The 55879-nt window shown below is 65.4% G+C and carries 53 protein-coding genes and 9 pseudogenes (1 of these 62 running past the window's edge); 37 read left to right on the top strand and 25 right to left on the bottom strand.

From position 1 onward, the window contains the following. From MNOD_RS30580 to MNOD_RS30540, 10 genes are all read left to right on the top strand, one after another. Positions 1 to 93: the 3' portion of a hypothetical protein gene (locus tag MNOD_RS30580; RefSeq protein ID WP_015932826.1), read on the top strand. The gene continues 303 nt to the left of window position 1, outside the view; only the last 93 of its 396 coding nucleotides appear in the window; its start codon lies beyond the left edge, outside the window; the stop codon is at positions 91 to 93. Between the two features lie 35 nt (positions 94 to 128). Beyond that, positions 129 to 1064: a hypothetical protein gene (locus MNOD_RS30575; protein ID WP_015932825.1), complete on the top strand. Its 936-nt coding sequence runs from the start codon at positions 129 to 131 to the stop codon at positions 1062 to 1064. 168 nt (positions 1065 to 1232) lie between these two features. Then, positions 1233 to 1646, top strand: a complete 414-nt coding sequence (locus tag MNOD_RS30570) for a hypothetical protein (protein WP_015932824.1) — start codon at positions 1233 to 1235, stop codon at positions 1644 to 1646. A 9-nt stretch (positions 1647 to 1655) separates the two neighbouring features. After that, on the top strand, positions 1656 to 2072 hold the full coding sequence (locus MNOD_RS30565) for a hypothetical protein (RefSeq protein ID WP_015932823.1): 417 nt from the start codon (positions 1656 to 1658) through the stop codon (positions 2070 to 2072). A gap of 2 nt (positions 2073 to 2074) precedes the next feature. After that, on the top strand, positions 2075 to 2305 hold the full coding sequence (locus tag MNOD_RS30560) for a hypothetical protein (protein WP_015932822.1): 231 nt from the start codon (positions 2075 to 2077) through the stop codon (positions 2303 to 2305). Then, positions 2306 to 2854: a hypothetical protein gene (locus MNOD_RS30555; RefSeq protein ID WP_015932821.1), complete on the top strand. Its 549-nt coding sequence runs from the start codon at positions 2306 to 2308 to the stop codon at positions 2852 to 2854. Between the two features lie 718 nt (positions 2855 to 3572). Beyond that, positions 3573 to 3848, top strand: a complete 276-nt coding sequence (locus MNOD_RS50365; RefSeq protein WP_341874476.1) for a hypothetical protein — start codon at positions 3573 to 3575, stop codon at positions 3846 to 3848. Positions 3849 to 3915: 67 nt separating this feature from the next. Continuing rightward, on the top strand, positions 3916 to 4722 hold the full coding sequence (locus MNOD_RS30550; protein ID WP_341874475.1) for a hypothetical protein: 807 nt from the start codon (positions 3916 to 3918) through the stop codon (positions 4720 to 4722). Continuing rightward, complete coding sequence (locus MNOD_RS30545) at positions 4715 to 5695, top strand: DUF6384 family protein (protein ID WP_015932820.1); 981 nt, start codon at positions 4715 to 4717, stop codon at positions 5693 to 5695. Before MNOD_RS30550 ends, MNOD_RS30545 begins: the two co-directional genes overlap by 8 nt. Before the next feature lie 4 nt (positions 5696 to 5699). Further along, positions 5700 to 7091 (top strand): coiled-coil domain-containing protein, encoded by a 1392-nt coding sequence (locus MNOD_RS30540; RefSeq protein WP_015932819.1) that lies wholly within the window; start codon positions 5700 to 5702, stop codon positions 7089 to 7091. A gap of 343 nt (positions 7092 to 7434) precedes the next feature. Here MNOD_RS30540 and MNOD_RS44360 read toward each other — a convergent pair. After that, positions 7435 to 7650, bottom strand: a pseudogene (locus MNOD_RS44360) (KUP/HAK/KT family potassium transporter); the annotation flags it as partial. A 180-nt stretch (positions 7651 to 7830) separates the two neighbouring features. Here MNOD_RS44360 and MNOD_RS30530 point away from each other — a divergent pair. Continuing rightward, on the top strand, positions 7831 to 8352 hold the full coding sequence (locus MNOD_RS30530; RefSeq protein WP_015932818.1) for a DedA family protein: 522 nt from the start codon (positions 7831 to 7833) through the stop codon (positions 8350 to 8352). Positions 8353 to 8539: 187 nt separating this feature from the next. Here MNOD_RS30530 and MNOD_RS30525 read toward each other — a convergent pair whose 3' ends face one another. Beyond that, positions 8540 to 9958: an IS1182-like element ISMno32 family transposase gene (locus tag MNOD_RS30525; protein ID WP_015932817.1), complete on the bottom strand. Its 1419-nt coding sequence runs from the start codon at positions 9956 to 9958 to the stop codon at positions 8540 to 8542. 196 nt (positions 9959 to 10154) lie between these two features. Beyond that, on the bottom strand, positions 10155 to 11462 hold the full coding sequence (locus MNOD_RS30520) for a hypothetical protein (protein WP_050783434.1): 1308 nt from the start codon (positions 11460 to 11462) through the stop codon (positions 10155 to 10157). Between the two features lie 146 nt (positions 11463 to 11608). On the opposite strand from MNOD_RS30520, the gene MNOD_RS30515 reads away from it, so the two are divergent. Beyond that, positions 11609 to 12943 (top strand): IS1182-like element ISMno38 family transposase, encoded by a 1335-nt coding sequence (locus tag MNOD_RS30515; protein ID WP_012631034.1) that lies wholly within the window; start codon positions 11609 to 11611, stop codon positions 12941 to 12943. A gap of 37 nt (positions 12944 to 12980) precedes the next feature. Here MNOD_RS30515 and MNOD_RS30510 read toward each other — a convergent pair whose 3' ends face one another. The 10 genes and pseudogenes from MNOD_RS30510 to MNOD_RS30465 all read right to left on the bottom strand — a co-directional run bounded on the left by MNOD_RS30510 (position 12981) and on the right by MNOD_RS30465 (position 22837). Further along, entirely contained in the window at positions 12981 to 13829 is an 849-nt protein-coding gene (locus MNOD_RS30510) for a hypothetical protein (protein ID WP_157091597.1), read from the bottom strand. 1034 nt (positions 13830 to 14863) lie between these two features. Further along, a pseudogene (locus MNOD_RS30505) lies at positions 14864 to 15112 on the bottom strand (5-dehydro-4-deoxyglucarate dehydratase); the annotation flags it as partial. 210 nt (positions 15113 to 15322) lie between these two features. Further along, positions 15323 to 15778 carry an acyl-CoA thioesterase gene (locus tag MNOD_RS30500; protein ID WP_015932815.1) on the bottom strand — a complete coding sequence of 152 codons (456 nt, stop codon included), beginning with the start codon at positions 15776 to 15778 and terminating at the stop codon, positions 15323 to 15325. Between the two features lie 75 nt (positions 15779 to 15853). After that, the gene (locus MNOD_RS30495) at positions 15854 to 17062 is read right to left on the bottom strand and encodes an ABC transporter substrate-binding protein (RefSeq protein ID WP_015932814.1); all 1209 of its coding nucleotides are present in this window, start codon (positions 17060 to 17062) and stop codon (positions 15854 to 15856) included. Positions 17063 to 17169: 107 nt separating this feature from the next. After that, positions 17170 to 17733: a DUF3237 domain-containing protein gene (locus MNOD_RS30490; RefSeq protein ID WP_043749713.1), complete on the bottom strand. Its 564-nt coding sequence runs from the start codon at positions 17731 to 17733 to the stop codon at positions 17170 to 17172. A 71-nt stretch (positions 17734 to 17804) separates the two neighbouring features. Then, positions 17805 to 18704 (bottom strand): beta-keto acid cleavage family enzyme, encoded by a 900-nt coding sequence (locus MNOD_RS30485; RefSeq protein WP_015932812.1) that lies wholly within the window; start codon positions 18702 to 18704, stop codon positions 17805 to 17807. Between the two features lie 65 nt (positions 18705 to 18769). Then, positions 18770 to 20353, bottom strand: a complete 1584-nt coding sequence (locus tag MNOD_RS30480) for a class I adenylate-forming enzyme family protein (protein WP_015932811.1) — start codon at positions 20351 to 20353, stop codon at positions 18770 to 18772. Positions 20354 to 20383: 30 nt separating this feature from the next. Continuing rightward, on the bottom strand, positions 20384 to 21334 hold the full coding sequence (locus MNOD_RS30475) for a 3-hydroxyacyl-CoA dehydrogenase NAD-binding domain-containing protein (protein ID WP_015932810.1): 951 nt from the start codon (positions 21332 to 21334) through the stop codon (positions 20384 to 20386). Between the two features lie 93 nt (positions 21335 to 21427). Then, positions 21428 to 22213, bottom strand: coding sequence for a crotonase/enoyl-CoA hydratase family protein (locus MNOD_RS30470; protein WP_015932809.1), 786 nt, complete (start codon positions 22211 to 22213; stop codon positions 21428 to 21430). 135 nt (positions 22214 to 22348) lie between these two features. Beyond that, positions 22349 to 22837 carry a MarR family winged helix-turn-helix transcriptional regulator gene (locus MNOD_RS30465; RefSeq protein WP_015932808.1) on the bottom strand — a complete coding sequence of 163 codons (489 nt, stop codon included), beginning with the start codon at positions 22835 to 22837 and terminating at the stop codon, positions 22349 to 22351. A 214-nt stretch (positions 22838 to 23051) separates the two neighbouring features. Here MNOD_RS30465 and MNOD_RS47285 point away from each other — a divergent pair, with 214 nt between their 5' ends. Continuing rightward, a complete protein-coding gene (locus tag MNOD_RS47285; protein ID WP_015932807.1) occupies positions 23052 to 23288 on the top strand; it encodes a hypothetical protein in 237 nt (78 codons plus the stop codon). Positions 23289 to 23374: 86 nt separating this feature from the next. Here the strand turns inward: MNOD_RS47285 and MNOD_RS30460 are convergent. After that, a protein-coding gene (locus MNOD_RS30460; RefSeq protein ID WP_076611540.1) for an IS3-like element ISMno31 family transposase occupies positions 23375 to 24726 on the bottom strand; the annotation gives its coding sequence in 2 pieces (ribosomal slippage) (positions 23375 to 24390 and positions 24390 to 24726; 1353 coding nt in all). Positions 24727 to 24958: 232 nt separating this feature from the next. Between MNOD_RS30460 and MNOD_RS30450 the strand changes: the two genes are divergently transcribed. The 6 genes from MNOD_RS30450 (at position 24959) to MNOD_RS50140 (ending at position 30464) form a co-directional block, all read left to right on the top strand. Further along, positions 24959 to 25996, top strand: a complete 1038-nt coding sequence (locus tag MNOD_RS30450; protein ID WP_015932804.1) for a sodium:calcium antiporter — start codon at positions 24959 to 24961, stop codon at positions 25994 to 25996. Between the two features lie 402 nt (positions 25997 to 26398). Further along, a complete protein-coding gene (locus MNOD_RS30445) occupies positions 26399 to 28306 on the top strand; it encodes a PAS domain S-box protein (RefSeq protein WP_015932803.1) in 1908 nt (635 codons plus the stop codon). After that, positions 28303 to 28668, top strand: a complete 366-nt coding sequence (locus MNOD_RS30440) for a response regulator (RefSeq protein WP_015932802.1) — start codon at positions 28303 to 28305, stop codon at positions 28666 to 28668. Before MNOD_RS30445 ends, MNOD_RS30440 begins: the two co-directional genes overlap by 4 nt. A gap of 193 nt (positions 28669 to 28861) precedes the next feature. Further along, on the top strand, positions 28862 to 29497 hold the full coding sequence (locus MNOD_RS30435) for a recombinase family protein (protein ID WP_015932801.1): 636 nt from the start codon (positions 28862 to 28864) through the stop codon (positions 29495 to 29497). Between the two features lie 51 nt (positions 29498 to 29548). Next, positions 29549 to 30352, top strand: a complete 804-nt coding sequence (locus MNOD_RS30430; protein WP_015932800.1) for a hypothetical protein — start codon at positions 29549 to 29551, stop codon at positions 30350 to 30352. Continuing rightward, entirely contained in the window at positions 30288 to 30464 is a 177-nt protein-coding gene (locus tag MNOD_RS50140) for a hypothetical protein (RefSeq protein ID WP_280113435.1), read from the top strand. Before MNOD_RS30430 ends, MNOD_RS50140 begins: the two co-directional genes overlap by 65 nt. A 44-nt stretch (positions 30465 to 30508) precedes the next feature. On the opposite strand, the gene MNOD_RS30425 is transcribed toward MNOD_RS50140, so the two are convergent. Next, the gene (locus MNOD_RS30425; RefSeq protein ID WP_043749710.1) at positions 30509 to 31033 is read right to left on the bottom strand and encodes a MarR family winged helix-turn-helix transcriptional regulator; all 525 of its coding nucleotides are present in this window, start codon (positions 31031 to 31033) and stop codon (positions 30509 to 30511) included. A 112-nt stretch (positions 31034 to 31145) separates the two neighbouring features. Here MNOD_RS30425 and MNOD_RS30420 point away from each other — a divergent pair, with 112 nt between their 5' ends. After that, the gene (locus MNOD_RS30420) at positions 31146 to 31961 is read left to right on the top strand and encodes an oxidoreductase (protein ID WP_425277520.1); all 816 of its coding nucleotides are present in this window, start codon (positions 31146 to 31148) and stop codon (positions 31959 to 31961) included. A gap of 53 nt (positions 31962 to 32014) precedes the next feature. Continuing rightward, positions 32015 to 33016: an NADP-dependent oxidoreductase gene (locus MNOD_RS30415; RefSeq protein ID WP_015932797.1), complete on the top strand. Its 1002-nt coding sequence runs from the start codon at positions 32015 to 32017 to the stop codon at positions 33014 to 33016. A gap of 12 nt (positions 33017 to 33028) precedes the next feature. Here MNOD_RS30415 and MNOD_RS44355 read toward each other — a convergent pair. Continuing rightward, positions 33029 to 33345, bottom strand: a pseudogene (locus MNOD_RS44355) (recombinase family protein); the annotation flags it as partial. A 200-nt stretch (positions 33346 to 33545) separates the two neighbouring features. Between MNOD_RS44355 and MNOD_RS30405 the strand changes: the two are divergent. After that, complete coding sequence (locus MNOD_RS30405) at positions 33546 to 35207, top strand: IS1182-like element ISMno10 family transposase (protein WP_012631283.1); 1662 nt, start codon at positions 33546 to 33548, stop codon at positions 35205 to 35207. Positions 35208 to 35676: 469 nt separating this feature from the next. Here MNOD_RS30405 and MNOD_RS30400 read toward each other — a convergent pair. Together MNOD_RS30400 and MNOD_RS30395 are read right to left on the bottom strand one after the other, a co-directional pair. After that, positions 35677 to 36838, bottom strand: a pseudogene (locus MNOD_RS30400) (IS110 family RNA-guided transposase). Between the two features lie 72 nt (positions 36839 to 36910). Beyond that, positions 36911 to 37399, bottom strand: a pseudogene (locus MNOD_RS30395) (Ldh family oxidoreductase); the annotation flags it as partial. Between the two features lie 377 nt (positions 37400 to 37776). On the opposite strand from MNOD_RS30395, the gene MNOD_RS30390 reads away from it, so the two are divergent. Beyond that, entirely contained in the window at positions 37777 to 38724 is a 948-nt protein-coding gene (locus tag MNOD_RS30390) for an aldo/keto reductase (RefSeq protein WP_015932796.1), read from the top strand. Positions 38725 to 38848: 124 nt separating this feature from the next. After that, positions 38849 to 40609 carry an MOSC and FAD-binding oxidoreductase domain-containing protein gene (locus MNOD_RS44350; protein WP_015932795.1) on the top strand — a complete coding sequence of 587 codons (1761 nt, stop codon included), beginning with the start codon at positions 38849 to 38851 and terminating at the stop codon, positions 40607 to 40609. Positions 40610 to 40890: 281 nt separating this feature from the next. Here the strand turns inward: MNOD_RS44350 and MNOD_RS30385 are convergent, their stop codons facing one another. The 4 genes from MNOD_RS30385 to MNOD_RS50135 form a co-directional block, all read right to left on the bottom strand. After that, positions 40891 to 41271 carry a nuclear transport factor 2 family protein gene (locus tag MNOD_RS30385; RefSeq protein WP_015932794.1) on the bottom strand — a complete coding sequence of 127 codons (381 nt, stop codon included), beginning with the start codon at positions 41269 to 41271 and terminating at the stop codon, positions 40891 to 40893. Between the two features lie 185 nt (positions 41272 to 41456). Continuing rightward, entirely contained in the window at positions 41457 to 42635 is a 1179-nt protein-coding gene (locus MNOD_RS30380; RefSeq protein ID WP_015932793.1) for an HlyD family secretion protein, read from the bottom strand. Positions 42636 to 42641: 6 nt separating this feature from the next. After that, the gene (locus tag MNOD_RS30375) at positions 42642 to 44171 is read right to left on the bottom strand and encodes an MFS transporter (RefSeq protein WP_015932792.1); all 1530 of its coding nucleotides are present in this window, start codon (positions 44169 to 44171) and stop codon (positions 42642 to 42644) included. A gap of 174 nt (positions 44172 to 44345) precedes the next feature. Continuing rightward, positions 44346 to 44468, bottom strand: a complete 123-nt coding sequence (locus MNOD_RS50135) for a hypothetical protein (RefSeq protein ID WP_015932791.1) — start codon at positions 44466 to 44468, stop codon at positions 44346 to 44348. Positions 44469 to 44585: 117 nt separating this feature from the next. Here MNOD_RS50135 and MNOD_RS30370 point away from each other — a divergent pair, with 117 nt between their 5' ends. The 10 genes and pseudogenes from MNOD_RS30370 (at position 44586) to MNOD_RS50360 (ending at position 51219) form a co-directional block, all read left to right on the top strand. Further along, entirely contained in the window at positions 44586 to 45500 is a 915-nt protein-coding gene (locus MNOD_RS30370; protein ID WP_015932790.1) for a LysR substrate-binding domain-containing protein, read from the top strand. 173 nt (positions 45501 to 45673) lie between these two features. Beyond that, positions 45674 to 46009, top strand: coding sequence for a transposase (locus MNOD_RS30365; protein WP_015932789.1), 336 nt, complete (start codon positions 45674 to 45676; stop codon positions 46007 to 46009). A 109-nt stretch (positions 46010 to 46118) separates the two neighbouring features. Next, the gene (locus MNOD_RS30360) at positions 46119 to 47093 is read left to right on the top strand and encodes an aldo/keto reductase (RefSeq protein ID WP_015932788.1); all 975 of its coding nucleotides are present in this window, start codon (positions 46119 to 46121) and stop codon (positions 47091 to 47093) included. A 253-nt stretch (positions 47094 to 47346) separates the two neighbouring features. Continuing rightward, positions 47347 to 47478: pseudogene (locus MNOD_RS44345) on the top strand (transposase); the annotation flags it as partial. An 83-nt stretch (positions 47479 to 47561) separates the two neighbouring features. Beyond that, a protein-coding gene (locus tag MNOD_RS44340) for an IS630-like element ISMno11 family transposase (protein ID WP_076611772.1) occupies positions 47562 to 48523 on the top strand; the annotation gives its coding sequence in 2 pieces (ribosomal slippage) (positions 47562 to 47901 and positions 47901 to 48523; 963 coding nt in all). 27 nt (positions 48524 to 48550) lie between these two features. Then, positions 48551 to 48655, top strand: a pseudogene (locus MNOD_RS47280) (IS6 family transposase); the annotation flags it as partial. A 506-nt stretch (positions 48656 to 49161) separates the two neighbouring features. Beyond that, on the top strand, positions 49162 to 49425 hold the full coding sequence (locus MNOD_RS30345; RefSeq protein ID WP_015932786.1) for a hypothetical protein: 264 nt from the start codon (positions 49162 to 49164) through the stop codon (positions 49423 to 49425). Between the two features lie 493 nt (positions 49426 to 49918). After that, complete coding sequence (locus MNOD_RS30340; protein WP_015932785.1) at positions 49919 to 50353, top strand: hypothetical protein; 435 nt, start codon at positions 49919 to 49921, stop codon at positions 50351 to 50353. Between the two features lie 12 nt (positions 50354 to 50365). After that, complete coding sequence (locus MNOD_RS30335; protein ID WP_015932784.1) at positions 50366 to 50851, top strand: DUF3280 domain-containing protein; 486 nt, start codon at positions 50366 to 50368, stop codon at positions 50849 to 50851. 236 nt (positions 50852 to 51087) lie between these two features. Next, a complete protein-coding gene (locus MNOD_RS50360; protein ID WP_341874474.1) occupies positions 51088 to 51219 on the top strand; it encodes a hypothetical protein in 132 nt (43 codons plus the stop codon). A gap of 174 nt (positions 51220 to 51393) precedes the next feature. On the opposite strand, the gene MNOD_RS30325 is transcribed toward MNOD_RS50360, so the two are convergent. Then, positions 51394 to 52041, bottom strand: a complete 648-nt coding sequence (locus MNOD_RS30325; protein ID WP_015932782.1) for an SOS response-associated peptidase — start codon at positions 52039 to 52041, stop codon at positions 51394 to 51396. Positions 52042 to 52271: 230 nt separating this feature from the next. Here MNOD_RS30325 and MNOD_RS30320 point away from each other — a divergent pair. Together MNOD_RS30320 and MNOD_RS30315 are read left to right on the top strand one after the other, a co-directional pair. Next, positions 52272 to 52553: pseudogene (locus MNOD_RS30320) on the top strand (Ros/MucR family transcriptional regulator); the annotation flags it as partial. 162 nt (positions 52554 to 52715) lie between these two features. After that, positions 52716 to 52919, top strand: a complete 204-nt coding sequence (locus MNOD_RS30315) for a hypothetical protein (protein ID WP_015932780.1) — start codon at positions 52716 to 52718, stop codon at positions 52917 to 52919. A gap of 6 nt (positions 52920 to 52925) precedes the next feature. Here the strand turns inward: MNOD_RS30315 and MNOD_RS47270 are convergent, their stop codons facing one another. Both MNOD_RS47270 and MNOD_RS47265 read right to left on the bottom strand, forming a co-directional pair. Further along, on the bottom strand, positions 52926 to 53105 hold the full coding sequence (locus MNOD_RS47270) for a hypothetical protein (protein ID WP_157091596.1): 180 nt from the start codon (positions 53103 to 53105) through the stop codon (positions 52926 to 52928). A gap of 58 nt (positions 53106 to 53163) precedes the next feature. Next, on the bottom strand, positions 53164 to 53403 hold the full coding sequence (locus MNOD_RS47265) for a hypothetical protein (RefSeq protein WP_015932778.1): 240 nt from the start codon (positions 53401 to 53403) through the stop codon (positions 53164 to 53166). Between the two features lie 1755 nt (positions 53404 to 55158). Between MNOD_RS47265 and MNOD_RS30305 the strand changes: the two are divergent. Next, a pseudogene (locus MNOD_RS30305) lies at positions 55159 to 55413 on the top strand (hypothetical protein); the annotation flags it as partial. Positions 55414 to 55879: the final 466 nt, after the last annotated feature.

Raw genomic sequence — 55879 nt, 5'->3', positions numbered from 1 at the left:
TCGGAGGCGGGCGTCCTGGCCGTCCTCGCCAGCCTCGGTCTGACGCTGAGCCTCGACGCCGCCGCGGCGCAGCCCACCACGCCCATCGTCTAGGCGCACCCCGCCCACCCCAGACACCGGAGATCCGCATGACCGCTGCCCTCGATCGGCGGGCGTTCTACGATGCCGTCCGCCAGCAGCCCTTCGGCGGCAGCCTCACCCAGTCCCAGGTCGACGGGATGAACGCCATGCTCGACATGGCCCCGCCCGACCTCCTGCTTACGGCCCTCGCCTGCTGCTTCGCGACGGCCTTCTGGGAAACCGGCGGCGCGATGATCCCGCGCACCGAGAGCCTGAATTACACCTCGGCCGCGCGGATCAAGGCCGTGTGGCCGAGTCGCTTCCCGACCGAGGCCGCAGCAGCGCCCTACGTGCGCAACCCGAAGGCCCTGGCGATCAAGGTCTACGGCGGGCGCCTCGGCAACGCCCCGGCCCCCTCCACGGACGGCTGGGATTTTCGCGGCATGGGGCTGGTGCAGTCCACCGGCAAGGACAACGCGCAGCGCGCGTCGGTGCGGCTGCGCAGGCTCGGCTATCTCACGCCGGAGCAGGATCTCGTCTCGACGCCAGCGCTGATGCTGGACGACCGGATCGCCGCCGCGATGCTGTTCATCGGGCTGAGCGAGGGCTGGTATACCGGCAAGAAGCTCGCGCACTACTTCGGCCCCCAGCGCGAGGACCCGACCAACGCCCGCGCGATGGTCAACCCGGACGCCAATGGCCTGAAGGTCGCCGGCTACTACCGGTCGTTCAAGCGGGCGCTGGAGGCGGCCGGGTACCGACCCGGGACCACGGCGACCTCGCAGATCGAACCCAGCCTCGTCGTGCAGCCGCAGGTCGGGGCGCCGCTCGCGCCGATGGCGCCGATCCCGCCGGTCCCCGTCAACACCGCGAAGCCCACGCTGGCGGACATCGCCCCGCCCCTGCCGCCCGTGGTCGAGGAGCCGCCGCCCGCGCCCGGCATGGTGCGGACCGGCGGCCTGGGCGCGTGGCTCAAGAGCCTGTTCGGCCGCAAGGCCGCCTGACCGGAGACCTTACGACATGGATTGGCTCCAACTCGCCGGGCAGCTCGCGCAAGTCGGGCTGCCCTCGCTCGGCACGCTCATCGGGACCACGCTGGCCGGGCCGCCGGCGGCGGCATCGGGGCGGCGATCGGGCGAGGCGCGGCGGCCGCCATCGGCGCGGCGCTGGGCGTGCCGGCGACCCCGCAGGCGATTACCCAGGCGGTGCAGGCCGACCCGACCGGCGCGCAAATCAAGCTCGCCGAGATCGACGCGGCGGCGAAGGTGCAGCTCGCCGAGCTGGGCGACCTCGCCAGCGCCCGCCAGATGCAGGTCGGGCTGGCGCAGGCGAACCACTGGACCGCCTCGATGCCGGCGATCGTCACCATCGCGATCCTGACCGCCTGGGCGCTGCTGACCGGCGCGCTCTACTTCATCCAGGGCGAGATCCCCGAGCGGGTCTACCAGCTCCTGAGCCAAGCCTACGGCGCCTCGAACCTCGCGCTCGGCACCGCCATCGCCTTCTGGCTCGGCTCGTCCCGCTCCAGCCAGCAGAAGGACGCGCAGATCAACGCGATCCTGCCCTCGGTCGTGGCGAAGCGCTGAGGCGCGGACGTGGACGGCGCCCTTCAGAAGATCGCCGAGCAGGGCGTCGTCGGCGCCCTGCTGGTCATCATGCTGATCGTCATCGGCTACCTCCAGCGCAAGCGCGACACCGAGGCCGAGCAGCGGCTCAAGGAGGCGCGCGAGACCCTGATCACCACCGCCGAGACCAACCGGATCTTGGGGGCACTCAAGGACGCGATGACGGGGCTCCAGCAATCGCAGCAATCCCTGATCACCACCGTCCAGACCATGGACCTTTGGGCGAGGGGGGCGCTCGACAAGCAGCTCCTGCGCGACGAGCGCGTGGAGAAGACGATCGACGCGCACACCGCGGCGCTGCGCGAACTCGAGGACGTCGCGCGCGACAGCAACCGCCAGATCAACGAGATGCGGGGTCAGATCGACCGCCAGACGGCGGGGCGCTGACCATGGGGGTGTTTCAGGCCATGTGGCGGATGCTGAGCGGACGGGCCGCGGAGCGGGCGGCCGAGCAGGAGCAGGTGAGCCGGGCGCTGGCGATGCAGCGCGCGGAGACCGCCGAGAAGGTCCGCTCGATCGAGGCGCAGGCCGCGCAGATGCGGGGCGCGGATCAGGCGATGCTGGACTTGCTGGGCCGCACCATCGACCGGGCCAGCCGAGCCAGGAAAGGCGCGAACTAGATGCGGCGCGTGTTCGAGTACCGGATGCTGTGGACCCTGCTGGTCGTCGCCGCGAGTTACGTCCTGCTGGTGACGCTGACCCCGATCGTGCCGCGGGGCGACGGTCTGCGGGCGGTCTTCCTCGTCCTGTCCGGCTGGGCCGCCTTCGCCTACTGGCGACCGGCGAAGGCCGCGATCCTCACGCGCGGCTGGCCGGACGGGCCGCACCTCTACGCGCTGATGATCTTCCTGTTCTGTGTCGGCCTCACTCTCAACTGCGCGATCGGGCTGTTCTGGCGGCTGTCCGGTCAGCCCGCCCATCCGATTAATAACCCGTTCTTCGACCTCTGGGTGGTGTTCGGGGTTGTTGCGCTCGTGATCTCGATCACGGTGCCGGATCTGTTCGGCAAAGGGGTGCCGCCGCGCGACAAGGTGCAACTCGGCACGATGTGGATGGGGATGGTTGTGCTCGTCGTCTGGCTGGTGATGCAGCGGCCGGACCTCTCGCCGCTTGCGGAGCTCGTGAGGCCGATCACGGACAGCGGGTACGAGTACGCGCACGACCAGTAGCGCCCGCCCCCTCCCCTCTCCCGAGCCCGCCCGGCCCTGCCGCGGCGGGCTTCTCTCTTGAGTGGAACGTGTCATGCGGTTCGATCGCGAGCCTCTGCGGACGCTGAGCCGGCAGCCGCTTCGCGCCACTTCCGGACCTTCGAGCAGGGCCGCTGGAGCGGCCGCTCGCCGTCTTACAGCGGACCTTTCGGCATTCCAGAACCGCATCTTCTGACCGTCCTCCCGTTCGCGTAAGGGCGGTATACTGTTGGCGAATTCGGGTGGCTCTTCGGCGGGGCGTTTGGCGCGGCCGTTGCACGGGCGTGACGCTGGTTCCGTCCCGAGCTCCGCGGCGGGCCTGATCGGAATTCGCCAACAATATCAAACTTCGCGAAGAGCCACCCGGTGGGGGTTGATCAAGCTGTGCAATGCCGCAACTCATTTAAGGTTAAGGTTCCGGCACTGTCTAGCTTTTGCTTGGAGGGCAATCTATTAGCGCGCAAGCAGCTCGCGCCGCTGATGTACAGGCGCTTTCAGCCGGAAATGGGACCACTGGTGATTCGGTGCGGAAGGCGGTTCTTGGAACCGCCAGGCACCTAGCTCATTGGAACCTGTGCTTCCAAAGGCGAAGCAAACCTTCATATTTCCCTCTCTCGATGCATCCGCACGGTCAGAGACCGGGAGCCTCGATAACGTTTTGGAAGGATGCGCCATGTCCGATGTCGTCGTGAGGTCCCCTATGCAGTACCTCGACAAGGCCACCTCCGCCCTGCGTGACTTGGGGATTGTTCCTCCTGCAGCCATGGATGCCCCCATCAACGGTCTATTGGAGAAGATCTCGGACTTGGATCAGGACCGGATCGTAGTCATCGCCCGCACTCTCGGTCAGACCAGCGTGTTCAACGAGGTCGTGCGTGAGCAGACTCAGGCAATGGAAATTGGGGAGCGCTACCGCCAGATTACCGAGGCCTTACTCCATTCGCGACGACACGAAGAAGATGGTAGACCAGCTTGAAGATCATACGATCGATTTCATGGAGCGTATCACAAATGTATGGATGAAGATATCCAGAGGAGACGTCGTGGATCGTTTCGACAAGATCAAGGAGGTTTATCTCGATGTGACTCGGTCGACCAAGGATCAGATCCAGCGCGAGCAGATTATCCTCGATGCCTACCGCGACTTCCGCGGCGCTCTCAAGCACGCCGAGGTGATGGCTCTAGAGGTGCTCCGGACCGCGGAGCAGAAACTTGAGGCGGCCAAGGCGGGGTTGCAGAGGGCATCCGATGCCGTCGTCAACTTCAAGGGTACAGAGGTGGCCGAGCGCGCCCGGCTTGAGCTAACCCGCGACGAACAGCTCCGTCGCACCCAGGACGAAGAGAAGCGTTACCAGATCGCCAAGGACCTCGCGGATAACCTGACGGTCAGCTACAACACTTCCGAGGTCATCATGGCGCGATTAATGCAGATGACCAACGCCAAGGAGCGTGTCTATGCTCAGGCCGTGACCTTCTTCTCGACGAATGATTCTGTGTTCACGGCGCTAAAGGCGTCGTTCACCGGCATGTTCGGGCTGCACGAGGCGACCCAGACCCTGAACGAGATGAAGGAGGGCGTGTCCCGAAGCCTGGAGGTGCTGGCCGAGATTGGCGATCAGGTCGGCGAAGCCGCCGTTAAGGCAGGCTACGGACCGACCATCCGGGCCGACGCGGTCAAGAAGCTCGTGGACTCGGTTATCACGTTCCAGGAGCGCTCCCTGGAGATCATCGGTGAGATGCGCCGGCTCGCGACCCAGAACTCGACGGAGATCCGCGATGCCGTTGAGGACGGCAAGCGGCGCATTGCCCGCCTGGTGGCGGAAGGGCAGGCATTGCCGGCCAATGGCTGACCAAGCCGCACTGACCGGGCAGGACGCCGGAAAGGCTCCCCAGAGCCTCGACGAGGTAATGCTCGCAATGGACGTGGTGGACACGCTTCGCCATCAGGAGAACCTTGTCAGCCGCGAACTTGGCGAGGAGGTTCGTGACGCTCAGCTTCTACAGAGGCTGCGCGACATCTATCGCGGGCAGGGGATCGAGGTGCCCGATCGCATCCTTCTGGAAGGGGTGCGAGCCCTCAAGGAGCAGCGCTTCGCCTACACCCCACCCGGCCCGAGTTTCTCACGCACCGTGGCGCGGGCCTGGATCAACCGCGGGCGTGTAGGCCGGACTCTCCTGACCATCGCGGCGCTTCTCGGCCTCGGCTGGAGCGCTTATCAGTTCGGCGTCGTCGAGCCCGCCCGGCAGCGGGCGGCGCAGGAGCAGGCTCGGACCGAGCGAGAGCGGACCGATCTCGCCGAGAGATTGCCGGCTGCCCTGGAACAAGGGCACGAGGACGTGCTGCGCGAGGCGCAGCTTCCGGCGGCGCGGGAGAGAGCCGACCAGATCCTGGCGGACGGAAAAGCTGCCATCGAGCGGAAGGACGCGGAAGGCGCACGGCAAGCCATAAACAATCTAGAGGCTCTGCGAGCAGATCTGCGCCGCGAGTATATCTTGCGCATCGTCTCCCGCCCAGGCGAGCCCACCGGCATCTGGCGCGTGCCGCCGCGCAACCCAGCAGGGCGAAACTACTATTTGATTGTGGAGCCGGTGGCCCCCGATGGTCGGATCCTCAGCCTACCGGTCACCAGCGAAGAGGACGGCCAGACGGTGACCACGTCTAAGTGGGGCGTGCGTGTGAGTGAGGCCACGGCCATGCAAGTGCAGCAGGATAAGAACGACGACGGCATCGTGCAGCGCAATCGTTTGGGCGAGAAGCGGCGCGGTTATCTGGACGTCGACTACCAGATGCCGGTCCTCGGCGGCGCGATCCTACGATGGTGACAGGATGATCTCAGGACGGCAGGCGCTCGCGCAGATAGAGCATACTATCGAAAAGGCTCGCCAGCAGGAGGCGCAGCTCGAGCGGGCCTATACCACGGCGACTAAGGAGGTCGGCCGCCTGCGCATCCAACGCACGGAGGCCTTCCGCGAACTCGCACGGCTGAAGCTGGACGCGATCACGAAGGATAAAGTCGTCAGCCAACTTGATGCCGCCGAACGCCAAGCCGTCAGCCTTCTCAAGAGCCGCCAGGATGCCCTGCAGCAACTGACTGAGCGGCGCCGGCAAGCTGAGGAGCGGGTGAGGCAGGCGGAGACGGAGCGGCAGGCCGCCACTGACGCTTTGGAAAAGGCCCTGGGGGAGGTCGAGACCACCCGCAAGAAGGTCGAGGCGAAAATCAGCATCGACCCCGAGTGGATCTCGGTCCGGGCTCGGGTTGATGAGATCACCGGACAGGCCCGGCAGGCCGAGAAGAAGGCTGTGCAGGCGGAGGCCGACCGGGACGAAAAGCGCCGACCCTATGAGGCCGACCCACTGTTCATGTACCTGTGGAGCCGGAAGTTCAGCACGGCTGCCTACCGAGTTAATCCGTTCACTCGCTACATGGATCGTCTGGTTGCGCGTGTCGTCGGCTACGACAAGGCGCGGGCCAACTATGCCCTTCTCAACGAGATTCCCGAGCGGCTCCGGGAGCATTCCAGGCGCATCATCAGCGACCTCCGCGAGGCACGTGCCAGGCTCACCGCCATAGAGCGCAAGGCGCTCATCGAGGCCAGCATCGAGACGACAGAGACCAAGGCGGCCAAGGCGCGCGACACCCTGTCCGACGCGGAGCACAGGCTCGCTGAGGCGCGCGAGTCCCTTGCTGTGTTAGATCGCTCCTACGACGCCTCTGTCCTGGAGGGGGACACCCCGTATCGTGAGGCCATCGAGCTGTTGGCTGCCGCCGACGAACGCGAGAACCTCGACCAACTCTACCGGGAGGCTCTTGCGACCCCGACACCACGGGACGAAGAGATCGTCGCTCGCATCCAGGCGACCGATGTCATGATCAACCAAGCGTTGCGACAGGCGGTCGACGCTCACCGCCAGCTCAAGGAGACGGCTCAGCGCCGCGCGATGATCGAGCACGAGTGGCAGCAGCTTCGACATCAGGGCTACGACACCCCTTACGGGACATTCGGCAACGAGGCCGCCCTAGGCAATGTGCTGGGCGGCGTTCTCACGGGCGCGATTGGCGGCGCGGTCCTAGGGCAAGTCCTGCATGGTGGTTTTCACCGGGGGCCAAGTCCGTGGGATTCCGGCTTTGGTGGTGGACTGCCCATCCCGCCCCCGGACAGCTTCGGGACGGGTGGGGCCTTCGGCGGCGACGATTTCAGGACCGGCGGGTCATTCTGAGCGGAAGGGACGGGATTGGACGAGACATCCAACAGTTGCCTGGTCGCCCGGATCACCCGGAACTTCTGCTGGCGAGGGCAATGAAGTCTCCCAAAAGGAATTCCTGCGCCAAGCTGCCGATTCCATGCAGCACGATGAGCGGCGGGCCCTATCCGCGTTCGACGTAGTGCAGGCGAACGCCGTCGGTCTCGATAAAGCGCCCGAGCGGTGGATTCCTCTTTTCCGCCTCGCGAGCCCATCTCCGCGTCTGGGCCGCCATCAGGGCGAGAGACATGAGAAAGATGGCCGCGGCGGCCGCTCGCACAGGCGTCACAGGATGATGAACCTGCGCGTGAGCGCCGTCGAGCATCAGGGAGACGACACCGAACACCATCTCGCGCGTGAGACCGTGAGGCCTGCCTTCGCCCGCCGCCGCATGCAGCGATTCCTTGAGCGCGTAGAGCGGACTGGTGCCGATGGCGCCGTAGACGACGCCCACGGAGCCGAGCGTGAGCGTCCAGAACCCCGTCTTCGTCGCGTGATCCGTGCCCGTCGGGTTCGGAACCGGCCCCGCCAGCAACTCGGTGGTGGCACTTGTGGGTATCGGGTCGGTACTCCGACCAGATCGCAGGGCATCCCCAAGACCGGTTTCAACCGCCGAGGAGCGAAAAGCGTTCGCGCGAGTTGAGCGTCGCTAGCTCATGGTCTCGGGGCGCCCCTCACCACCCTCTCTCGCTTCCCTCGGCAGGTGATCCTCTTGATGGACTTTGACGCAATCCGCCAAGCAACGCTCGCTTTCGTGGAAGCCCACAAGGCCTGGACGCCACTGATCGCGGGCGTGCTCGCCTTCTGCGAGTCCGTCGCCTTCCTGTCGTTCCTGGTGCCCGCGACAGTCATCCTGCTCGCCATCGGCCCGATGATCGCGGCCGCCGATGTCGCCTTCTGGCCCGTGGTGCTCTGCGCTGCGCTCGGGGCAGCGCTCGGCGACTGGCTCTCGTACGAGTTCGGCCGCTACTTCAAGGACGACGCTAAGCGCATGTGGCCGATGCGGCGATACCCCAAGGCCGTGGCGCGGGCCGATGCCTTCTGCGCGCGTTGGGGTGCCGGCGCGGTGGCGCTGGGTCGCTTCTTCGGGCCAATCCGGGCGGTGATCCCGCTCGTCGCAGGGGTTTTTGGCGTGCGCCGCTTAGTCTTCCAGGCAGCGAATCTGCCGTCAGCCCTGGCATGGTCGTTCATCCTGCTCGCGCCTGGGGCTGGCCTGATCTCCTGGTATCGCGGTTGAGCTCCTATCGCTGAGGCAATGATCGTCCACTCGGTGCCGCGGGATGTTCAGCGTTCGGTGGTCAGACACCTCATGGCGAATGCCGCGATGGCCCCGTCGTACTCTGCGCTGTCTTCGACAAACCCCATGTGAACGGATCAGGGCAAACGCGCGGGCCCGTTGAAGAAGCCAGTTTAAGTTTGTTGGCTTACGCGGCTGGCCGCGCGACGGGATGACCCAGGTGCGCGTGCCAGAGCTGGAGGCTGCGCAGAAGCAGACGGATCGCGGCCGCGAGGCGCTTGAGGTTGATGGCGGCAGCGGTCAGGTAGGCCTGGATGCTCATGTTGCCGAGCCCGCGCCGGATCGCGCGGTCCAGGCCATGCCAGGTCTTGGCCTCGCCATGCACGCCCTCGACCCGGCCGCGGTGCGAGGCATAGAGCGCCTTCTCCCGTGGCCCCCAGGCCCGGTGCTTGCGCCGGGCTCGGATCAGGGCGGGATGATCCTTGTGCAGGAGGATGGCCCGCCGCTTCAGGGTCGGGCTGAAGCAGCGCGGGCGCAGCGGATAGGCAGTGCAGTCCTTCACCAGGGCGCGGTAGGCCTGGAACCCGTCGGCGTCCGGCTTGCCATGGGGGCGCAGCGTGCGGCCTCGCGGGCAGCGCACGCGGTTGTGGCGGGCATCGAGCTTGAAGCGCCGCACAGGGATGACGCCGGGCCGGGGCGGCCGCTCGGGTCGGGTGGGAACGATGGCCTCGATGCCGCGCGCCTCCAGGCTCGCCAACAGGCGCGTGATCGCGTAGCCCGCGTCCAGCGTAGCGATCCGGATCGGCTGGCCGGTGGCGGCCGTCACGGCGTCGAGCTGGTCCTCGACGGTGGTGCTCTCGTGGGCGGCCCCCGTCGTGACCAAGATGTCGAGGACGACCCCGCACGCGGCATCGACGGCGGTGTGCTGCTTGGAGGAGGGCTGGGCGGGCAGATTGCTTCGTATTTTGCCCAGGGAGGCGTCCGGATCGGTGGTGCAGACACGCCGCGGCTTGCTACCCGCACTTGTGCGGCCCGAGGTGGGCGCCGGACGTGGCTCCTGGCACGGCGCGGGCGGGGTCGTGTCCGGCAAGGGCGCGTGCGCCCGGGTGACGGCCTCGGCGTGAGCGTCGGCGATAGCGTCCCAGGTCACGTCGGCGCGCACCAGCGAGGCGTCGATGTGGACCACCTCACCCTTGGCAATCCCGGCGGCCACGCAGGCCTCCACCGTGCGCACCAGGATCGCCTTGAACCGCTCCGCGCCCCAGCGCTGGCGGATGCGGGTGAGCGAGGAATGATCCGGTAGCGCCTCGTGTAGGCCGTAGCCGACGAACCAGCGGATCGCGAGGTTGACCTGTGCCTCACGCAAAAGGCGGCGGTCGTGAACGATCCCGAGCAGGAACCCGGCCAGCATCAGCCGCACGGCGACCTCGGGATCGATGCCTGGTCGGCCGGTGGTCGCGCAGTATAGGTCTGCCACGCTCGCCCGCAGCCAGGACAGATCGAGCACCCGGTCGACCCGCACCAGGATGTGATCATCCGGCAAAATCTGGCGCAGCGAGCCTGCCACGAACAACTCGGGTTGATCCCGATCCCGCCGACCCAGCATGGGGCCCTCCCAGCCACCAACACTGGAAGGGAATCACTGCTCTACCGCCGTGACAAAGCCTAACCACCCTTTTTCAACAGGCCCCGCGCGCCGGTATCATTCGGAAATGACACGATCCTCGTCCTACAACCACGCCGAGCGCGCGGGCGGAAGACAGTCTCGGCGGCCGTGAGCTCGTCGCCTGCGCCCGTATCGTTCACTTCCTCTCGCCCGCGCCGACGAGGCGGACCAAGTCCTTGTATCTGTCGACGTTGGCGCGGTTGCAGACTTGACTGTCGAGGTAGGCCTGGACGGCTCCCGACAGCCACCAGCTCATCGACAAGTCCTTGATGCGCTCGACGGGCCCGCCCTCGGCGCCTAAGTCCTGCGCGCGCGAGAGCGAGCAGGCGCGCGCAGCACCACGCGACGGCACAACGTCGTAGACCTGGAACGAGAGCACCTTCTCCACGACCGGAGATTCTTGCGCCGCCTTGAAGGCTTCCGCCGCGTGACCGTCGCGGGTCTCCACGAGGGCTGCCAGCGGGGCGATGTAGGCATCGTACCACTTTGGATCCCGGGGCGACCGGGGCGCCACGTCCGGGTCGCCTATGGATTCGGATGTCGGATTGTTCGTGACGTGCAGGATGACTGGTCGCGGAAGGTCGGGCTGCACGGTATGCATGGCCTCGGCCAGCTGCCGCGCCGAGGTCAGGCCATCATTTTCAAAGTAGCCCCCGTCGACGACGAGGTCGACCTCGCCCTGCCGATTGCGGATTCCGGCATAGGGCGAGATCACCGGAAAGCGGGCGCTTGCAGTCGCTCCCGATGACAGGCGCACGGCCGGCGTGCTCGCGTCCGGCACCGGCTTCCCATCCGCGCAGGTGCGGGTCGCGCCGAGCGTCTCGAAAAGATCGACCGCCGCCGGGAAGAACGGAACCGCCTTGCTCCCATCGCACCAGAAAGTCAGCAGGTCCGAGACGATTGAGCGTCGACCGTCGAGGACGGAGGTGGTGTTCAGCGCGAGCAGGGGGACCCAGCGCTCCTTACCATGCGGGAACTCGCCGACGGCGCGGGTCAACCCGCTATCGGCGCGGCGGTCCGGGTCGATCAGGTAGCGATACTGATCCTCGAACGCGTTCTCCAGCAGGGCGGCACGGTCGGACATCCCGAAGAGATGAAGGGGAAAGCCGAACAGGTCGCGAAATGCCAAGCCGATGAAGGGTCGCGAGAGGAAATCGCCCGCGGTCAGGGCCTGCAGGCACACCCTCCAGGAGTACGGGGGCGTGAGGTCGTCGTGAAAACGGAACCACGAACGCCCCACGCGCTGGCAGGGTGCCCTCCCGTCCAGTCCGGCATCGTCCAGCGCCGCCCGGATGACGGCCGCACCAACCGAGCCCCCAGACACGCCCGAGATCGCGAAGAGGCGGCGGCGCAGGTCGACTTGGCCGTCGTCAAGGATGTCTCCCACGACCGAGACGGTGAAAAAAGCGGCGCGGCTCGCCCCGCCCGCGCTCGCGAGGATCACCGGGCGCGCGCCGCAGGGTTTCGGGTCGGCGTCCTGCGGCAGGTTGCAGTTGAGGCGGACCCATCGGTCGACCGCCTCCTTTAGCCCTAGGAGCCCGTCCGAGTAAGTACCTCGACGGCGGCGCTTTGGGATGATTCACTCGGCTCATGGCCAAGGTGTTTCGCTCCTGGGACGTCGATCAGGGCTGGCTGCTGCCACCCTCGCTGCATGAGTTCGTGCCGCCCGGGCACATGGCGCACTTCGTGCGCGATACGGTGCGCGAGGCGCTCGACCTCTCAGCCATTCTCGACACCTACACCGAGGAGCGCGGCTACCCGCCCTACCATCCCGGCATGATGGTGGCCCTGCTCCTCTACGGCTACAGCCGCGGTCTGTACTCGTCGCGTCAGCTCGCCCGCGCCTGCGAGGAGCGGGTTGACTTCATGGCCGTGACCGGCCTGAACCGGCCCGACTTCCGCACCATCGCTGACTTCCGCAAGCGGCATCTGACGGCGCTCTCGGACCTGTTCGTGCAGGTGCTGCGGCTGTGCCGGGCGGCCGGGCTGGTCGGCTTTGCCCACGTGGCGGTGGACGGCACCAAGCTGAAGGCCAACGCCTCGCGCCACAAGGCGATGAGCTACGGCCGGATGAAGGCGGCCGAGTCGACGCTGGCCGCCGAGGTCGAGGCTTGGCTGGATCAAGCGCGCGAGGCCGACGCGGCGGAGGATCGGGCTCATGGGACCGACCATCGTGGCGACGAGACACCGGCCTGGATGGCCGACAAGCAGCGGCGGCTGGAGACGATCCGCGCCGCCAAGGCCGCGTTGGAGGCAGAGGCTGCCGATCCGCCCGATCCGGAGGACGAGGACGGGCCGGGGGCCTCGTCGGGCATGCGCTGGCAAGGTCGGCCCTTGCGGGGCGAGGACGGCGGTCCGCCCGACCGGGCGCAGCGCAACTTCACCGACCCGGACAGCCGCATCCTGCCCACGCGCGACGGGTTCGTGCAGGGCTACAACGGCCAGATTGCGGTTGATGCGGCCCATCAGGTGATCGTCGCGCATCGGCTCGTGACGAACCCCGCCGACTCGCGCGCTCTCGTGCCGCTCGTCGACGGCGTCTGCACCCATCTCGGGCGCAAGCCGCGGGAGGTCTCCGGAGATGCCGGCTTTGCCACCGAGGCGAACCTGGCCGCGCTGCAGGAGCGACGGATCACAGCCTATCTCGCTCCGGGCCGTGCCCGTCACGGCGAGGCGGATGCAGCAGGTCGCCGGAGGCTGACGAAGATGCCCCTGATGAGCGCGATGGCCGTCCGCCTGAAGCGGGCTGGGCGCCGGAGCCGTTACCGTCTCAGGAAGCAGGTCGTCGAGCCGGTGTTCGGGCAGATCAAGCAGGCCAGAGGCTTCCGACAGTTCCTGCTACGTGGGCTCGATCAGGTCCGCGGCGAGTGGGCGATGATCTGCACCGCCCATAACCTCCTGAAGCTGGCGCAGGCCGCGCGCTGAGCCTGTGGCGCAGGAGCCATCCGCCCAGATCTCAACCTTAGTCCCAACGCATCAAACCGTTACTCGGACGGGCTCCTAGACGTGTCACGTTGCGCCCTTCGACCTGCCGCAGATCGTGGAAGGTGGGCACCAAGCCGGTCAAGACCGAAAGGAGCAGGATCAAACCGGCGATCAGGGGCACACGCAGGTAGTGCGACAGCACCGAGAGGAAGGCTAGGAGCGAGACCGGCAGGCCGAGCATCAGGATTACGAAGAGGGCGCGGGGCGTCACGATTTCGACCAGCCACGGCCAGATGACGGCGATGACCCAGACGACGGCGAGCGAGAGCAGGAGGACGACCGCGATGACATCCCACCTCACGCTCGGCCCGCGTCGGCGGGCTTGACGTCCCGTCCGGGTGGCGAGGTCGAAGAACCAGAACGGGTTCGGCTCAATGAGCAGGCTTCCGCCCCCGCCGGTTACCAGGTCGTGGAGGTAGTCCCCCAATGGCTCACTACGAGACGCCGGATCGACAAGCCGTCTGCGGACGACCACGTAGGCCACGTAGGCCGCGGTCGCGGCGACCAGGAACCAGAGGAGCCGCCTCGGATCCGGAAGATCAAGCGCCCGCCGGGCGGCCGCGAGGTCCTGCGCCGCGCCCGTGATGCCCAGCCACACCGCGTAGATGCATAGCAGTCCGAGGATGCGCGGCACCCAGGCGGCGGGCAAGCGGTACCGTTCTATCAACTTCGCGAGCCTGGGATCTCCGGGCAGCATGACCTCTCCGGGCGCCGCCCAGGCCTGCTGCTCAAGAACCTTTCGCGCCGCATAATGGACGATCAGGGACCAGGCCAGAACCACGGCGAAGAACGCGGTCCAGTAGAGCCAGTAGGCCTGGATCTCCATGAACAGGTCACGTGCTGGGCTGGCGAGCGTGAAGAGGGCGATGCCCAGTCCCGCGCTTACGGCGCTTACCCTGCAGACCCACAAGACCCGCAGCCAACGCAGAACCACGTCCCAAGCGCGTGCAACCGCCGGGCGGGACACTTCGCGAGAGTAATCTGTGTCTTTGGGCATCGTGTCACCCTCTGGGTTGTTAGCCTAGTCTCCACTGGACCTTGGAGATGTACGCACGGCGGTCCTCTCGACAGCGTGGTGGCCGAACATCCGCCGCTTCATCAGCTTCAGCCGGATGATCTGGCCCTCGGTCTGGCTGTTCGACCACCCGCGCGAGGGGGGCGGCGAGGGGGACCAATCACGCGCACGCAGACACGGGACAACTATATAGTTTTCTACAAACATCGGGCCGTTGTCTCGACGATCAACCCTCCACCCCGCCAGTTCCGAGGATGGACATCAACCGGCGGGGGAAGGTGCAATCCAAGACACCTGATGACGCCCTGCAGCCCCAGCGGGACTGGACGGGGACCCCGACCCGTCCCGCCCGACTCTGCGGACCGGCGCCTCCCCGAAGGCCTCGTGTCCTGGAGCCGCCCTGCCCGATCGGTATGCCCGGCCCCAATCGCCTGATCCCGGTCGTTTAGGGCGACAACTCGGACGTGTGTGCCCCTCGCAAGCCGGTTGCTCCGTCTCGATATGGTCTTGAGCGAGACCTTAAGGTGCGTCGTGCCCCCAACCCGGTCTTAAGCGTGTCTAGAAGCTGCCGCCTCGTTGAAACTCCGGTTTATCTCTGAGTTAGGATCACTTTCTGCGACTGAGCAGCATGATATATCGTAAGTCGAGCGGAAGATAGTCCCGTGTTTCCTCAGTCCGGTATTAGTTTGGAGACCCGCACTGGCCGACCAAGACGGGCAGAGCCCGGAGTCAAAGGTCCATCTGTTCCTCTTGCCTCGGTTCATGTTCTGGCAAATCCATCATCTGGATAGGATTGGCATGATGTACGCGTGAGAGGCGACCTGCGATGAGGCCGCCCCGACAGGTCACTCTGCAGCTGCGAGCTGGGCGCCGGTCGCCGAGATACGGTCCACCAACGCGGCGAGCTCTGCTTGCTCGCCCGCCGTCAAGTCCGCCAACGGGCTGCGCACCGGACCGGAGTCTCGGCCGATCACCCGCATGCCGGCCTTGATGATCGACACAGCGTAGCCCTTCCGACGATTGCGGATCTGGATGAGGGGCAGGATGAACTCGCACAGACCCTGCGCCACCGCCTCGCGGTCGCGTCGCCGCACGCGCCGTCTTGGCCCCTACCGCCACGGCCCAGGCCTGCACGGAGAGGGAGTTCGGAGATAATGGACGACATCCGGTCAGTGAGATTAGGACATATCTCAAAGCATCAGCTCTAGCGAACCATGGCTGTCAAACGTAGTCTCAGTTGGTCCCACCAAAGCTCTACGAAGCTCGTCGCCCCGGTCGGCAAAGTGCTTATGGGCTGCCGGGACTCATAACAGCCTCTTGCTCCCGACCGGTGGGGCTTGCTCGCCGCCGTCTTCCAACTGTCTTCGCACCTCGTCCGGGATGGGTACCGACTTGACGCCCGCGTCTGCGAGCGAGTGCGCGGCCCACACGCGGGTCTCTTTGGCCTCCGCAAGGCAGATGTCCTCTCGCAGGAACCGATGGTTCACGGTCAGCGAACTCCGGCCTATCTTCTCGATCGTGATCTCATGCGTGACTATCTCGTGCAGGCGCGGCGGCTGGTGAAAGCTGATCGAGAACCCGACCGAGGGGATTCCCGCGACTGTCTCCTTGTCGATGCGGCCGTTAGGGTCGACCCCGATCGAGAGGAACAGGAAATTCAGGCCCTCAACCATCCAGCGCGCGTAGTGCGGAAAGAAGATGATGCCGGCCGGGTCACACTCGCTCCAGTGGAGACGCCGCTCGTAGCTGAACGTTTTCATCGCCTGTTCTCCTGGAACGGAGTAGTGGCAAGGCCTGAGCGGCCCGGCCTCGTATGACGGCGGGGCTCCGCGCGCTCATTTCTGCACCAGAGGGCACCCGCCCGCCTCTAGCGGCCGGAATGCATCCTCGCCCGGAATGGTCGTTAGCACGTTGAACACGTCCCAGGTGCTCTTCGACTGTTCGGGCGTCTTCACCTGAAGCAGGTACATGGGGTGGATCGCCCTCCCGTCCTGCCGCACGCTACCCTTCCCGAACAGCGGATCGTCGGTGGGCAAGGCCTTCATGGCACTGACAACGGCCTTGCCGTTCTCGGCGCTGCCGGCCTTGTCGACCGCCTTCAGGTAGTGAAGCACCCCCGCGTAAACGCCTGCCTGATGGTGGTTCGGCATGTCGCGCTTCGGATGACGAGCCGCAAACCGTTTGGCGAACTCCCGCGACGGATCACTCAGGTCCCAATACCAGGCGTTGACGGTCAGGATGCCCTGAGCCGTCTGCATACCAAGCGCCGGGACGTTGTTCAGGTCGAAGACAAGCCCGACCAGGCTCATCTGCTGCGTAAGCCCAAATTCCACGGCCTGCTTGATCGCGGTCGTCTCATCCGCACCGGCATTAGCCAAGCCCAGCACCTGCGCGCCCGAGCTCTGGGCGCGCAGCAGGAACGACGAGAAATCCGGGGTTCCGACCGGGTGGCGGGCCGTGCCGAGCACCGTGCCCCCGTCCTTCTGCACCTGTTCGCTGGCTTGCCGCTCGAGGTCGTGCCCGAAGGCGTAATCAGCCGTGAGGAAGAACCAATTCTTGCCTCCGCGCTGAACCACCGCATGGGCGATCGAGTGACCGAGGGACCAGGTGTCGTAAGTCCAATGAACCGTATTCGGAGAGCATTGGCGTCCGGTCAGTTCCGCGCTGCCCGCCCCTGATCCGATCAGGACCTTGTTCTTCTCGCGAGCGATATTGCTGACCGCAAGCGCAACGGCCGAGTTCGGAACATCGACGATGAGGTCGACCCCGTCGCGATCGATCCAGGCTCTCGCAATGTTGGCGCCGACATCTGTCTTGTTCTGATGGTCGGCGGAAACCACGTCGATCTTCCGGCCGGCGACCGTGCCGCCGTAATCCTCGACGGCCATCTGCGCCGCGATCACCGAGCCGATGCCCTGGAAGTCCGCATAGGGACCGGACTGGTCGTTCAGCACACCGATCCTGATCGATTTATCCTGGGCTGACGCGAGGCCGGGGAGCAACGTGCCCGCCAGAGCCAAGATCAAAACGGCTTTTCTCTTCATTGCAGGTCGCCACTTTTTATGATCGTGTTTCACGATAGCCTCTATGCAACGACATGACTTCACTCCGGGATTCCTTCTCGGCCTTGATGAGCCCCGGCTGCGGGAGGTCACTTGACCAGGTATGCGTCATAGACGACGGCCTTGCCGAGGCGCATGGCGTAGCCAACGCCGATCGCTCGATTGAGCCAGCTGTACTTCTGCGAGGCCGTCTTGAAGGTCATGGTGAGGCGGAAGCTGTACTTGTTCGGGTCGACCGGGTTGCCCTTGGCCACCTCTGCCAGCACCTCCGAAGGGCCGTAGCGGTAGCCCTTGGTCTGAAGGTAGATGAGCGAGCCGTCGTTGGCTTTCAAAAGGCAGCGCGTGTCGATGATCGCCAGGCCGTCGGCCGTGACGACCTGCCAATCGGCGCCATTGTTCAGGATCTCGCCGTTGAGCAGCGGCCCCGAGAACGTTCCCCCGGTGATCGGGATGATGCGCCGGGCGCCGAGATCGCTCGTTTTGCCCAGCTCCCAGACGGGCGCTTCCAGGTCGACCGTGAAGCGGGCCATGTATTCGAGCTGAGGCTTCGGGGGCTCGAAGCCGCCGGTGTCGGTTGCCGATGCAGCACGGGGCGCTCCGGCCACCCCGAGGACCATCACGGCGGCCAGACCGGCCTTCCTGAAGAACTGCATGACTTCCTCCCGTATCCGGCTTGGCGCGCCAAACAGGCGCCCTCCGGGCGCAAGGCTATGGCCGGTGCCACTCAGGCGCGTGGGACGGTGGGCAGCCCGAGGATCTCGCGCGCCTCGGCCGACGAGGCGACCTCGCGGTCGAGCTCCTTGATGATCCGCACTGTGCGGGCGACAAGCTGCTCGTTGGTGGCGAGCGTGCCACGGCTGTAGTAGTTGTTGTCCTCGAGCCCCACCCGGACGTGGCCGCCCAAGAGGATGGCCTGCGTGGTGGCGGGCAGCTGCGCCGGCCCGATCGCCGACACGCAGAAGATCGACTGCGGCGGCAGGAGGCGGATCATCGCTGCCAGGATATCGTGGCTATACGGCATCGCCCCTTGGAAGCCGCGGTCGGCGCCGAGCACCATGTTGATGTAGTAGGGCGGCTTGTCGTAACCTTTCTGAATCAGCCGCGTCACGTCTTGGAGGATGTGCTGCGGGCCGAACACCTCCCATTCCGGCTTGATGCCTCTCTCCTGCATGCGCTTGGCCAGGGCCTCGCAGCGCGAGGGCGTGGTGATCACCACGATCTCGCGCCCTCCATGCACGTCCGCGAAGGTCATGCCATCGAACGTCGCCATCTCGGCCCCGGCTTCGCAGCCTTTCAGCCGCTCCTCGAAGCTCGACTCGAACAGCCCGTCCGGGCGCGGCACCAGCATGTCGCCGGAGGAGCCGCCGCCGGTGGAGTTGTTAATGATGATGTCGCAGCGCTCACGGATGCGGGCGTTGATGTCGCGGTAGATGTCGGCGTTGCAGGTGGCCTCGTCGTCGGGCCGGCGGGCGTGCAGGGCCGCAATGGCAGCCCCCTCCTTCCAGGACTTGTGCACGCTCTCCGCAATCTCCTCGGGCTGGGTGGGCAGGTTCGGGTTCTGCGCCTTCGACGCCATGCCGCCGGTCGGCGCCACCGTCACGATCACCTTGCCTTCACTCACCATGATCTCCTCCCTGAATGTGGTTTGGTGGAGCAGCGTCGCTGATGCTTGGCGGCCAGGCCCTGGCGTCAAACCTGGCCTTTTTCTTCGCGGTCTTCGCGCGCCTCGCGGCGGAGCGCGATGCGGTCGAGCTTTTGAGTGCCCGTCATCGGCAGGACGTCGACAATTCTGACCTCGGCCGGACACTTGTAGCCGACCAGATGCTCGGCGCAGTGCCGGGCGATCTCCGCCTCAGTTAAGGTTTCGCCCGCCAGGGGCGCCACGAATGCGATCAGGCGCTCGCCCGCGGTGCGCGCGTCCGGCGCGCCGACCACGCCGACGCCGCCGACCTTCGGATGGGTGTGGATCACCTCCTCGACCTCGCGTGGGAAAACGTTGAAGCCCTTCACGAGCACCACGTCCTTCTTGCGGTCGGTGATGAACAGGAAGCCGTCCGGGTCGAGGTGGCCAATGTCGCCGGTGTGGATGAAGCCGTCGCGCAGGGTTTGGGCGGTCTCGTCCGGACGGTTGCGGTAGCCGGTCATCATGTGCGGGCCCTGCACCCTCACCTCGCCACGCTCGCCCGGCGCCAACACGCGGGTACCGGTCTCAAGATCCACGATCTGGATCGTGTTGCAGGGGATTGTCTTGCCGACCGAGCCCGGCCGGATCCCTGAAAGGTCCGTGGTGCCACTGATCGGCGCCATCTCGGTCATGCCGTAGCCCTCGTGAATTTCGACCCCGGTCGCCCGGCGCCAGCGCTCTAGAAGCTCAACTGGCATAGGTGCGCCGCCGGCCGGGCACACGCGCAGGGCGGACAGGTCAGCCCCGACGAGGTTTTTGGCGGCGAGCAGCCCGGCGTAGATCGCCGGCGGTCCGCCGCCGAACACCGTCACCCGGTGGCAGGTCATGAGCTCGATCACGTGCTCCGGCTGGAAGCGGTCTGGGATGACGGTCTCAGCGCGAGCCGAGACCGGAGCGAGCACGCCTCCAAGGAAGCCGTAGATGTGCGTGAAGGGCGCGATCGGGAGGAACACCTCGCCCTGTATGCGGGTCGGCCACATGTATTCCGTGCAGCGCGTCGCGATCACGAGCCGCTCGTGGGTGTGCTCCACCGCCTTGGAGAGGCCGGTTGTTCCTCCCGTGAACAGCAGGGCCGCGACCGCGTCAGGCTTCGCTTCAGGGCGGTCGAGCGGCACCTCAGGTTCGGCTGCCAAAGCTGCAACCGTGACCTCGTCCCCGAGCGAGATAACCGTCGGGATGTCGAGTCGTTCGCCAATTTCCAGGACCAGATCCCGCGTCTGAGGCGAGCAGACCACCGCGCGCGGTGCTACGTCTCGCAACAGCGGCTCGAGCTGGGCCCTGGGGTAGAGGGGGTTGAGCAGCGCCGGGACGACCAGCGCCTTCAGGGTCGCGAAGTAGGCAATGCAGAACTCGATGGAGTTGGGCAGGACTAGCGCGACGACGTCGCCGCGATCCGCGGCTGCCACGAGGCGCCGGGCCAGCGCCTGCACGGCCCGCCTCTCCTCCTGGTAGGTGATGGAGCTCCCAAGATGACGGAGTGCCACCGTATCCGGTGCGGTGATGACCGTGTGATTGAAGATGGCCGAGACAGTCGCGACATCGGGCCGTGGCTGGCCAAGGCCGTGCAGGGGAAGAACCACGCTCGTCATTCAATCGTCCTCCCCTTCCCGCTTGCCTCATCAGGGCAGGTCTTTCGCTGTTGTTTTCAGCTGAAGGAGGGCGAGCAGCACCCTGTCGCGCTGCCGGACCAACTCGCCCTGGTCGCGCAAGGCAAGTTCATCCGCGACGCCGTCCGCCACTTGAGTTGCCAGCCCAGCATTCACGGACACGTGGCCGAGGTCACGCCACATGCCCTCGGTCGCGGCCCAGAGCGGCTTGTCGAACAGGGCGCCGATGCCGCCTGCGCCGCCCGACAGGTGCAAGTTGACGAAGGGGCCGAGGAGCGCCCAGCGCAGACCCGGCCCGTGGGCGATGGCGGCATCCACGTCGGCCACGCTGGCGACGCCGGCCGCCACCAGATGGAACGCCTCCTGCCAGAGGGCCGCCTGGAGCCGGTTGGCCACATGGCCCTTGATCTCCCGGCGCAGGTGAATTGGGTGCTTGCCGATGGCGCGATAGAAGCCGAGCGCCAGCTCGACGGCCAATGCCGAAGTCGCCTGCCCGCCGGCCACCTCCACGAGCGGGATCAGGTGCGGTGGGTTGAAGGGGTGGCCGAGCACCACGCGCTCTGGATTGCGGGTGCAGGCACCCTGGAACTCGCTCACCATGATGGTCGAGGAGCTGGTGGCCAGGATGGTGTCGAGCGGGGCGGCGGCGTCGAGACGGCGGAAGAGATCCTGCTTCAGGTCGAGCCGCTCGGGACCGTTCTCCTGCACGAAGTGCGCGTCCGCGACGGCCTCCTCGGGGGTGGCCGTGAAGCACAGCCGGTCGAGAGAGGCACCGGGCGCCAAGCCCATGGCCTCCATCGCCGGCCAGTGCGCCCGCACCGTGGCGCGTAAGTTCGCCTCGGCGCCGGGCGCCGGATCGGTTGCTGTCACGTCGAGGCCCCGGGCCAGGAAGGCGGTGGCCCAGCTCGCCCCGATGACCCCTGTGCCGATGACGGCCACGCGCTCGATCGCGGATCCGCTCATTGCACGACGCTCCCCTCCTCCCTCGCCCTTCCGGAAATGGCCTGCCAACCCTGGCGCACGTGTCGTCCCGCAGAAACGGGCGATGCGGGTCCGTTAGGTCTCCGAGGGTCCAGTCACCTTGGCGCCGCGCTTCTCCACGAAATCGGCCAGGCGCGCGGCGGCCTCCGGGCCGGTCTGGGCAAGCGCTGCCATCATGCTTTCGACGAACAGCCCGTCCTCCTCCGCCATGTCCTGGATGCGCGGCAGCGCTTGTAGAACGCCGAGCACGGTGAGCGGCGCCATCGCGGCCACCTTGGCGGCGAGTTCGCCCGCCTTGTCCTGGGCCGCGCCAGCTTCAACCAAGTAGTTGACCAGGCCGGCGCGCTCGGCCGCCGCTGCGTCCAGAACCCGGCCGGTGAGCATCATGTCCATCATGCGTGAGGCGCCGAGCAGGCGGGCGACATGCACTGAGGCGCCGCCGCCCACGTAGATGCCGCGCTGCCCCTCCGGCAGGGCGAAGAAGACCGAAGGGTCGGCCACCCGCAGGTGACAGGCGGCGGCCAATTCCAGCCCGCCGCCGACCGTCGCGCCATGCAGCGCCGCGATCGCCGGGATTCGGCCGCGGCGGAGGACCGAGAAGGCTGCATGCCAGGAGCGCGAATGATGGAACACCTCCGCCGCCTCACGGGCGCGGTGCTCGGCCAAGTCGAGTCCGGCGCAGAAGCACGGGCCGTGGCCGAACACCACCAGCGCGCGGGCGTCGTGCTGCGCACGGCGCACGGCGGCCTCAAGCTCAGAGAGCAGCGCGTCGTTGATGGCATTGCGCTTGAGCGGCCGGTTGAGGCCGATCCAGGCTACGCGCTCACGCAGTTCGTAGCTGACTGCTCCCTCAGCGCTCATGTGTTCCTCCCGACCGAATCAGTCAGGTCTATTTATGGACGATCCATAAATCTTGGAGCCAACCCGCGCAAGTGCAACCGCCTTCAGGGCCCAGCTTGAGTGAAGAGTCGTTCGCGAATACCAGAGCAGGAACAGTCAGCGCCGCAGGAACTTGCGCAGCAAGGCCACAAACCACTCACGTTCCGTGGAGGTAAGATGCTCCATCAAGCGTGCATCGGTCTCCCGGTGGATCTGCTCCATTTCCCGCCAAGCCTCGGCGCCTGCCTCGGTGATGTGGAGCAGACTGGCGCGCATTTCCGATGCGTCGGTCTTCCGCTGCACGTACCCTGCAGCGGCGAGCATGTTCACGAGCGCGGCGACGTTCGACGGCTTCATCCGCAACTCCTCGCCGATAGTGCCCGGGCGCACGCCCGGATTAGCAGCGATGAGAGCGAGGACGGAGAACCCGGCGGGCGTGACGCCAAGGCCTGCGAAGCTTCGATAGAACTCGTCGAAGGTTCGTAGCTGGGCGAGTCTCAGCAGGAAGCCCGGGCTGTTCGCCAGGGGCGAGGAGAGGTCACCGCTCTCATCGTTCGTCGCTGTCTGGCGGAACGAAGCGGTTCTGGCACGACGTGGCTTCCGCATATTCAGGCGTACCGGGCAATGGGTTGGGTCGAAAGAGAGCCGGATTGCTGTAGAGTTGATAGGATGCGCTCGGGACTGAAACTGCTCACCTGGCAGGCAAAGAGCTTTAAGGGATCTGGAGAGCCTTCATATTTATGCATCGCTCAGTCCGATACTGGGCCGGGGTGTGACGCCAGCCTGGCCTCGTATGCCGCCTCGAAGCGAGGCCGATGAGATGACAGGCGTGACGCATCAGTCCCCACCGACTTCGACGCAAGGCAATGATATTATTACGGTGCAACCCATCGAGAAGGTCTCGGAGGCGAGATGCCTGAGGCCGCCCATCGAGCAGGTCCGGCTCGGCGCGGTCACAGCCAGCGATGCACTGGTCGCCGTTCACGCAGCAGCCATGAACCCGTCCGACGTCAAGACTGCGCTTGTCCTGATGCCCTACGCCGCGTTCCCAGCATGAATTCCTCTCGTTTGTCCGTCGTCAGATGATTTGAGACGGTTTGCGACGCTCAGGAGCGGAGGCTCTGGTCCATCTGGGTTGAGAAGTTAGGCAGCCTGCGCGTGGTGGCGCAAGCGGCGATCGGTGAGGGTCTGGCGTTTGATGCGCGCCCGCTCGCGCAGGATCGCCTCGCCGCGGCCGAAGTAGACGTCGGCCGGCGTGAGGTTGCCGAGGCTTTCGTGAGCCCGGACGTGATTGTAGTGCTCGACGAAGGCAGCGACCCGCGCCTCCAGTTCGCTGGGCAGGTAGGCGTGTTCGAGCAGAATGCGGTTCTTGAGCGTCTGATGCCAGCGCTCGATCTTGCCCTGGGTCTGAGGATGGCGCGGGGCCCCGCGGATGTGGGGCATGCCGCGACTGCCGAGCCATGGGGCCAAGTCACCGGCGACGTAGCTCGATCCGTTGTCGGTCAGCAGCCGCGGCCGATGCACGACCTGCACCTGATCGAGCCCGGCGGCGCTCAGCGCCAGGTCGAGCGTGGCGGTGACGTCGCTGGCCTGCATCGTGGCGCAGAGCTTCCAGGCCACGATGAAGCGTGAGTAGTCGTCGAGCACCGTCGACAGGTAGTACCAGCCCCAGCCGACCACCTTCAGGGAGGTGAAGTCCGTCTGCCAGAGCTGGTTGGGGGCCGTGGTCGTGTCGCGGAACTCGTCGGCCGCCGTGACGACGATGTAGGCCGGGCTGGTGATCAGGTCCTGTGCCTTGAGCAGACGGTAGACCGTCGCCTCCGAGACGAAGTACTGCCGCTCGTCGGTGAAGCGCACCGCCAGCTCGCGTGGGCTGAGTTCCGGCTGCTCCAGCGCGAGGGCGACGATCTGCTCGCGGACCTCCTCGGGCAGACGGTTCCAGACCCGGCTGGGCCGAGAGGGTCGGTCGGCCAGGGCCTCGGGTCCACCGCGCTGGTAGGCGTCGTACCAGCGGTAGAAGGTGGCGCGCGGGATGCCGAGCTTCTCCAGGGTGCGGCGCACCGGCAGGTGGGACTGCTCGACCAGCCGGATGATCTCCAGCTTCTCAGGGGCCGGGTACCTCATGCCCCGTCCTCCCCAGCCCCGCTCATGCTTTTTTTGAGCAGGCGGTTCTCCAGCGTGAGATCGGCCACAACCTCCTTGAGCGCGCTGGCCTCGCGCCGCAGGTCCTTGACCTCATCGGCGGTGGCAGCGCGGGCCGTGTCGCCGGCCAGCCGCCGCTTGCCAGCCTCCAGAAACTCCTTGGACCAGCCGTAGTACATCGAGGTGGCGATGCCTTCACGCCGGCACAGCTCGGCGATGCTGTCCTCGCCGCGCAGGCCCTCCAGCACGATGCGGATCTTCTCCTCGGCCGAGAACGGCCGGCGCGTGGCGCGGCGGATGTCCTTGATCACCGCCTCTGCCGGCTTCCGCGCCGGCCCGGATGTCTGCTTCATCTTCGCTCCTGGGGGCTACGATGAACCAGCCATCCTCCGGTCGTGAAAGGCCCCAAGCTGTCTCACGGGCGCTGACGGCGGACAGGGGTATACCTCAACGGGCAGGAATGAAGTCAGCTGATGGGGCGCGCAGCAGGACCCCGAGCTGCACCTGAACAGACCACATCCCGCATGGTTGATTGCACGAGCTCCACTCGGCCAGCGCTGCTGCGCCTCACAGGAAAGACGCACATTGGCTGGCAATCTCCTGCTCTTGCTCTGGTTGGCTCTGGTCATCGTGGGGATCGGCGCCATGCAATGGGGCGCCTCGCGCGCCTCAGACGCTCTTGATGCCTATGCCGGCCGCGCCGGCATGCGGGGCACAGTGACGGGCGCGCTGCTCGGCATAGCCACCGCATCCCCAGAGATCTCCGTCAACATCGTCAGTGTCGCGTTCGGATGGCCTGACCTGGGGCTTGGGGCTGCGCTGGGCTCCAACGTTCCGGCACTGCCACTCATCATCCTGCTCTCATGGCTGTCACTCCGCTCGGCTCACAAGCTGGGGAAAGCCGCTCAGGCTCCCGCGCTGAAGCCGACCTCGGTCGGTGCTGCGGCAGGCGAGCCGCCCCTGCCTGTCGTCGCACCGACCGCGGTGGAGGTGCAGGCCCTACCCTACCTGCTCATTGTCCTACTGCTTGCGGCGCTCACGCTGCCACCCCGATGGGCAGGCCTGCAGCCACTCGATGGGCTCCTGCTACTAGCAGCTTGGGGCGTGTATCTCGCCCGTGCGTTGCTGCGTCCGCGCAAAGCTCCAGCGCAGCCCCACCCCGCCAACAAGGCCCCGATCACCCGCGCACTCCTCGGTGTGCCTGCCATCGCCTTGGGAGCGCTGGCCAGTGTTGTGGCCGCGCGGTGGTTGGGGGACGCATTCGGGGCCTCGGACTTGGTGGTCGGGTTGTTTGTCATCGGCCTGCTCTGTGCCTTGCCGGAGAGCTTCGCCGCTTGGCGCCTTGCTCGCGAGGGCAAGACCACCACTGCAGTCTCCACCGCCATGGCCGACGGCATCGTTTCACTGACCGTTGCGCTGGTCCCGCCCGCCTTGATTGGAGCTGCGGTTGGTGATCCGGCGCTCTACCTTGTGAACCTCACCTTCCTCGCCTTCGTGTTGCTGGCCTACATCACGTTCAACCATTTCCGGCGAGGGCAGGAACTCGGACCAAGTCGCGTTTCGCTCTTCGTGGGCGCTTACGCTGTTTACCTTGCAGCTGTGGTTTATCTTCTATCGCGGTGAATACCGTGGGCCCATGTGGTGGCCCCCGAGAGCACTGAGCCGCGGATAGGATCGCGTCCCACCCCTGCAGACATTCTTCTTCGTGCTGCCCGCGGAGGTATTCCCCAACGGACAAGCTGAGGCATGCTCGGAGCGCATGCTTGTTCCGGTAGGCTCTTGGAAGCTCCGCGAAGCACGAGCCCTGCTTCAGATGCTGGAGAGCAGCCTCGCGCAATGGCATGCGCACCGGCAGCTGATCCTCCACGGCATCGCGCGGGCGCCACACCCTGCGCGATAGCGGCTGATCCCGTGCTGCATCCACCAGAGCTATTCGTGCGTTCACATGCACAGCTGAACAGTCACACGCGGTCTGAATACCTCCTCCTCCAGTAGCGGGGGATTGATCTCGATTGAGGAGGCGTGATGCCCGATCACGAGCAGATCATGAAGCGCCAGCGCGTGCTGGCTGATTTCGGCGAGTTCGCCCTGCGCAGTCAGAACCTCGATGAGGTGCTCACCGAGGCCTGCCGCCTCGTCGGTGCGGCGCTCGGAACCGATCGGGCCAAGATCCTGGAGATCCAGGAGGAGGGGCGATGCCTGTTCGTGCGGGCCGGTGTCGGCTGGGATCCTGGCATCGTCGGGCAGCTCCGCCTGCCCATGCGCGAGCGCTCCTCCGAGACCTACTCGATCAAGGAGGGCAAGCCCGTCATCACGCAGGACATCGCCAAGGAGGAGCGCTTCGACGTCCCCGAGTTCATGCGAAAGGCCGGCGTGGTTGCACTGGCCAACGTGCCGATCTTTCTGCCCGGCGGCAAAGCCTACGGTCTCCTGCAGGTGGACGCGACCGAGCCGCGCGAGTTCGGCAACGAAGATACCGAGTTCCTGCGCACCTACACCATCATCCTCGGCCCGGTGATCGATCGTCTGCACACGGTGGGCACTCTGCGCACGACTGAGGAGCGCTTCCGGCTCGTGGTCGAGAACGCACGCGACTACGCAATCTTCGTCACTGATCCCGAGGACCGGATCATCGACTGGTACTCGGGCGCCGAGACCGTGTTCGGCTGGACAGCCGAGGAGATCGTTGGGCAGCCCGGCAGCATCCTGTTCACGCCGGAAGATCAGGAGGCCAACGAGCCCGAGCGGGAGATCGAGACAGCGCGCCGGGAAGGCTCTGCGCCGAACATGCGCTGGCACCTCCGCAAGGACGGCTCGCGCGTGTTCATCGAGGGCTCCCTGACTACGCTTCACCATCTGGACGGATCGCCGCGCGGGTTCCTCAAGATCGGTCAGGACGTCACCGAACGCCGCGAGGCCGACGAGGCCCTGCGCGAGAGCGAGGCGCGCTTCCGGGCCGTCGCCAACCTCGTTCCGGACGTTCTCTGGAGCAGCGATCCGGCTGGCCAGGTGACGTGGTTCAACGAGCGCTGGTTTGCCTACACGGGTCAGTCCCGCGAGGCGGCAGAGGGCTACGGCTGGCTCGATGCCGTCCACCCGGAGGATCGTAAGCGGTGCCTTGACGACTTCCGAGCCCTGATGAAGCAGGGACAGCCGTTCAGCCGAGAGCTCCGTATCCGGAGCGCTGATGGGCAGTATCGCTGGTTTCTAGGCCGCGCTGAGCCCGTCCGCGATGATGCGGGACGCACGACGCAGTGCTTTGGCGCTGCCACCGACATCGACGCCCTGCGCCAGCTTCAGGAGCAGCAGACTGTCGTCGTCGCCGAGCTGCAGCACCGCACCCGCAACCTCATCACGGTCGTGCGCTCGATCGCGCAGCAGACGCTGGCAACCAGCCCCTCACTCGAGGCGTTCCGGACGCAGTTCAACGACCGCTTGGCCGCGCTGTCGCGTGTTCAAGGCCTGCTCTCTCGTGCGGATCAAGAGCCGGTGACCATCCGGGCCTTGATCCAAACGGAGCTGGATGCGCTCGGGGCTGCAGGCATGCAGGAGCGCATCGTGCTGGATGGCCCTCCTGTGGCCCTGCGCAAGGACAGTGTGCAGACCTTCGCGCTGGCCTTGCACGAGCTGGCCACCAACGCCCGCAAGTACGGCGCGCTCAGCAACGAGCAGGGCCGGCTCACGGTGACATGGCGGGCTCATGTACCCGAGGGTGGAGGTCGGCGGGTCGTTCTGCACTGGGTGGAGAAGGGCATCAGTCATTCTTCGGAGGATCAGAGCCCGATCCGACGCGGCTATGGGCGCGAGCTGATCGAGCGGGCGCTGCCTTACGCCCTGCAGGCCAAGACGAGCTACGAACTGGGCGAGAGCGAGCTGCGTTGTTCCATCGATCTGCCGCTCACGGAGCGCGTCAAGCAGAGTGGTAGCCGATGACCTCAGCCACAAACCCACTTGCTGGCCGCCGGGTGCTGGTGGTGGAGGACGAGTACTTCATCGCCGACGACCTGCAGCGTCAGTTCGAGGAGTGCGGGGCCGAGGTGCTGGGCCCGGTGCCGCGCGTGGAGGAGGCGCTGGCGCTGATCGCGGCGACGCCGCAGATCGATGCAGCGGTGCTCGACATCAACCTGCAGGATGAGATGGTCTACCCTGTCGCGGATGCGCTGCAGGCGCGAGGCGTGCCGTTCATCTTCGCCACCGGCTACGAAAAGACCGCGATCCCGGCCCGTTACGCAGGCGTGCGCCACTATGAGAAGCCCTTCGAGGTCGCTTGTATCGCCCAGGTGCTCTTCGCCTGAGTGCCACTCCAGAACACCCCACAGCAGTCAACCTCCGTATACACCTGCCGCCCTGTCAAGCAGGGCAGATTGTCCGTTCAGGTATACCGCAGCGGACAGCAGCGGACGGGGTTTCAGCACCGTCCGCTAGGGTTGATTTCGGTCTACGGACACGCCTTCATACGGACACCGTCACTACGGACGGTTTCTGGGCATGTCGCAGACCATCCTCTACGTTCGCGTCAGCACCTCCGAGCAGACCGCTGCGCACCAGCGGACGCAGGCTGAGCAGGCGGGCTTCCGGATCGATCACGTCGTGGCGGATGAGGGGATGAGCGGCGTCAGCACCCGGCTCGCCGATCGCCCGCAGGGCCGCCGGCTCTTCGACATGCTGCGCCGGGGCGACACCCTCGTGGTCCGATGGGTGGACCGGCTCGGCCGGGACTACGCCGACGTGTGCGAGACCATCCGTGCCTTCATGGCGCGCGGGGTCGTGGTGCGAACCGTCATCAACGGCCTGACGTTCGACGGCGCCACGCAGGACCCCATGCAGATGGCGGTCAGGGACGCGCTGATCGGCTTCATGGCCGCGACAGCGCAGGCGCAGGCCGAGGCGACGCGCGAGGCCCAGCGGGCCGGTATCGAGCACGCCAAGGCCCGGGAGGATGCCTATCGCGGTCGCAAGCCGTCCTACAGCCGCGATCAGCTCGACATCGTCCGCAGCATGCTTGCGCAGGGGGTGGGTGCGTCCACCATCGCGCGGGCTACCGGCCTATCTCGGCAGACCATCTACCGGATCTACAAGGACCCGGCCGAGGCCGAGACCATCTTGGCCCGTTGGGCGGCTTGATGCCGTTTCGTTCGTATCCGGACCATCCCATCTCGAGCGAGGTGACCGACCATGGCGAAGTACCCGGCGACTGCGAAACCTCCCGCTCCGCGGCAGCCGAGCGAGCGTGAGAAGCGGACGATCCAACGCGCTCGGGAGCGGCAGAAGAAGCGTCCGGTGGCGCTCGCCTTCACGATGGAGATCGGCGAGGACGGGACCACACCGGTGCTCGGCGCACCCCATGCCGACGAGGTCGGGTATCGCCTGCACAGGCTCGAGACCTTCGGGACGACGTCCGACGCCTTCAGCGCGCACGCAATCGGCTGGCTCGGAGCGGCCATGCATCAGCGCGGCGCGAGCCATCCGACCCAGGATGCATTGAATGCTGCCCTTGCTGCATTCAATGCCTTCGCCCCTCGGGACGAGGTCGAAGCGTTGCTCGCACTCCAGGCCGTCGCGACGCATGAGGCCGCAATGTCAATGCTGATGCGGGCCAAGGCAGCGGACGACCTGACCGTGATGGAGCGATGTGGCGCACTCGCGACCAAGCTCCAGCGGACCTTCGTTGCCCAGATCGAGGCGCTCGCCAAGCTACGCCGGGGCGGCGAGCAGACGGTCCGTGTCGAACACGTCCACGTTTACCACGGCGGCCAGGCGGTCGTTGGCGCCGTCACCACCCCGGGGGGCGGGGGATCTCTCGAAAACGGACATCAAGCCTATGGACCTGTCGACCAACGAGCCCTCGCAGTTGCGCCTGGCGCGCCGCTGCTGCGCCAAGACCCGGCGCGGGACGGAGTGTCAGTCGCCCGCGATGAAGGGCAGGAAGCGATGCCGCATTCACGGCGGGGCAGTGGGAAGCGGCGCACCGCGCGGTAGTGCGAACGGCCGCTTTCGGAATGGTTTGCGGTCGGCGGAAATGATCGCCTTGAGGCGGCAGATCAGGGAGTTGTTGCGAAGCGCTCGGGCGACCCTCGCGGATCTTACCTAAATCTGTCGAGCTGGATCCCATCTTCTGTAATCGGGCCCCTTACGTCAAGCGCAGGAGGACGCAACGCCCCCTAGTCCCGACCGAAAGGCGGATGCGAACTCCTCCGAGGCGACCTGATCCGCGATGGCGCGAAGCACCTGCGCTGAGGCTGGGCCGAGGAGGGTTTCCACGCGACGGTTGGCCGCCGACCAAAGCAGGATGCCTTCATCTAAGCGCTTCCGTCCGAGCGCCGTCAGGGTAGCGCGCTTGGAACGCCTGTCCTGCGCGTCCGGCCGGAGCTCGACGAGGCCATCCCGCACCAGAGGGCGCAGAGCGTGCGTCAGCGCCGAGATGCCGACGGCGAGTTGCTCCGACAACGACAGGATGGTCGGGCCGCCCTCACCGCCGAGCTCGGCGATCCGCCACATCAGCAGGAGTTGCGTTCCTTTCAGCCCGGTCGGCGCGAAGGCCTCGTCATAAAGAGCGCCAAGCTGACGGGTCGCGCGCCTCAGCGCGTTGTTCGTGCAGGGAAGCGCGTCTACGGCGGCGAGGCCGTCTTCGGCTGAGGCTCCGGTCATCGGTGTCGTCATCCTCCTAAAATAGTTGAGGGCAAAACCATTGCAAAGGTGGTCGCCCCCGGCTAGATGGTTGAGCACTCAAGTATGAGATCGAGGTAGGGAAACGTTCATCATGCCCCCCACAATCGGCCGTGCCCATGGCAAGGTCGCCCTCGTAACGGGGGCTTCCTCAGGCATAGGAAAAGCAACCGGACGCGCACTCCTGAACGCCGGTTATCGCGTGCTTGGCACGAGTCGGAAGGCTCAAGACGGCGACGCGCTCGACGGGATCGAGATGGTGCGCTGCGACGTCACCTCCGATGAGTCCGTGAACACCGCGGTCGAACGCGTGCTGGCCCGGTCAGGTCAGATCGACCTCCTCGTGAACAACGCAGGCGTGGGCATCCATGGCGCGGCCGAGGAATGCTCGATGGCGGCCGTCCACGCGCTGTACGACACCAACGTCTACGGCGTGCTGCGCATGACCAACGTAGTGCTACCCGCCATGCGACGGCAAGGCTCCGGCCGCATCATCAACATCAGCTCCATCCTCGGCCTGATCCCAAGTCCCTTCGGTGCCCATTACGCGGCCACTAAACATGCACTGGAGGGCTACTCGGAGTCGCTCGACCACGAGGTGCGCACCTTCGGCATCCGCGTCATCCTGATCGAGCCCGCCCTGACGAAATCCGGCTTCGAGCAGAGCATGTCCGCGCCTGACAGACCTCTGCCCGTCTATGAGGACGGACGCGCGAATGCCGCCCGTTGGCTCTCGGAGGGCATGAAGCTGGCGGACACAGCCGCTTCAGTCGGCGAGACGGTCGTCCGGGCGGCCCAGGCGTCCAGGCCCGGTGCGCGATACACCTCGGGCAAGATGGCCGGCCGCCTCGCGCTGCTCCGCCGCTTCGCACCCGCCTCGATGTTCGACAAAGCTTTGCGGAAGGACATGCGGCTGTCCTGACGGGACGCCGCCGTTTCCGGAAACCTGCCCAAGCTCAATCGCAAGGACCAGCCATGAAGGCGTTCGGCATCGACCGCTACAAGAGCAAGGAGGGGTTGGTTGCACGCGACATACCCGTTCCGGAGGTCGGGGACGGGGACGTCCTCGTCGAGATCCACGCCGCGAGCGTGAACCCTCTGGACGCCAAGCTCGGCGACGGTGAGTTCAAGCTGATCCTGCGCTACCGGATGCCCCTCGTCCTCGGACATGACCTGGCGGGCGTAGTCGTCCGGGTTGGCTCATGCGTGCAACGGTTCAAAGTCGGCGACGAGGTCTACGGCCGGGCCGCGGACGGGCGGATTGGAACATTCGCGGAGTTCATCGCGGTGAACGAGGCCGACTTGGCCCTGAAGCCGAAGACGCTGACGATGGAGGAGGCGGCCGGGGTCCCGCTGGTCGCGCTGACCGCTTGGCAGGTTCTCGTCGAAGAGGCGAGACTGCAGCCGGGTCAGAAGGTGCTCATCCAGGCAGGGTCCGGCGGTGTCGGAACGATTGCCATTCAGCTCGCCAAGCATCTCGGCGCAACCGTCGCGACGACGGCGGGCACGTCGAACGTCGCGCTTGTGAAGAGCCTCGGAGCCGACATCGTCGTGGACTACAGGCGGGACAGCTTCGAGAAACTCCTCAGTGATTTCGATGTCGTCTTTGACACGCTCGGCGGAAAGACGCTCGAAAAGTCGCTGACCGTACTCAAACCTGGTGGGCGGCTTGTCGGGATTGCCGGTCCGCCTGACCCTCGCTTCGCGGAGCAACTTGGCCTGGCGTGGCCCCTGAAGCTCGTCATGCGCCTCCTCAGCCGAGGCATCCGCAAGAAGGCGGACCGGCGCGGCGTCAGCTATTCGTTCCTGTTCATGAGGGCGAACGGCGACCAGCTTCGCAAGATCGCCGAGCTCATCGATGCTGGTGCCGTCCGGCCGGTTATTGATCGAGTCTTCCCGTTCTCGAAGACCCGGGAGGCACTCGGTTTTGTCAAAGCTGGCCGCTCGAAGGGCAAAGTCGTCATCACTATGAAATAGTGGTACGGCGCAAATCACGAAGCGCCCATGCGCGGTGTCGCTGTCAAACTGCTCGGTGAGGCTGCGGAAGTGCACGTCCTGGCGGCGCAGGCCGTCGATGGTGCGCATCATCTCGACCAGCGAGCGGCCGAGCCGATCGAGCTTCCAGACCACGAGCACGTCGTCGGGGCGCAGGAAGGCCAGGGCCGCCTCGAACTCGGGGCGCTTAGTGCCAGCCTTGCCGGACTTCTTCTCCTCGAAGAGGCGCTCTCAGCCGGCCTTGTCAGGGCGTCGCGCCGGAGGTCAAGGTTCTGGTCCTGGGTGGAGACGCGGGCGTAGCCGACGAGCATGTCAGGATAGTGCCGCATCAAGATATTCCTGACAGTTGTTTTCCTGACACGGTTTCCTGACATCCGCCGCCGCGTCGCGCTCTCGCGTCAAGCGCGTCAGCGGAGATGGCTTTTCGCGCTGTCAGGAAAACGGCCGGACACTGTTGGCGAATTCCGGGGGGTGCTGGGTGTAGGCTGACCGTCCCGCTCGGAGGTCGCTCATGTCGCTCCGGCCGCACCACCCACTCCCACCGGTCCCTGAGGACACCGCCCGGGTGGCCCAAACCGCGTTCCGGCGCGGCAACCCCTACCTGCTCCTGCGCACGCGGCTCGGCACAATCTTCGCTGATGCCGCGTTCGCCGACCTCTATCCCGCACGCGGCCAGCCCGCCTACGCGCCCTGGCGCTTGGCCCTGGTCACGCTCTTGCAGTTTCGGGAGAGCATGAGCGATCGCCAAGCCGCCGAGGCGGTCCGGGCGCGGATTGACTGGAAGTACCTGCTGGGACTTGATCTGGCCGATCCCGGCTTCGACTACAGCGTCCTGTGCGAGTTCCGCGGTCGGCTGCTGCAGCACGAGGCCACCGGGCGGCTGCTGGCCCGCATCCTCGATGCCGCGCGCGACCAGGGCGTGCTCAAGGCGCGCGGGCGCCAGCGCACCGACAGCACCCACGTGCTCGCCGCGGTGCGCGACCTCAACCGGGTCGAGCTGTTGGCCGAGACGCTGCGGGCGGCTCTCAACGCGGTCGCGGCCCTCGCCCCCGACTGGCTGCGCCGTGTCGCCCCGCCCGACTGGCACGAGCGCTACGATCGCCGCATCGAGGATGCGCGACTGCCGGAGACCGGCCCCAAGCGCGAGGCCTACGTGCTGCAGGTCGGGGCGGACGGCTACCGCCTGCTCGACGCGCTGGATGGCGCGAGCGCGCCGCCACTCGCTGTCGCCTTGCCTGCCGTGGCCGTGCTGCGCCGGGTATGGGCGCGGCACTTCGAGCGCGCAGGGGACGGAAGTCCACCCGCCGGCACCAGCGTCCGGCTGCGCCCGGTGCAGGGACGCGGGCCCGGCGACCGGGTCGAGTCGCCCTACGACGTCGAGGCGCGGTTCCGGGCCAAGTCTGGAACGGAGTGGACCGGCTACATGGTCCACCTGACCGAGACCTGCGACCCCGACCTGCCTCGGTTGGTCGTTCACGCCGACACCACTCCGGCCAATGTGCATGAGGCGATGCGCACCGGCGTGATCCATGCCGCCCTGGCGGGCCTGGATCTGATCCCCTCCGAGCACCTGGTCGACGCGGCCTATATCAGCGCCGAGCATCTGGTCGCGGCGCACGAGCGGCACGGCATCGCCCTGATCGGCCCCGCGCGGTCGAACCAGAGTTGGCAGACGCGTGAGGAGGGGGCGTTCCACGTCACGGACTTCGCGGTCGACTGGGAGCGCTGTCGCGTGTGCTGCCCCGAGGGCCGCGAGAGTACGAGTTGGGGCACGTACAGGGACAAGGTGAGCGGACGCGCGTTCATACGCGCAGGCTTCAGCCCCGCCGTCTGCCGCGTGTGTCCAGCCAAGCCGCGGTGCACCCGGGCGGGGAGCCGCCGGCTCAGCCTGCATCCGCGTGCGGAGCACGAGGCGCTGGCGGCCGCGCGGATGCGGCAGGAGAGCGAGGAGGGCCGGCAGCTCTACGGGCAGCGACAAGGCATTGAGGCGACGATCGCGCAGGGCGTGCGGAGCTTCGGCTTGCGCCGAGCGCGCTATCGCGGACTGGCGAAGATGACCCTGCAGAGCGTGGCGACGGCGGCCGCTCTCAATCTTGATCGTCTCGCCGCTTGGTTCTCGCACCGCCCGCTGGCCCCCACGCGCACCTCACGCTTCGAGGCTCTCGCTGCATAGCGGCCGAATTCGCCAACAGTATCCGGCCGTTTTCTTTACATTGGTCAGATCGCCTTGTGGACGGCGCCCGCCACGTCGGCGCGATCTGGCCACGCATGAACGGCTGGTAAACTGTACTCTCACCATTCCAACGTCACGTGCTCATGACGCATTATCATACGGCCTTGTATGGGATTTGTTTTGTCAATGCCTGTCACCGCATTGGCTTTCACCTTTCTGTTTCGATGATGTGATCCGAGGGGAGCCTTCGCCCGGGCGCATTCCGCGCCACAACCTTGTATTCGGTTCGGTCATTCATGACCCGGACCATGAAGCAATCATTCGCTTCGGCGGCTTGGCTCCGAGGCGGCGGGCCCATTCTCGGTTCGGCGTCGAAGCCAAGGCTGTGTTCGGGTCCCCGCCACCTCGGATCACGATCGGCGACCTGCCCGCAAATCGCCGCGGCCGTCGAACGCGTCAGTCGTAAGGTTCAGGCCGCCACGGCTCGCAACCTGACGCCTGGCGGGATCTCCCCAATCGTCACCAGTCGCCACAGGGCAATGAGCAGCTTGCGGGCCAGCGCCACGATCATGGTCGTCTTGCGTTTGCCGCCCGCCTCCGTTCTGTCCCGGTACCACTTGGCCAACGCGCTCTCGCTTTGGAACCGCAGGAACCGCCAAGCCAGCTGCATCAGACCACGTCGGACCCTTGCATTTCCGGCCTTCGCCAAGCCTCGCTCCCGACGCTTGGCCCCGCTTTCGTCAGGTGATCCCGTCACGCCGGCATAGCGGGCCACCGCCCGGCGGTCCCGAAGGTTTCTGGAGAGGACCTCCCGGACGAGCAGATCCGCCGTCTCCAGACCCATCCTGACGACGCGCGCCAGGAGCCGAACCGTTGCATGCGCGTCATCGGCCGGAGCCTGTTCCAAGCGCTCCCTGCGGCTGCGCTCGATCACCTCGATCTGCTCGCGGACCCAGGCCAGCCGGGCCATGTCGCGTCTCATCTCGGCCAGCATGGTGGGCGGGATCGGTACGCCCTCCGGCGTCCTCAGCGCTTCGAGGCGCTCAGGCGCCTTCGCCAGCTCCGGCTTGAACGCCCGGATGCCGAGCCGGATGAGGGCCGCCTTCATGCGGTTGATGATCCTCGTTCGCTCACCGACGAGGTTTTCGCGCTCGCGGCTGGGACGTTTGGCGTCTTCCTCCTCAAGACTCGGAACCGCGACCATCTTGCAGTGCCGGGGCTCGCCGCGCAGCCAGCCCAGAAACACCCGGATCAGCATTTCGGTGTCGAGCCGATCCGTCTTGGCCCGGCGATGGTCGCGTGAGACCGCTACGCTCGTGGAGTGAACGACATAGACCTCGATGCCCTGGGCCCGCAGCCACCGCGCCAGCCAGAAACCGTCCCGCCCAGCCTCGAAGGCCAACACCACCCGCCTCGCGCCGCCCGGCGGCTTCCGCCTGCCCGCGCCATTTGCCCAGTAACCGCATCAACGCAGCCGGGTCCGGCTCCAGCTTCTTCAGAGGCCGTCGGTCGACGCCGGGGACAACCGCGGCCGCCAGCCAGCTCGATTGGCTCATCTCAAGTACGGTCACCAAGGTGCCGTCTTGTTCGAAGGGTACGAGGGAACGGCTCAGATCATCCACGTGGATCATGTGGGGCGCCTCCGCCTGCTTTCGATGCCGGCGAGGGTGCCAGAGCCCGCCGTCCTCCCCATAGCTTCTCGGTCAGGAGACCGCGTCCAGGCCGAGCACCTGCAGCCAGTCCCATTGGCTGACCTCCGCCGCGCTCAGAACCACGCCGTCCCGCATCGCCCGCTCGCGCACGACAAATCGGCGTCGCGACGGCAATCGGGCTCCCTGGCTCAGGATGCCATCGAACAGAACCTCAGCACGCTCGAATGGATGGCCGGGCCGACCGGTGGCGAACCGCTCCGGGCTCAGGGCTATGATCAGCTCGCCGTGACGTGGCGCGAGCGTCATGGTGCCCAATCGATCCAACGCCTCGCGGCTGGTCAGATCTCCGATCATCACGCCTGCCAAGAGCTCAATCATGGTCGAGATGGCCGAGCCCTTGTGCCCACCGAAGGGGAGCATCGCGCCTACCAGTGCGGCCTCTGGCTGCGTTGTAGGCTGGCCTTCGTTGTCGAGAGCCCAACCTTCCGGCAACGGGCGGCCTTCCCGGCGATGAAGCTCGATCTCGCCCCGCGTGGCGACAACCAGGGGATACATTTCGCTGATTTCGGCATTGAGGGCCTCGGCCGCGGCAGGAATATCGCTCGCGTGCGGCGTCACGATCAGGGTGCCGCTCTCCATCCTCATTTATCAGACACGGCCTCTGAAGGAGGCTGAGAACAGCGTTCAGCCCGCCTCGCATCATGAACAGCAGAACGCTTTATTGAGTGCGGGCAGCAGCGTTTGCGGCGCCGCGACTCTCAAAATACGGGCATGTTTTCACAAGCACAACGATGCCGCTTAGTCGCCAAGCAGTTCTGGATGCCATCTTGTCAAGCCGTTAAGATGGAGATGGGCGAACGCAACCGAAGACCGTCCGCCGCTGCGCAGCGCTGCCCTCGCAACGGAGGAGTACAGCCATGACAGTTCACGAAGCGCTCCGTTACACTAAAATACCCCTTACGCATGGAGAGGGTGAACTCCCAGCAGTTGGGTTCGGTACGTTGATTCCCAACTCTGCCGCGACAGAACAAGCAACTAAGGTGGCCTTGGACGTGGGATTTCGTCATCTTGATTGCGCGGAACGCTATCGCAACGAGGATGCGGTGGGCAGCGCCATGCAAGAAATGTTCAAGTCCGGTGCCATTAAGCGAGAAGAAGTCTTTGTCACGACAAAGCTTTGGAATACCAATCATCGCCCCGAGCGGGTCAGATCCGCCTTCGAAGCAAGTTGCCGACGACTGCAGGTCGACTACGTCGATTGCTATCTCATCCACACTCCTTTTGCCTTTCAGCCCGGAGACGAACAGGATCCCAGAGATGAGCACGGCCAAGTCATTTACGACCGCGAAGTGACTCTGCTCGAAACCTGGCAGGCGCTGGAGCGTCTTGTAGACGACGGTCGATGCAAGTCGATCGGCTTATCAGACATTTCATTGGAGAAGCTGAAGGAGATCTTCGCGCCAGCACGGATCAAGCCTTCCGTAGTGCAGGTCGAATCTCATCCCTATCTTCCCGAATGGGAGCTACTCGACTTCTGCCGAGAGCACGGCATTGTTATGCAAGCGTTCGCAGCGTTGGGCCATGGTTTAGAACCCAGCGTGCTACAGGATCCAGTAATCACGGCCATTGCCCAACATGCCCAGAAGACACCTGCCCAGGTCTCGCTCGCCTGGGCTGTACAGCGTGGCACAGCCTTCCTAACTACCTCGACCAATCGCAGCAGAATTCAAGAGAATTTCGATATATCGAGCCTACCTGAAGACGCCATGGAGGAGATTAAGGAGCACGTCACGACAACCGTTCGGTTCAACCAAGTTGTGAAGACAGGCGTGCCCGGGTTCATTCCTCAGACCAAGGCAAATTGACCTCATCGTCGGGAGCCGATTGGCACCGACACCTTACCGGGGACGTGTCAACGCTTTCGCCCGCAGGGGGAAGGCGGTTCCCGGTTTCTTTTGGATCAAGCGATTCAGCCTAGCGGAGGGCGTGATGGCACGTCTGCTTTCGGTCAATGTGGGCCTGCCGCGGGACATCATATGGCAAGGGAAGACCGTTCATACAGGCATATGGAAGACACCGGTTGAAGGCCGGCGTAAAGTTCTGCGGCTTAACATCGATGGCGATGGGCAAGGAGACTTGGCCGGCCACGGCGGTGAACATCGTGCCGTGTTCGTTTACCAAATCGATTCGTACCGATATTGGCGGAATCAGCTGGGTCGGCAAGGCTTCGATTATGGGCAATTCGGAGAGAATTTCACTGTTGAGGGTCTTCCAGACACGCAGGTCTGTATCGGAGATCGATATCTCATTGGCCGCACTTTGTTCGAGGTTACGCAGCCGCGTGTCACTTGCTACAGGATCGGCATTCGGATGAATGAGCCAAGAATGGCCGCCCTGCTGGTCACGCATGGAAGGCCTGGCTTCTATTTTCGTGTGCTGGAGGAAGGTGAGGTGCAGGCCGGGGATGAGATTACGCTCGTAGAGGCCGGGCCGGAGAAAATGAGCGTCTCGGAAGTCAATGCGTTACTCTATATGTCTGGTCACCCCCGTGATCAGTTGGAGCGAGCGCTACGCATCCCAGCGCTCAGCATCGGTTGGCGCAGATCCTTTGAAGCGCTTCTCGCGCAGGATCGCAAGAACGGCATAACAACCGGAAACGCCGGACTTGTCGCGGCCTCCGGCCCACCTCCGGCCTGGCCTGGGTTCCGCCCGTTTCGTGTCTCGCGCAAGGTCCGCGAGGGCGGCAACGTCATCTCGCTCAGGTTAGAGCCGATGGATGGGAAATCTCTTCCCATGGCTCTTCCGGGACAGTACGTTGTACTGCAGCTTGGGTCGGCGACCATACCCACGATTATGCGGAGCTACTCGCTGTCAGCAGAGCCGAGCGCCTCGTCTTATCGTGTGAGCGTGAAGCGAGAAGCGCATGGTGTGGCTAGCACCTACATCGACGACGAGCTTGACGTGGGTGATGTCGTGCGTGTGAGCGCTGCGCGCGGCAACTTCACCCTTCGTCCGGGCAGCACGCCTGTCGTATTGCTGAGTGCCGGGATCGGCGTGACGCCGGTGCTTGCGATGCTTCACGCCTTGGCGGCCGTGGCCTCGACGAGGGAGATTTGGTGGTTGTACGGGACCCGAAACGGTCGCGAACACCCCTTCGCCGAGGAAACGCGCACGCTTCTCAAGCCGCTTCCAAACTGCCATCGCCACATTCGCTACAGTTCGCCCGATCCCGATGATCGGCCCCAAATTGATTTCGATGCTCCTGGGCGTTTCAGCATGCAAGTGCTCCGGGAGCTTAGCCTGCCTCGTGACGGGGACTTTTACGTCTGCGGACCTGTGACGTTCATGAGCGAAATGATTCTCGGGCTTGCTAATGCCGGAGTTGGATCAGATCGCATCCATACCGAGACGTTCGGCGCTGGTCCTTCCCTCACTCCGGGCGTGGCTGCATCGCCACGTCGGCTGCCGCATCCGCCGGCAGGACTTCCCGGCTCAGGACCACTCGTCTCATTCGCACGCAGCGGAGTGAATGTCCGCTGGGGCTCGACGTTCTCCAGCTTGCTTGAACTCGCAGAGTCCTGCGACGTCCCTGTACGGTGGTCCTGCCGGACCGGAGTGTGCCACAATTGCGAATCCGGTCTCATAGCAGGCACAATCTGCTACGAACCCGACCCAATCGATGCGCCAGCTGAAGGTAACGTGCTGATCTGCTGCTCGCGACCTCAAGGTGATATCGTCATCGATCTTTGAAGCTTGGCGCCAAACGATCACGATACTTGCCATGTCGATGTGCCGGCCAGCAGACATTCCGAAGAGTCGCTTGGGTGCGGGCTGTGTGAAAACACAGTCACCCAGGCCGTCATAAAATAACTTCCTATGCTGCTCTCGATCTGGCATATCATGCTCCAGAAAAGCACCTGTCAAGGGGCTGATCGCCGCTACTTAGGAGAACATCATTCTACGCACGACGCCAACGCCGGCGTTCTCGCACAGCCTCAGTAAATAGTGGTCATCCTTATGATGGCCAATTTTCAGAGTATACGCTCAACCCATTGCGCGCGCGAGGGCCCCGGCTCGAACGGATCGCCAAAATACTGGGTCTCGCGGGCCACCTTCCCATCAAGAAACTCCATGATGCTCACGGTGTAAGACGGCCGTCCGTCATAGGTTAGCACATACTCGGTGACCCAAAGATCCCCTGTGCCGGTTATCCGCCGAACTGTGAAGCGTTTCTGGTTCGGCTGCGCGTCGCGGGACAACTGAATCTTCCGCCGCCCGCGGATGCGCTCGCCCGATTGCGGATATTCGAGCACGGCGTCCTCTCGGTAAATCTGGTGTTCCCCCTCAAGGTCGTTCGCATCGGAGGCGGCCCAGTGGCGATCCAGAGCTGCTCGAATGTCTCGGTCTTCCATATCAAATCTCCCTGACCATCGCCGTTGATCTTGAGCCGTTGTACCATGCGCTGGCCTGGAACAGGCCTTCCAGATGGGGCAGAAGGGCCGTCCGCAGTAGGGACGCTGAGTGGCCGAGGAGGGTCGGAACCGACCCTCCGGCTGATGACTGCCGCTCTCAATGGAACGCGGCGCTGAGTGGAGGCTCAGCGCGGTGAGAGCAAGCGGGCGACGGCCGGTTGCGCCGCGTCACGGTGCTGGCCAACGATGTCAGCAAGCTGTGTCTCAATCGTCGTCTCGACCGAGAGCCCGACCCGCAGCAGCCGGGCGAGCGGCTGGTTCGGCGCGATCACGATCTGCACAGGCAGGCGCTGGACAATCTTGGTGAAGTTGCCGGTGGCGTTGTTCGGCTGGATCGTCGCAAAAGTCGCCCCCGTGGCGGCTGGCACACCGACCACCGTGCCTTCCAGGTCGATGTCGTAGGCGTCCACGTGGATGCGGGCGCGTTGGCCGGCTTGAACGTGCTTGAGCTCGACCTCGCGGTAGTTGGCCTCGACGTAGACCTCGGACAGAGGCACGACGGCCATCAGTCCGGTGCCCGAACTGACATAGTTGCCCACCTGCACGCCGCGCTGGGCGACCATGCCGTCCACCGGAGCCCGGATCGTCGTATAGGAGAGATTGAGCCTTGCTTGTTCAAGCTGCGCTTCGCTGGCGCGCACGCTCGCGTTGGCTGAGGCCTCCTGGGTCTGCAGGATCTTCAGCTGCGCCTGAGCCGCCTCCAAAGCGGCCTTCGCTCCATCCAGACTGGCCCTGCTCTGATGCAGGGAGCTGTCGGCCTGCTGCTGGGTCTTGATCGAGCCAGACCCGGTCGTAGCGAGATAATCGTAGCGCTTGGCGTCGGCTTCCGAGAACGAGAGCTGAGCCTCTGCGGTTTTCACGAGCGCCTTCGCCTGCTCGATGAGCGGCCCTTGACGGACGATGGACGCCGCCGCGTTCTCGACTGCGGCACGGTCACGCGCGAGGTTCGCTTCGGCAGAGGCGACGGCCACCTGGTAGTCACGATCATCGAGCTCAATCAGCACTTGCCCGGCCTTGACCACATCGTTGTTCTCGACGCGGACCCCTGTGACCTGGCCGGGGACGCGTGGCGCGATGGCGGCGTAGTGCACGCGCACGTAGGCGTTGTCGGTCCAGACGTTTGGATGCGGCGCGATGATGTGCCAGGTCACCACACCCACGAACCCCAGGACGATGAGGCTCGCGAGAGCCCATGGCCAGAGTCGCGCGAACCAAACCTTCTTCGGAGCCGCCTCATCGGTGACTGGCGGCGAGGCAGGGGCGTCAGGTGCGGACGGTCGGGGGAGGAACGCAGAAATCGACATGATTGATCAGCCCCTCGCGAACAGGATGCGCGGCGGGTAGGTGCGGACGGGCAGCAACACGACGAGCAGCGCGAGAGCGACGCCGAACGCGGCCAGGATCAGGAAAGTGTCTGCGGCCGTCAGCACGTTCGCTTGGGCCACTACGGCACGGGCGAGCCGCTCCCCCTGCTCGCTCACAGCGGGTGAGCTACCGGGCAGCAGGCTGTTGGGAGCGAACATCGGCTGGAAGCGGGTCTGTCCGACTTGCTCAACGAGACGCTCAGAATGGAGTGCGCCGCGCCACCGCTCGATGAATTCCAGAATGCCGATGCCAACTGGTGCGGCTAGGCTGCGGGTCGCGTTGACTAGCGCTGAGGCGAACGGACCTTCCTCCGGTCCCTTCACAGTGTTCGTTGCCATCATCAGCAGAGGCAAGACGACCATTGGCTGACCGACCGCCTGCAGAGCTTGCCAGAGATAGAACTGCTCCCGGTTCCAAGAGGCGTCGAGCGCAGCATTTCCAAGGCAGGCCATGCCAATGAGTGCCAACCCGAACAGTGTCACTATGCGGGCATCAGCCCACCGATGATCGAGCAAGAACGCCACTGCTGGCAGCATCAGGAACTGCCCGAGCGCAATAAGGAGCGTGATCCAGTGCCCCTGCAGGGCACGATAGCCCTGGATTTCAACCAAATACGTCTGCGGCACCAGTGACGATGACAGACTAAGGACGACGAAGAGGAACAGCCCAAGCACCCCGTAGGCGAAATTCCGCTGCTTGAGCAGCTGCAGCTTGAGCACGGGGAGCGGGTGGTGCCACTCGTTGAGCGCGAGCAGCGCGAAAGTGACTGCGCAGAGGAGGACGAGGACCCAGACCTCTTCCGAGTTGAACCAGTCCTTGTGGTCGCCGTGATACATCAGCGTAGTTAGGGTGCCCGCCCCGATAGCTAGGAGCAAGGCGCCTCGCCAGTCGAACTGGTGCAAGCGCTCGTAGCGCGAATGATCCTGCGGCAGCCCGTGCCAGACAAGAACGGCTGCTAAGGCGCCGAGCGGCAGTGCCTCAAAGAACACGAAGCGCCAGTCGACGATATCGGTCCAGAGTGCTGCGATGGAGCTACTGATGGCGGGCGAGAAGGTTGCGGTGAGCGCGTAGATGGCAAGCCCATAGAGACGGATCGGCGGAGTGAGCACGCGCAATGCCGTCATCATCAGCAAGGGAATGGTGAAGCCTCCGCCCAGACCTTGAAACAGGCGCAGGCCCAGCATCACGGACAGATCAGGCGCGAAGGGTATGAGCAGCGTCGTGCCACAGACGAGGCCGATGGCGAACAGGGTAAAGCGGCGCAGCGTGAAGGTAACGGCGAGCCAGGGGCCAAGGGCCATCCCGAACACAACACCGGACGCATACACGCTTCCGATCCAGAGCCCAGGATCGTGGCTGATTCCGAAGGCGCCACGCACGTCGGCCAGGGCCGCGGCCATCACGAGTTCGTTGAATTGAGCGTTGAGGGCGGCAACGAGCACGCCGAGCAGGCCAATCAGAGGTTTGAGGGCCATCGCGGAGACTCCGAAAGACACGCCCAAGGCTGTTACGCTTTGACTGCTCAGCTGATTGCGAACAGCCGCGAATTCGGCCGCCTTCCCTGCCGGCAAAGCTTCCTGTTCCCGCGTACGCGAGAGAATTCACAGCAGGTCGTCATGATCGGTGACGTAACACGTCAGCGAGGCCAATCAGACGAACGTGGCGACACAGCGCGAATTGGCGATGACGCCGAGCTGCTTGTCCACGGCATCGAGGATCGGTTTCGAAGCCTCCGGCGCCTCATCCTGTGTAGGGATGCCGATACGGGACATGGTTGCCTCCTTTGGCGGTGGCTGAGAGGTCAGCCACAGGCGGAGAGGTAGGCTCTTACAGGCGGTGCGATAATGCCCTAAGTTTGAGAGGCAATGTTTTGCTGGGTGAGATAACGGATGGATCGTCTGGAGGCGATGACCATCCTCGTCGCTGTGGTGGAGACGGGCAGCTTCACGGCGGCAGGCCGGAAGCTGGGCATCCCGCTACCCACGGTCAGCCGGAAGCTGGCCGAGCTGGAGGCGCACCTGGGCACGCGGTTGCTTACCAGATCCACGCGACGGCTCGCGCTGACCGAGACAGGGGCTGACTACGTGGCCGGCTGCAAGCGCATCCTTGAGGAGATCGGGGACATCGAGCGCAAGGCGTCCGGGGAGTATGCCGTCCCGAAGGGTGAGCTTGTCGTTACGGCGCCGGTCGTGTTCGGGCGGCTGCACGTCCTTCCGATCGTCAGCGAGTTCCTGTTGACGTATCCGGACGTCGATGTCCGGCTGTTGCTCTCCGACCGGAACGCTCACTTGCTGGACGACCACATCGACCTTGCTGTGCGGATCGGCATCCTGCCGGACAGCTCGATGATGGCCACCCAGGTCGGGACCGTGCGCAAGGTCGTTTGCGGAAGTCCGAGCTACCTTGCGAAGTATGGCACCCCAACCAAGCCGGATGAAGTCTCAGGATTGCCGTGCGTGACGTTCGATGTGCTGAGCTCGGTGACCTCGTGGTCGTTCATCGATGGCGGGGATCAAGGCTTGAGGGCCGTTTCGGTCCGGTCACGCCTGTCGGTCAACACGGCGGAAGCGGCTCTCGACGCTGCCGTAGCTGGTGTGGGACTCACACGCGTGCTCTCCTACCAAGCTGCTGGAGCACTTGAGGATGGCAAGTTGCAGGTAGTCCTTGACGCGTTCGAGCCGCCACCCATTCCGGTGAGCCTTATCTATGCGGCTCAAGGGCCACTGCCGCGCAAAGTGCGAACTTTCCTAGACTTCGCTGCACCGCGCCTGCGAGCACGTCTCCCATCAAAGAAAGCTCCCTGAGCAATCGCAATTCAATCTCTGGATTGGTGCACGATGAGGTCATACGCGTTGTAGCCTGTGGCGTTGAGGCGGGTGCGGCACTCATCTTGGATGAAAGCGGCGAAGACCTCGCGGATGGGGTGATCTGAGTGATGTGGATGGTGAAACGGGCTCTGATCCGGTAGCTTGGGAGCATGCGGCTCCGCCCCGAGGATGTGCCCTCCGACCCGGCTCGTCTGGTTGCGCTGGTGCTGGCGCTGGATGCGGAGAACGAGAGCTTGCGGGCAATCGTGCGGACCCTGAAGGATCTCCTCTTCGGGGCACGCTCGGAGCGGGCGGCGGTGATCGACGTCGATCAACTCCCGCTCGACCTCGCGGATCTGGCCATCGGGCCTACCCCTCCGCCACGGCCCGCCAACGATGAGGGCATGGCTGAGCGCAAGGTGGATCGCCCCCGCCGGCCGGCGCTGCGGTGTGGGTCCTGCCCAATCCCAGCGGGCGAAATCGGGCGTTCAGCCTCGATCAGCTAGTCAGCGCCTATCGTCAACTCTATCAAGCAGCGGACCTGAGCTGACTTCCGACATGGAGAGCGGAAGCCGCATACGCCGCTCGCCCCATTGATTGATTGGAGAATTAGCCATGGAATACGTGAAGTTCGGCCGGACCGGCTTGGAAGTTTCACGGCTCTGCATCGGCTGCATGACCTATGGGGTGCCGGAACAGGGTGCCCATCCCTGGACCCTGACGGAAGAGGCGAGCCGGCCCCTGATCCGCCGGGCGCTCGACCTCGGCATCAATTTCTTCGACACGGCGAACGTCTATTCCGACGGCACGTCCGAGGAGATCGTCGGCCGCGCCCTGAAGGATTTCACGCGCCGCGACGACATCGTGCTGGCGACCAAGGTCAACAATCGGATGCGCCGGGGGCCAAACGGCAAGGGCCTGTCGCGCAAGGCCATCCTCGGCGAGATCGACAACAGTCTGCGTCGGCTCGGCACGGATTTCGTCGATCTCTACCAGATCCACCGCTGGGACCCGACCACGCCGATCGAGGAGACGATGGAGGCGCTGCATGACGTCGTGAAGGCCGGCAAGGCGCGCTACATCGGTGCCTGCACCATGTCGGCCTGGCAATTCTCCAAGGCGATCTACACCTCCCGCCTCCATGGCTGGACGGAGTTCGTCAGCATGCAGAACCACGTCAACCTGCTGAACCGCGAGGAAGAGCGCGAGATGCTGCCGCTGTGCATCGATCAGGGCATCGCCGTCGTCCCGTGGAGTCCGCTCGCCCGCGGCCGTCTGACCCGGCCCTGGGGCGAGACCAGCGCTCGCCAGGAAACCGATAAATTCGGCAATATGCTCTATACCGAATTTCCGGAATCCGACCGGCAGGTCGTGGACAAGGTCGCGGCAATCGCCGAGGCGCGGGGCGTGCCGCAGGCGCAGGTGGCGCTGGCCTGGGTAATCCAGAAGCAGGGCATTACCGCACCGATCGTCGGCGCGTCCAAGCCACACCACCTGACGGATGCGGTCGCGGCATTGTCGCTGGGCCTCACAGCGGAGGAGATCGCCGCGCTCGAGGCGCCGTACGTCCCGCATCACGTCACCCCATAGCGATCAGATGGTTACGGCATCCGGTCGATGCCCAACCGAATGCCGTTCCCCCGCCGCTAGAGCGTCGCCATGTCGATGACGAAGCGAAAGCGCACGTCGCTGCAGATCACCCATTCGAACGCTTCCTTGACCTAATCCCATCGGGAGTTCCCCCGGCTTTGCCGGGGTGGCAGTAGGAGTTTGACGTTTCCTGCAGTGTCCATCTAAGAATTTCTCTCCGTGAGCCGCCAAGCACACGGGAAGATCTTCAACGATGGACGAGTTCGAGAGTCTAAGTCACACCAAGTGGACGTGCAAATACCACGTCGTGTTCATACCGAAGGGACGTCGGAAGGCACTTTATGGGACGCTTCGGCCGCATCTCGGCGAGGTGTTCCGCGCTCTAGAGCGGGGTCCGAGCGGGTTGAAACCGTGGTGATGGCAACGCGTTGGCCGGTCCCCGGGGGGGCGGCTCAACGGAGGTGGCCCATGCCCTCAGCTTTGTCTGTCGACCTGCGCCAGCGCGTCGTCTCGGCCGTTGCAGAAGGCGCCTCCTGCCATCAGGCCGCCGCGCGCTTCGGGGTCAGCGTGGCCAGCGTCAGCCGCTGGTCCAGGCAGCAGGAGGGCCAGGGAGATGTCACGCCCAAGCCCATGGGCGGCGACCAGCGCTCGCAGCGCATCGAGGCTCATGCCGAGCTCATCCTGCAGACCTACCAAGCCCACCCGCAGAGCTTCCTGCATGAGCTCTGCGAGACGCTCCAGGAGCAAGGCGTTCCGGTCAGCCGCAGTAGCCTGTCGCGCTTCTTCGCCCGGCACCGCATCACGCGGAAAAAAGGGCGACGTACGCAGCTGAGCAGGAGCGGGAGGATGTAAAGGCGGCTCGTGAGGCGTGGTTTGCCGGCCAGCTTGAGCTGGATCCGGAGCGACTGGTGTTCCTGGATGAGACCGCCGCCACCACCAGCATGGTCCGCCGCTACGGCTGGGCCCCGCGCGGCGAGCGTTGCCGCCTCGCGGCACCCGCAGGGCACTGGAAAACCACCACTGTGATTGCCGGGCTGCGCACGAGCGGGCCTGACGCGATCGCTCTGCTGGACGGCCCTGTGACGGGCGAACGCTTCCGCGCCTACGTGACCGACACCCTGGTCCCCACCCTGAGACCCGGCGACACCGTGATCCTGGACAATCTGGGCGCTCACAAGGTGGCCGGCGTGCGCGAGGCGATCGCGGCAACCGGGGCCCGGCTGCTTTATCTTCCTCCGTACTCACCTGAGTTCAACCCGATTGAGCAGGCCTTCGCCAAGCTGAAAGCGCTGTTGCGCAGGGCGGCGGCCCGCAGTGTCAGTGAACTCTGGGCGGCGATCCACCAAGCCTTCAAATGCTTCTCGCCGGCTGAGTGCCGCAACTACTTCACAGCTGCTGGATACGAGGATGATGCTTACGCTTCAACCTGATCGGGAGCGGCTCTAGCGCAGCAGAAAGTATGGCTGCGCAAGGGCTTCGGGTTCTCAGGGGCGTGGACCGTGCGCGAGCAGAACCAGCTGCTCGCCCACTGCTTCGGTCTTCCCGTCGCGAACAAAGCATGAAAGCGGGGCCGAGCAGGCCCTCCTGCGGCCTGGACTCGAGTTTGCGACAAGCCCTCCTCCTCGCGCTCCTCAACATGGGCCTGGTCGGCGCACTGTGGCGCGTGCGCTGAGGAACCCTGGTTCCATACGCCGCTCTTATGCGAACGGCGGTACCACGGAGAGCCTCGTCTAGGTCTTGAGGCCGGGATCGTCCGCTGCGGTATACCCTCACGGACATATCGCTCTGCAAAATGAGCATCGAAATCGAATTCACCCCCGGCAGGCAGCAGCCGTAATCATGGATCCCTGCCCAGGTGGCATCTTGTCTGGGTCCGCCAATACCGTCCTGAGAGGTGGGCGTTGCCGCCGAAAACGGCCGTTCTCGACCCGGCCGCTACTACCTACCTGAGACCAGGGGAATGGCCCTGCGGCTTCTAAACGGGCGTGACAGACTCTCAGCGCACAGGTTGCGCTCCTCGCCGCCATCGGTGAGAGTTCCCCATCCGTCCGGCGGATGGGAGCAGGCGATGATGAGCGCGGCGAGGATCCTGGTGGTCGGCGGCCTCCTGCTGCTGCCCGTAGCGGCGCAGGCTCAGGCGGATGCTGATCGGACCGGCACCGGCGGAGGTCCGGGCACGACGATCACGGCCCCTTACACGCGGTCCACTGGCCAGACAGTACCGCGGGCCGGCGAGGCGGATCGCGCACTGGAGCGCAGGATTGACGACCTCACCCGCGAGGAGAAGCGCGACGACGCGATCGACAGCAGCATCTGCACGGACTGCGAGTAGTCTGGTCGGGCACCGCTCTAGCCCGTGCGCGTGAGGGCAGGAGGCGCGCAAGCGCGTGTATGGAACGCGAAACCGGCCCTCCGGACAGTCTTCGCAGGATCTCGCGCGGGCCTCGCGCTGGCCGGCAGTTGAGGGCCAGTTGATCGGCCTCTGGCCGGGCCTCACGAGTGAGCGGATGTACTACGTTGATCTAGGGTACGTTCTATGCAAGGAGCGCCGCCGTTCCACCCTCGTCTCCCACCCGGGCGCGGGACAGCGGGCCGGGTGTGAAGGGCCTCGATCAACACGCACTCGGCCCGAGCTCCTCCTGATGCTCAAGACGAAGAGAACGCCGGCTCGGGTATAAGACCCGGCCGGCGTCAGGGAAGGAATCCGTTGATGACACCCCTCATCGCGCGGCGGCCCGCGATGGTTCCGGGGGCCTCTCGGTGCTGGCCATCCCTGCAGCTCCTCTCGAAAGCCTCGCCCCAGCTCTCGACCCTAGCAGGCGCGTATGACAGCCGCCGATCTCCCTCCGTCCTCCCTGTCGTCCACCGTCCTGGCCTGGAGCCAGGGCCTCGCCAGCCTGTCGCCGGGCCAGCCGCCGTGCCCTGGCTTCCGGCCCGACGAGTGGGTCGAGACGCTCGCGAACTGCCGGCGCTTCGTGGACGACTTCGGTCCGCAGGCTGACGCGCTCGGGTGGGACATGATCACTCTGTTCGGCTGCCATCCGAAGTCCGGCGTGATCTGCGGCGGCCCGTCGGGCGTGCTGCTGCCGTGCACCTACCCGGTCCTGGAGGCGCGGCCCGACTTCATGCGGAAGCACCTCTGGACGATCCCACGGGACAAGCCGGGGCGGTATCGCGGGATCCCGGTGTGGGAGTGTGGCAAGCAGCGGCCTGCAACCGGACCCACGGCATGCGCGATAGGACGTAGAACTTGCTTGTGAGGGTACGCTTCCATGAGGGCTCGCCGTTGTCTCGCTGCTCTTGCAGCGCTGTTGCTCACCGGAGCGGCTACTCATGCCGAAGGCCAGAAGGCCGCGGTTTTCGATTTCCAGCTTGCCAACCTGGGAGCCTCACCTCCGACAGAGGCCGACAAAGACCGCCTGGGCCCGCTCACCGACCAGCTCCGCTCGTTGCTCAAGGACAGCGGCCGGTATGAGATCGTCTCGATCGATCCCGTGGAAGCGGAGGCTGCGAAAAGCGACCTCCGGCACTGCAACGGCTGCGCTGAAGACCTTGCAAAGAAGGTTGGAGCAGACGTGGTCTTCACAGGAGAGATCCAGAAGGTATCCAATCTGATCCTGAACATCAATGTGTACGCAAAGGACCTAAAATCCGATTCCCCGGAGAGGGCGTACAGCGTGGACATTAGGGGCGACAACGACCTCTCCTTTGAGCGCGGGCTGAAATATCTGGTCAAGAACAAGCTTCTTGCGCAGTGAGTGGCAGCCCAAGACACCGCATCCCCGTCGCACCTACAACGAGAATGGCCGGGAGATCCCGCCGCCGACCATCGGCCTGCTACGCGCAGAGGGCGACCGAACCGCGACGGTCATCTGCCACGGGTGTGGGCTACCACGCGATCATCAGCACCGACTGGTTCCCTGCGGACCTGCCTTTCCCCGACATCGCGCTCCGGCTGCGATGCTCGGCCTGTGGGTCGCGGGAGGTGGGCGTGATGCGCGACACGCTGGGGATCTACGCTCGGATCAACGCGCGGACGGGCTGGGGCATGAGGTCAGCCGGTCCGCTGCCGGCGCACTACAAGGTGGTCGGACGGGACGTGCCGTGGCCGGATGAGGAGGTCTGAAAAGAAAAGCCCCGCCGCGGCAGCGCCGGGCAGCATCAGCCTCGACGTCGGCCCGGTCGTCGCGGCGAACGAGTCGGCGAACCGCATCGCGCCTGACCATGCGATAGGTAAGGGGGCCTCGGCGCATGGCGGTGAGGACGGCGATCCCGCTGGCGAGGCCCGCGTAAGGAGCCATCACTCGGCCGCGTCCCGCCGCTCGCCGCGCGCCACCTCCGTCATTTGGTCGTCCGGCAGGGGACGCTGCAGCTGCAGCGCTTCGTCGGCCGGCGCCTCCAGCCACGTGCGCCACTCATCGGCGGTCGTGAGCAGCACCGGCATGGCCTTGGGGTGGACGGGGCCGACCACCCCGTTCGCCTCCGTGGTCAGGAAGGCATACAGCCGGTGCTCCTCCTCGATCGGCTCCTCCCGCTTCGGCCCGCGCAGGCCCGTCCAGGGCCGCCAGATCCCCGCAAACGCGAACAGCGGCCGCTCCTGCGAGAGCGCGAACCAGACCGGCGTCTTGCGCGGCTTGGTGTCGGCGGACTCGCTGAAGGAGGAGACCGGCACGAGGCAGCGGAACTCCGGCTTGAGCCACGGGCGCCAGTAGGGCGAGGTCACGTTGCGGAGGTTGGTGACCGGCTGGGTGCCGAGCTTCGGCGGGGGCGGGAAGCCCCAGCGCATCATCGTCAGCGCGTGCCCGCCGTCCGCCATCCGGACCACCGGGGCCATCTGGTCGGGGAAGATGCCGGGCAGCGGCGGCAGGTTGCCGGTCTCGTCGCGCACGACCCCGAAGCTGCGGCGGATCTCGTCCTGCGAGCGGGAGAGGCTGTAGAGATTGCACATGAGCTGGATCGTAGCGCGAGAGGCACTGCCAGATCCTTGCCTGGCGGCCAGCTAAGCCAAGGCGGCGCCTGTGACCTGGGCGCCGGGTCCGTCACAGGGAGCGTTTGTCGCGGCAGTCCCGCAGCTGGAAGCGCCCGCTGAGCGCCCTCACCTCGTCGGGGGTGGGGCTGTAGGCGACCCGGGTCCGGTCCATCACCACGGCCGCCCAGACCTGCGCCCGGTTCGCCAGATTGGAGGACGGGAAGCCCTACAAGTCGCTCAAGCGGCACCTGACGAAGCGCGGTCTGACGCCCGAGGAGTACCGCCGGAAATGGGGCCTCCCGGCCGATTACCCGATGGTCGCCCCGAACTACGCGGCCCAGCGCTCCGAACTCGCCAAGAGCCTCGGCCTCGGCCAGATCCGCCGCCAGCGCGCTGCCGAGAAGCGGGCGGCAGAGGACGCGAAGGTGAGTGCGCCTGTGGGGCCGAAGAAGGGCCGCGGCCGGCCGAAGACGGCCGCCGAAGCCGAATAGCCGGCCCACCTGATCAACACGGACAGTGACATCGAGAAGGCCTCGCCCTGCGGCGGGGCCTTTCTTCGGTTCGGTCGCGTTTGGAGCGCGTTATAGGCGCGAGTTGGTTCCCAGAGCGAGGAGCCGCGTTGTCGTATCGTGATGGCCCGCGGGGATCCTGAGATGGCGTGCAACGAGGACCTCATCGACGCGCTCAAGCACGAGCACGAGCGTCTGGGCCAGCTCCTCCGGGTCATCGACGGCGGCCGTTGGTGGACGGACGCCGAGCCCGGTCGTCTGAAGGTAGCGGCTCTGCAGGAACGGGCGGCGCAGATCCGCGCCTACATCGACGGGATTGAGCGCGTCGTTGGCGGGATTGGTGGATGATGGCGGTCAACAGAGGCCGCTTCGGCCGGTCGCCTGCAGGTTTCTCATCACGACGGAAAGCCGATCCTCGGCCTTGGTAAAGATGGCCGATAGCTCCTCTTCGACGCGAGTGCGGACGACGGAGTTCGCGATGCTCGCCGGCAGGGTGCGGGCTTCGTCCCGCAGCTCCTGGATGACCTCGGTCACCACCTCCCCGGACTCGACAAGGTCGATCAGACGGGCATCGCGCGCAGCGAGGCGCCTGTCAGCCGTGACGACAGACCGGGAAGATCCCGCCCTTGGTCCCACGCTCGTACTCAATATGACCGCCACGCTTCACACAGGCAGCCTTAAGGGCTTCCTCTCGAGCCGCGAGCATCTCCGGCACTCCGCCAACGACAGCTGCCGTTAGTAGAGCTACGACGATCGCGACGGCTAGGGCGAGGTGACCTTCGGCGGTGTACCGCAATCGGTACCACCACACTGGAAGGTGGGTCTGGCGCATAGAGCGTCTCCTCGACCTGCACTGCCAAGTGGGAGTAGCTAACTTGTGAGTGAGCTGTGGTGTTTCGGCACACAGCCTATTGCCAGCGTCCTCGGCCTTGCGTCGAGGACGGGCCGAGCTGGTATCCGGTCGCAGCGAGCCGCGCTGCTTCGTAGGGCCGTGCACGCGGGAGTGCGCTCCATGGCTGACGTGCTGGAGGGTGTGGGCGCGATGGTCCTCGCGGCCGGCGTCGTCCTGGCGATCATCGCTGTGGTCGCGCTCGTGGGCCGCACCCTCTCGCGGGACTGAGCCTGTCGTCTTCCATCCTGGCCGTTTCCCAAGATGCCGTTTGCGTCGGTGAGGGGTCGCCGCCAGCGGCCGTTCCGATGCGGCAGGTGTAAGGTAGCCGGCGACCCTGAAACGGGCCTGGAAGCCGCGATGCACCCAGCTTGCGCGGGGTGTCAGGATATCGTGATGTCTTGGCTGTCAGGTGTGCGTGTAACGCTTTCGCCTCGGAGGATGCACCTCGGCCTTGCGCATCGAGCCGTTGACGATGGCGCTGGCGATGTCGGCGGCGCTTCGGTGTCCTTATCAGCGACAAGCTTGCGGGTCGCCTCGACGGTCAGGCCCTCGGCGACGAGGCGCTCGACCAGCGCGGGCCAGAGCCAGCGCGGTGCAGCGTGGATCGCGCCCAGCGCGCGGAAGTGCTCGGAAGCATTCCGCTCCGGTCCGCGCGGGGCGCCAGTCGAGGCCGAGTAGAACGGCCTCCAAAGGCCCGCGGCTGTCGTGCGACTAGTCTCTGGACTACTATGGCATCGGGGCCATTCTGGAGCCGCTGGATGCAACCACTCATGGCCCTCTGCGAGCGCAGACGCATCCCGGCTTGAGCAAAAATTTAACTTCCGCCGAATCGTTGCCCCTGCCATCATCGGTGGTACCGGCCAAGCTGGCCTAGCGGCGGCAGCACGGAGGTGCATGGTAAGCTTTGAGCCCGAGTTTGCGTGCAACTCCTGCGAATTCAAAAATAAAATACGTGGAGGATCGCAAATGTTTTCGTGTGAGGCGATCATGGACCATTATGCAAATCTCAAAGTAAAGGACGCCGATATAGATAATATACTTGATTTGTATTTTGCTGACCCCTCAACAACGATCCACGTAATCGGCGACGATCTCGTCATTGATGTTGCTGAGGCGATCGAGGCGAGCGCCTACGCTCGCCTCACCCTCAGGGACAAGGGGGCTCCTGACTCTCGGAAGCGGCATGCCGTGTGGGCCGCGGTTCTGCTGGCAAAGCCCTACCAAGTGCCGCCGACAGCGCCCCATCGCTCAGGGCGACCTACCGGCTCTCGGGCACACTCACTTTCCTGAAGAGCCTGCCCAACCGAAGTTGGGCGGGCTCAATCTGGCCACGTTAAGCGTCGCCTGATGCTGTCCAAGGCCGTAGGCCACACGAGGGAGGACAGCATGCGTTTGCTCAGCATCTCTGCCACGCTTCTGACGGTTCTTATCGTTCTGGCCGTCAGCGCCATGCTCAACGCCGCGAGCGCGCCGCTGCGGGCCCTGTGGGGGCTAAGACGGGCCTAGAGCTACCGCCTGCTCCGACAATCCAGGAACTGATACAACCGGCGCGCGTCCGCACCTTGGGAGCCGTCGCGAGGCCATTCTGACTGGCGTGGCACGCGGGTTCAATGAACTCGTTCCCCTGCCTCGGCGTCCTCATCAGCTGCCGTAAGCCGGGGCGGTATCGGGGGATCCCGGTATGGGAGTTCGGCCGTGGCTGACACTCCGACGGTCGGCGAACTGTACAAGCTCAAGCACGTCACGGACGAGCAGATCGATGCGGTCGTCCGCGACGACCTGAACGACCCGACGCCCGGCATGCGCCTGATCGCGGAAGGTATCGCTCTCGACTTCGCCGCAGTCGTGTTGGCCCACCCCTATGCCCGCGAGGTGCTCGCCCGAGAGAATGCGCCCGAGGCCCAGCAGCGCATAGCGGTGCGGACCGCGATCCGGCTGGCGAGACCCGCACGAGTCGTCGCGGCTACGACGCTATGGCCCCGCCCTCCGCAACACCCGACGGCCCAGATAACCGTTTCCTGGTCATTAGGCGCCCGCTGGCCGGCTTTCGCGCATGCGGGCTGCTTTCTCCAAGCTTCAGGTGTAGAAAATGCCGCTGGCGGCGCTTCCAATCGCTTTACGGCGGCACTGGCATGATCATCATGGCGGCGCTCCAGGACGGAGGCCGCCATGATCCGCGCGCTCCTCTTCTCGAATTTCTTCCTCATCCTGCTCACCGGACTCGTCATCGCCGCCTAGCGAGCGGGACGAGCTTCAGTCCGAGACGATGATGATCACGATCCGGCCGGTGATCGGGTCGAGAAGGCGGACCTGGGCCATGAGAGCGCCCCTGCGGTTGCGCCCAAGTCAGCGCAGCTGAAATCTTGACCCTTTCGCGGCCGCTGGCGGCAGAGGCCGCCGTTGTTCCCACTCTCCA

Origin of the sequence: Methylobacterium nodulans ORS 2060, assembly GCF_000022085.1 — a bacterium.
In the GTDB taxonomy this organism is placed as follows: Bacteria; Pseudomonadota; Alphaproteobacteria; order Rhizobiales; family Beijerinckiaceae; genus Methylobacterium; species Methylobacterium nodulans.
Note: the sequence above shows the minus strand (reverse complement) of the source record. Positions and strands in the feature narration are given on the sequence as shown.

Coding starts and splice junctions, on each gene's coding strand:
- MNOD_RS30485 (WP_015932812.1), bottom strand. CDS start 18,704: ATGGTGAGTGAAGGCAAGGTGATCGTGACGGTGGCGCCGACCGGCGGC.
- MNOD_RS30545 (WP_015932820.1), top strand. CDS start 4,715: ATGGCTGACCAAGCCGCACTGACCGGGCAGGACGCCGGAAAGGCTCCC.
- MNOD_RS30375 (WP_015932792.1), bottom strand. CDS start 44,171: ATGGCCCTCAAACCTCTGATTGGCCTGCTCGGCGTGCTCGTTGCCGCC.
- MNOD_RS30335 (WP_015932784.1), top strand. CDS start 50,366: ATGAGGGCTCGCCGTTGTCTCGCTGCTCTTGCAGCGCTGTTGCTCACC.
- MNOD_RS30490 (WP_043749713.1), bottom strand. CDS start 17,733: ATGCAGTTCTTCAGGAAGGCCGGTCTGGCCGCCGTGATGGTCCTCGGG.
- MNOD_RS50365 (WP_341874476.1), top strand. CDS start 3,573: ATGCAGTACCTCGACAAGGCCACCTCCGCCCTGCGTGACTTGGGGATT.
- MNOD_RS30470 (WP_015932809.1), bottom strand. CDS start 22,213: ATGAGCGCTGAGGGAGCAGTCAGCTACGAACTGCGTGAGCGCGTAGCC.
- MNOD_RS30480 (WP_015932811.1), bottom strand. CDS start 20,353: ATGACGAGCGTGGTTCTTCCCCTGCACGGCCTTGGCCAGCCACGGCCC.
- MNOD_RS30555 (WP_015932821.1), top strand. CDS start 2,306: ATGCGGCGCGTGTTCGAGTACCGGATGCTGTGGACCCTGCTGGTCGTC.
- MNOD_RS30340 (WP_015932785.1), top strand. CDS start 49,919: ATGACAGCCGCCGATCTCCCTCCGTCCTCCCTGTCGTCCACCGTCCTG.
- MNOD_RS30465 (WP_015932808.1), bottom strand. CDS start 22,837: ATGCGGAAGCCACGTCGTGCCAGAACCGCTTCGTTCCGCCAGACAGCG.
- MNOD_RS30415 (WP_015932797.1), top strand. CDS start 32,015: ATGAAGGCGTTCGGCATCGACCGCTACAAGAGCAAGGAGGGGTTGGTT.
- MNOD_RS44350 (WP_015932795.1), top strand. CDS start 38,849: ATGGCACGTCTGCTTTCGGTCAATGTGGGCCTGCCGCGGGACATCATA.
- MNOD_RS30560 (WP_015932822.1), top strand. CDS start 2,075: ATGGGGGTGTTTCAGGCCATGTGGCGGATGCTGAGCGGACGGGCCGCG.
- MNOD_RS47265 (WP_015932778.1), bottom strand. CDS start 53,403: ATGCGCCAGACCCACCTTCCAGTGTGGTGGTACCGATTGCGGTACACC.
- MNOD_RS50140 (WP_280113435.1), top strand. CDS start 30,288: ATGAAGGGCAGGAAGCGATGCCGCATTCACGGCGGGGCAGTGGGAAGC.
- MNOD_RS30430 (WP_015932800.1), top strand. CDS start 29,549: ATGGCGAAGTACCCGGCGACTGCGAAACCTCCCGCTCCGCGGCAGCCG.
- MNOD_RS30525 (WP_015932817.1), bottom strand. CDS start 9,958: ATGCTGGGTCGGCGGGATCGGGATCAACCCGAGTTGTTCGTGGCAGGC.
- MNOD_RS50135 (WP_015932791.1), bottom strand. CDS start 44,468: ATGTCCCGTATCGGCATCCCTACACAGGATGAGGCGCCGGAGGCTTCG.
- MNOD_RS30440 (WP_015932802.1), top strand. CDS start 28,303: ATGACCTCAGCCACAAACCCACTTGCTGGCCGCCGGGTGCTGGTGGTG.
- MNOD_RS30385 (WP_015932794.1), bottom strand. CDS start 41,271: ATGGAAGACCGAGACATTCGAGCAGCTCTGGATCGCCACTGGGCCGCC.
- MNOD_RS50360 (WP_341874474.1), top strand. CDS start 51,088: ATGCGCGACACGCTGGGGATCTACGCTCGGATCAACGCGCGGACGGGC.
- MNOD_RS30315 (WP_015932780.1), top strand. CDS start 52,716: ATGGCGTGCAACGAGGACCTCATCGACGCGCTCAAGCACGAGCACGAG.
- MNOD_RS30425 (WP_043749710.1), bottom strand. CDS start 31,033: ATGACGACACCGATGACCGGAGCCTCAGCCGAAGACGGCCTCGCCGCC.
- MNOD_RS30515 (WP_012631034.1), top strand. CDS start 11,609: ATGGCCAAGGTGTTTCGCTCCTGGGACGTCGATCAGGGCTGGCTGCTG.
- MNOD_RS30445 (WP_015932803.1), top strand. CDS start 26,399: ATGCCCGATCACGAGCAGATCATGAAGCGCCAGCGCGTGCTGGCTGAT.
- MNOD_RS30435 (WP_015932801.1), top strand. CDS start 28,862: ATGTCGCAGACCATCCTCTACGTTCGCGTCAGCACCTCCGAGCAGACC.
- MNOD_RS30325 (WP_015932782.1), bottom strand. CDS start 52,041: ATGTGCAATCTCTACAGCCTCTCCCGCTCGCAGGACGAGATCCGCCGC.
- MNOD_RS30530 (WP_015932818.1), top strand. CDS start 7,831: ATGGACTTTGACGCAATCCGCCAAGCAACGCTCGCTTTCGTGGAAGCC.
- MNOD_RS30540 (WP_015932819.1), top strand. CDS start 5,700: ATGATCTCAGGACGGCAGGCGCTCGCGCAGATAGAGCATACTATCGAA.
- MNOD_RS30370 (WP_015932790.1), top strand. CDS start 44,586: ATGGATCGTCTGGAGGCGATGACCATCCTCGTCGCTGTGGTGGAGACG.
- MNOD_RS30365 (WP_015932789.1), top strand. CDS start 45,674: ATGCGGCTCCGCCCCGAGGATGTGCCCTCCGACCCGGCTCGTCTGGTT.
- MNOD_RS30500 (WP_015932815.1), bottom strand. CDS start 15,778: ATGAAAACGTTCAGCTACGAGCGGCGTCTCCACTGGAGCGAGTGTGAC.
- MNOD_RS47285 (WP_015932807.1), top strand. CDS start 23,052: ATGACAGGCGTGACGCATCAGTCCCCACCGACTTCGACGCAAGGCAAT.
- MNOD_RS30495 (WP_015932814.1), bottom strand. CDS start 17,062: ATGAAGAGAAAAGCCGTTTTGATCTTGGCTCTGGCGGGCACGTTGCTC.
- MNOD_RS30390 (WP_015932796.1), top strand. CDS start 37,777: ATGACAGTTCACGAAGCGCTCCGTTACACTAAAATACCCCTTACGCAT.
- MNOD_RS30405 (WP_012631283.1), top strand. CDS start 33,546: ATGTCGCTCCGGCCGCACCACCCACTCCCACCGGTCCCTGAGGACACC.
- MNOD_RS30380 (WP_015932793.1), bottom strand. CDS start 42,635: ATGTCGATTTCTGCGTTCCTCCCCCGACCGTCCGCACCTGACGCCCCT.
- MNOD_RS30345 (WP_015932786.1), top strand. CDS start 49,162: ATGATGAGCGCGGCGAGGATCCTGGTGGTCGGCGGCCTCCTGCTGCTG.
- MNOD_RS30575 (WP_015932825.1), top strand. CDS start 129: ATGACCGCTGCCCTCGATCGGCGGGCGTTCTACGATGCCGTCCGCCAG.
- MNOD_RS30510 (WP_157091597.1), bottom strand. CDS start 13,829: ATGGAGATCCAGGCCTACTGGCTCTACTGGACCGCGTTCTTCGCCGTG.
- MNOD_RS30475 (WP_015932810.1), bottom strand. CDS start 21,334: ATGAGCGGATCCGCGATCGAGCGCGTGGCCGTCATCGGCACAGGGGTC.
- MNOD_RS30360 (WP_015932788.1), top strand. CDS start 46,119: ATGGAATACGTGAAGTTCGGCCGGACCGGCTTGGAAGTTTCACGGCTC.